The sequence below is a fragment of the Rhodococcus jostii NBRC 16295 genome, from assembly GCF_001894825.1.
Lineage (GTDB): Bacteria > Actinomycetota > Actinomycetes > Mycobacteriales > Mycobacteriaceae > Rhodococcus_F > Rhodococcus_F jostii.
This window is the reverse complement of record NZ_BCWY01000043.1, coordinates 1-57,671: the sequence shown is the minus strand read 5'-3', so window position 1 is coordinate 57,671 and position 57,671 is coordinate 1. Positions and strand designations below refer to the sequence as shown.

Sequence of the window (57,671 nt, the reverse complement as noted above, 5' to 3'; positions counted from 1 at the left end):
CATCACGATTCCGGCTTTACGCCAGTATCTTCCGGACGTTTTCATCGATCTCCCTGTTCTTTGTTGATGGGGTTCATGCGCGAGCCGAACGAGGCGAGGGCCTCGTTCACGACGGAGCCGACTTCGCCGATCCAGCGGGGCTGAGTCATGTCCTTGTGCTCGCAGTCGAGGTCGTGGTTGACGATGGTGCCGGTCAGGAAGGGCTGCCACAAGTCGTACGTCGCCGCGGTGGCAGGATTCCTGGCCGCGGTGAAGAAGAGCATGTCGGAGTCCACCACGATCTGTGAGGGTTCGGATTCGAGGCGCACGGCGTTCGCGAAGTTGTCGATCATCGCGGCCGGTGTGTGCTCGTTGATCCCGGCGAGGGCGCTGCCCTCGCCGCGCAGGATGTCGATCACCTGCTGCCGGTCGAGTCCATCCGCGAGGAGCGGTTCCGGGTCGTAGCCGACCATGTAGAGCAGCGCGGCGAGCGCGTCCTGCTCCGTCGGCATCGAGGCCCACGCGTCCGACGGGAAGGAGTCGAGCATGACGAGCATGCCCAGTTCCTCCCCCTGATTCTGCAGGGCACCGGCGATGGCGTGCGCGACGACGCCGCCCAGCGACCATCCGAGGAGGTGGTACGGGCCGTGCGGCTGTACCGTCCGCATGTGCTCGATGTACTCGGCGGCCATGTCCTCGAGCGTCTCGGGCGGCCGCTTTGACGTCGACAGGTTCGACGCCTGCACCCCGTACAGCGGGTAGTCGTCGTCGATGTGCCGCAGCAGACCCGAATAGCCCCAGCTGATTCCGCCGGCGGGGTGGAAGCAGAACACCGGCGGCTTCGACCCCTCGGTGCGGAACGGCAGCAGGATGGCCAGTGCGTCGGCGTCGTGATCGTCGTCGAGGCGCCCCGCCAGCTGGGCGACGGTCGGCGCCGCGAACAGTGATGCCACCGTCGCGGTGACGGACAGGCGGGAGGATATCGCGCTCATCAGCCCGGCCGCCATCAGCGAGTGGCCACCGAGGTCGAAGAAGCTGTCGTCGATGCCGACCCGCTCGATCCCGAGCGCCTCCGCGAACAGCTGGCACAGCACCTCTTCGCGCGCCGTGCGCGGTCCGCGCTCGGACACCTGCAGTGACAGGTGCGGAACGGGAAGCGACGACTGGTCGAGCTTGCCGTTGGGGAGGGTCGGGAACTCGTCGACGGCGATGAACGCGGCCGGAATCATGTAGTCCGGCAACCGGCTTGCGGCACGGCGGTGCAACTGGTCGGGGTCGATCCGCCCGCCGGGCACCGACGTGGCGTATGCGACCAGCCGCTGATCGCCGGGGCGGTCCTCGCGGACCACGACGACGATGTGCTCGACATCCGGGTCGCCGGACAGCACGGCCTCGATCTCGTTGAGCTCGATGCGGAATCCGCGCACCTTGACCTGCGAGTCGGCCCGGCCGGTGAAGTAGATCTGGCCGTCCCGGCCCCACCACACGACATCCGAGGTCCGGTACATGCGGCCGCCCGGCTCCGCGAACGGGTCGGCGATGAACCGTTCCGCGGTCTTGGGGCTCTGGTTCCGGTATCCCCGGGTGACGCTGTCGCCCGCGAGATACAGCTCACCCGACACGCCCGGTGGCACCGGCCGCAGCGCGTGGTCCAGGACGTAGGCGTGCTTGCCCGGGTCGACGACGCCGATGGGGACGGGACCTTCGTGTCCCGGTTCGACGAGGGCCAGTGTGGCGTTGACCGTGCACTCGGTGGGTCCGTACGCGTTGAACAGCCGGCGTCCGGGTGCGTACCGCTCGATCAGCTGGGGGGTGAGCTTCTCGGCGCCGAGCATCAGGTCGACGCCGTCCGGGATGGGATGCTCCGGTGGGAACGCGGCGGCGAAAGACGGTGGCACACCGACGAAATTCACGTCGTGTTCGTTGATGACGCGGGCGAGCGGCTCACCGGGAACACGATCGGCGTCCGTCGCGACCACCAGCGTTCCGCCCGACAGCACACCCCACATGATCTGCCAGAACGCGAGGTCGAAGCTGATGGACGAGAAGTGGAGCGCACGGGTGCTGTGGTCCATGCCGATCACGTCCGACTGCAGCGACAACAGGTCCGCGATGCCCAGGTGGGGGACGACGACGCCCTTGGGCACGCCCGTCGAACCGGACGTGTAGATGAGGTACGCCGCGTCGTCGAGGTGCAGCGGCCTGCTCCGGTCGGCGTCCGTGGGCGTGGTGACCGGCTGGGCGTCGAGCAGCGCCTGCAGGTCCGGATCGTCCAGGTCGAGGAGCGGTACGTCGGTACCCAGCGGAGTGCGGTCGGGCACACCGACGGAGGACGTGAGGATCGCGACCGGGGTGCCGTCGGCGAGCATGTGCGCGATCCGGTCGGCCGGGTACGTGGGGTCGACCGGAAGGTACGCGGCACCGCTCTTGAGCACCGCGAGAACACTGACGATCAGCTCGGCGGAGCGGTCGAGGGCGAGCGCGACCACGTCGCCGGGGCCGGCGCCACGCGAGATCAGCAGGTGGGCGATCCGGTTCGCCCGCTCGTCGAGCTGCCGATAGGTGAGGGAGACCGCCGGCCGCACGCTCGCGCCGACAGCGAGGGCCTCGGCGTCGGGTGTCGACGCCACCTGCGCGGAGAAGTACTCGTCGAAGGTGCGCGCCGGGATGGAGTGCTCCGCGTGGGACCAGTCACCGAGCACCCGTTCCCGCTCCTGCGGGGTCAGGATGTCGAGCCGGGCGATCGGGTGCTCGTGGTTCTCGACGAGCCGCTGGATCACGACGGCGAGGCGGTCGGCGAGGGATTCGACGGTGGCGGCGTCGAAGAGTTCGGTGGAGTACTCGAACGTGACATCGACTCCGCCGCTGTCCGGACGCTCCTGGAAGCGCAGCGCCAGATCGAATTTCGCCGACGTCGCGTCGAGCATCCGCACGGCGGCGGTGGTGCCGTCGAACCGCTCCTGCGCGCCGTCCTGCTTCCAGTGCGAGAGCATCACCTGGAACAGGGGGTGGCGGGCCGAGGACCGCGGGGGATTGACGAGCTCCACGATGCGGTTGAACGGCACGTCGGAGTGGTCGACGGCGTCGAGATCGACGGCCCTGACCCGGTCGAGCAGTTGATCGAACGTCGGGTTGCCCGACACGTCGGTGCGCAGGACCACCGTGTTGATGAAGCAGCCCACCATCGCGTCGAGATCGGGGTGACTGCGACCGGCGACGGGCACGCCGAGCGCGATGTCCTCTCCGGCGCCCAGCCTTTCGAGCAGCACGGCCACCGCGGCGTGGACGATCATGAAGAAGCTCGCTCGACGCTCGGCGGCGAGCGAGTCGACCGCCGCGTGCAGCGCCGGCGACAGCGTGCGGTGGATGCTCGCACCACGGTTGGTGGGCAGGGCCGGTCGCGGACGGTCGGTGCGCCATCCCAGTTCGAGCGGCAGACCGGCGAGTTGCTCACGCCAGTAGCCGAGTTGGCCGGTCAGCAACGGGGTCGCGTCGTCCGGGCCCGCGCCGATGCGCTCGCGTTGCCACACGGCGACGTCCGGGTACTGCAACGGCAGCGGTGTGAACTCCGGTGCCCGGCCGGCGCGACGGGCGTTGTAGGCGAACGCGAGATCGTCCAGCAGCTTCGACTGGGACCATTCGTCGCCGATGATGTGGTGCATCAACAACACCAGCGTGTGCTGCGGTTCGTACAGCACCGCACGCAGCGGCGGCTGCTCGGTGAGCCCGAGACCCACCGTGGTCATCGCCGCGATGTGTCCCTCGATGTTGCCGACGTTGTCGACACGTTCGAGCCGGACCTTCGCATCGGCGGCGGGGAGCACGACCTGGTGCGGCATCGAGTCGACGAGGGGAAACACCGTCCGCAACGACTGGTGCCGGGTCACGACGTCCGCGAGCGCCGCCGACAGGGCTTCGGGTTCGATGCCTTCCCCGAAGTCGACGGCCAACGCCAGCAGGTACGTCCCGCCACCGGCCGCGCTGTCGAGGAACCACAGGCGTTCCTGCGCCGGTGACAACGGCACCGGCGTTTCTTCGGGGAGGTCCCGCGGGGACGGCCTGCTCGCCGCCACCCGCTCTCCGGCGTCCTCCAACCGGGCGGCCACCGCGGCCACGGTCGGATTCTCGAAGATCGTCGCGACCCGCAGCGCGACACCGAGTTCCGCGGTGATCGCCGACACGAGGGCGGCGGCGAGGAGGGAGTTGCCGCCGAGCGCGAAGAAGTCGTCGTGGACGCCGACCTGCTCGGCGCCGAGGACGGAGGTGAACACCGGAAGGATCCGGGCCTCGGTTGCGGTCCGCGGTGTGTCGCCGGCCTGCCCGAGCCACCGGGGGGCGGGCAGCGCGTCCTTGTCCACCTTGCCGTTGTGGGTCAACGGCAACCGGTCGAGCGTCACCAGTGCGGACGGCGTCATGTATCCCGGAAGGGAGCGGACGAGGTGCGCCCGCACCTGCTCCTCGACGGCGTCGTGCTCGGCACCGGGCCGGGGCACGAGGTACCCGACGATCCGCTGGTTGCCGCCGGCCTGCTCGTGCACCGTGGCCACCGCCGCCTGCACGTCGGGAACCGTTGTCATGGCCGCGGTGATCTCGCCGAGTTCGACACGGTAACCGCGCAATTGGATCTGGTCGTCGATCCGGCCGTGGTAGTGGAGTGCCCCGGTCGCGTCATACCGTGCGAGGTCGCCGGTCCGGTACATGCGCGTCCCGCCCGGTGCGAACGGGTCGGCGACGAACCGGCCCGACGTCAGGTCGGGGCGCCCGAGGTAGCCCGGGGACAGTCCGGGTCCGGACACGTAGATCTCGCCGGTGACGCCGGGCGGCACCGGACGCAGGCCCGGCCCGAGGACGTAGGTGCGCAGGTCGCCGAGCGGAACCCCGATGTCCACGGCGTCGGCCGCGGTGACCTTCGTCGCGGTGACGTGCACGGTGGTCTCGGTGATGCCGTACATGTTGACGAGTTCGGTTTCCGCATCCGGTCCGGAGGCGGCGAACCAGGCGCGCAGGACGGCGGGATCGAGGGCCTCACCGCCGAACACGACGTACCGCAGTCGCAGCCGGTCGAACGAGTCCGCGCGAACGAGCGCGTCGACGAGGTGCCCGAATGCGGACGGCGTCTGGTTCAGCACGGTGACACCCTCGTCGACCAGCAGGGCGGCGAGGTCGGCCGGTGACGTCAGGGTGGTCTCGTCGACCGTGACGAGACGGCCGCCGTGCAGCAGTGCACCCCAGATCTCCCACACGGAGAAGTCGAACGCATAGGAGTGCAGCAGCGGCCAGCAGTCGTCCTCGGTGAACGTGAACCAGTCGCGGGACACCTCGAACAGCCGCATCACGTTGCGGTGCGGAATCGGAACACCCTTGGGTACACCGGTGGAGCCGGACGTGTAGATGATGTACGCGATGTCGTCCGCACGCACCGGGTTCTCGAGTTCGTGCACGTCCGCGTTGCGGACAATTTCGCCCAATTCGGCCTGCGCCGCGTCCTCCTCGATCCGGGGGAGGTCGCCGAGCAGATCGGCGGATCCTATTCCCAGCGACGGCTGCGCGTCGTGCAGGATGAACCGGGCACGCTCGGCGGGGGACGAGGGATCGATCGGCAGGTAGGTCGCGCCGCTGCGGAGGATCGCGAGGACGGCCACGATCAGGTCGGTGCCGCGGGGGAGGCTGACGGCGACGACCGTGCCGCGCCGGGCGCCGGCCGACCTCAGCTGCCGGGCCAGGGCGGCGCTTCGACGCGAAAGTTCGTCATATGTCAGATCGTTCACCGCGACCCGGTCGGGACGGCGGTGCGCCTGGGCGAGGAAGGCGGAGACGATGCTGTCGCTGCCGGGAAGCGCCGCACCGGTGATCCGGTCGAGGCCGGCCGCCGACCGCCACAGCTGCAGTTCGTCCGGGACACAGACGTCCACCACCGAGACGGGTTCTGTTGCCACGGAGATGCTTCGGAGGTAATGCGCGAAGCGGTGTGCGTGGACCCGGATCTCGGAGTCGCTGTACACCTCGGGGTTCCCGGCCCAGTCGAGCGTGAGTTCGTCCCCGGCGCCCGATACGGAGATCACCACGTCCTCCACCGGACCGGTGGCGAGTTGGTGCACCGCCCCGAACGTGGGACCGAACGCGATTCGGGCGGCGAACGGTTTGACGTTCACCACCGGTCCGCCGGTGACGTTGCTCCCGGCGTCCCGGACCCGCTGGAACGGGCGGGTGTCGGACAGTGCGGCGGCCACGCGGTCGATCACGTCGGCGAACGTCGGCTGCGAGCCGAGCGGAATGCGGAGCGGCACAATGTTGGTGGCTGTCACCGGCGACGTCAGCTCGATGCCCTGCCGAGCCAGAACCGGCACGCGGAGCCGGACTTCGTCAGCTCCCGTGTGGGCGCCGAGGTAGGTGGCCGCGGCCGCATAGACCGCCTCGGCCCACGTCGTCGCCTGCGCGGTGGCCGCCTCACGCAGGGTCTTCGCCACCGCGGGTTCGATCGCCAGTGTGCAGCGATGCGGGTCGGGGACGGGTCTGCGCGCGGTGTCGCTGAATCCGGCCGGACGGGATGCGTCGTGCGGCGCGACGATGTCGGGGGTCGCGGCATCGAATTCCTGTGCCGCCTGAACGTGCGCCCGCAACGACGGGAACTTGGCGGGCCGGGGGTCGGTGCCCGCGACGCGTGCCGCGTACAGCGCCGCCACGCGCCGGGTGAGCAGCGAGTACCCGTACGCGTCGAGCAACATGTGCGGGGCGCGGAGGTACCAGAGCGCACCGGCTTCGACCGTGATCAGCGCCGTGCGCACGAGGGGAGCAGGCGAGTCGAAGTCGAGCGGTGTGCGCACGTCGGTACGCATCCACTCCAGGGCAGCAGCCCTGTCCAGATCGAGACGTTCGAGTTCGGGCGCGCGGAGAGGATCGTGCACCTGGATGACGTCGGACGAATCGGCACCGGGTTCGGCCTCGAAGCGGACCGCGAGCACCTCGGCCTCCCCGATCACCGTGCGCACCGCCGCGGCGAGAGCCTCGACGTCGACCGGGGCGGCGACCTCGACGTACTCGGCCGTCGTGAAGGCCGCCCGGGTCGGGTCGAGATGGTGCCCTGCCCACAGTTCGCGCTGGGCGGCGGTCAAACAGACGTCGACCGTGTCCTCCCCGGACAGCGGGGTGGACGGCGACGATATCGAAAGGGACATCTAACAGGCGCTCCTGGTGCTTTCGGCTTTCGGGCTTGGGGCTTTCGGGCTCTCAGCTACTCGGCGTGTCAGGTTAGCCTAACCACATGGACGGTGGTGATCCGACCGCCGACGCCCACCGGGTCTTCGGGTCGGCTCAGCCGACTTCGAGCGGGGAGAGCGCGGAGACCAGCGCATCCGTGGTGGTCACCGTGCCGCAGCGCTTCGCCGCGTAGGTGAGGGCCATGAGGTGCTCGTCGCGGCTGAAATCCGCAGTCGCGTCGGAGACCAGGAAAGGCTGCACGTCCGACATGAACGCCTCGGCGGCACTCAGCATGCAGCCCATGTGCGCATACACGCCCGTCACGATCAGCTGGTCCCGACCGTGGTGGCCGAGCAACTGCCGGAGGTCGGTGCGCTGGAAGGCCGAATACCGCCATTTGGTCACCTGGATGTCGCCCTCGCGGGGTGCGAGCGGTTCGACCACCTGGGTGTCGCGACCCGAAGTCAGTCCGGGGCCCCAGAAGTCGGCGAGGATGCCGCGACGCGACGGGTGCTGGTCGCCCGGCTGCATCGTGTAGATCACCGGAATCCCGGCTTCCGAGCAGAGTTCGCGGATCCGGACCATGTTCGCCATGGCAGTCGACATCGGCTCCGACTGCACGTCGTATGCGTCGATGAAGTAGTTCTGCATGTCGTGGACCAGCAGTGCGGAACGCCGTGGGTCGAGGCGCCAGGACACCTTCGATTCGGGGACCTCGTGGATCTCCGGGATCGTGTAAGTCGAAATGGGCGGGATGGCCATAGGGTTCCTCACTGTCGGTGTTGGCGACGTCTGGACGTGTGCCGCGCGAATCTGGGTGAACGACGGCATGCTGCGCCCCCAGCTCTCGCGCATTTGGTTAGGCTAGCCTTTGCTATCTGCCTGTGCAATCGCTAGGTGTGCGGGTCTGCGGCGCACAGTAAGGTGACTGACCGGTGGGGGCCGGGTGCCGGCCTCCCGTGCCGGAGCCGCTGACCAGGGGAGACCGTTGACCACGCTGCTGTTACTGCTGCTGATCGTTGTCGTGATCGTGGGCATCGTGCTGATCCTGCGGAATCGGGCCGGCAAGAAGTCGGCTCCTGCCGGCCGGGTCGATCCGCTCGCCGACTACCCGGAGGTCTACGACCCGTACAAGATCGGGGTCGGCGACATCATCACGTACGCGGGAATAGACCACGTCGTGCGCGGAACGATCACCCTCGACGAAGAGGGCTACATCTGGCACGAACACCTCCTCGACGGGTCGACCGGACAGCGGTGGCTGACCGTCGAGAACGACGAGGGCAACCTCGACATGACGCTGTGGATGCGCCGCGAGGGCACGGGCCTCGAACCGAGTGGTGACGTGATCCTCGACGACCGGGTGCACCGGCAGATCGAGCGGGGCACCGCCTCGTTCACCGCGGAAGGCACCACCGGCACCGCACCCCAGGGCATCGTCGACTACGCCGACTACGCAACGGCCGACAAGACCGGGCTGCTGTCCTTCGAGCGGTGGGCGCGCACGCAGTCGTGGGAGGTCTCCACGGGCCGCGCCGTCACCCGGGGTGAACTCACCGTGATCCACTCCGGTCCGCCGCAGTGACGCTGCACGTCCTCGACGTCGAGTCGCGTGATGTGTCGGCCGAGGCCCTCGGTCTCGTCGTGAACGCCGAAACACCGCTTCCGCTGGCCGAACTCACCATCACCCACGGCGACGACACGGTGACGTTGGGGGTTCTCGGCGCGTCGCATGCGGTGACGGCGTCTCTCGCGGGCCGTCGGATCACCGAGCAGGTGTCGTGCGACGCGGTCCGGGCGGGCGGCAGGCCGCTGCCGGCATCCGACAGTGCGCGCGGGTACCGGTTCGACTCGACCACCGACGTCGTCGACCGCACCCACCTCGAGCAGACCGCCGACTGGTTGCGGCGCCAGGCCACCGAGGTGGACGGCTGGATCTGCGGGGCGTTCCCCGGCGACAACACCGCGCTGACCGCGCTCACGGCGACCCGCGACCCCTCGGGCGGATGGGCCTGGCGGACCTGGCATCTGTATCCGGGAGACAAGGGCGGGGTGATCGTGAAGACGCGAAGCAGGTGGCTGCCGTGAGTAGGCTCAGGTCGCGCGCGCAACTCGTGCCGATGCTGCTTCTGGTGCTGGCCGCGACCGCGTGTGGCGGCGGCGTCCGCGACTACATCGCTGACACCTACGCCCTGCAGAACACGGCGGGCGACGCGAAGACCTACACGTCCACCGACCCGGTGGGCACGACTGTCTCCACCATCGTCGCCGAGGAGGAACCGGCAGCGCGGAAAGCCGACGGCGGCAGCGAATACCTGCGCTACGACGACGACATCGTCACGGTCAGCGCCGGGCCGGGTGGGGGCAGCCTCGTCCGCGTCGAAGATATCGACGGCCGCTACCGCAGCGGTGGGTTCGCCTATCTGGGGCCCGGTTTCAACCCCGGCTCACCTGCGGGCGGCGCCAGCGGCAGCGGCGGATCCGGGAGCGCGAAATGACAGAGAACCTTCGAGTCGGGAGAAGTGCGTGAACACCACCTACACGGCGGCAGCAACGGAAATCGGCAGCGTCGACGTCGGACTGCTCGCCGTCGGCATGCTCGGCACCCTGGCGTACTTCGTCGTCGGCGTCGCCGTCCTCGGAGTCGGCTTCGCCGTTCTCGACCTCGCCACTCCCGGCAATCTCCGCCACCAGGTGTACGTCGACAAAAACCCCAACGCGGCAATCCTGCTGGCGTCGAACCATCTCGCCCTCGCCGTCGTCGTGGTCACCGCGATCCTCACCAGTTCCGACGGATTCGCGCAGGGACTCGCCGACTCCGCGGTCTACGGGCTCTTCGGGGTGCTGCTGCAGGTCGTCGCGCTGCGCCTGATGAACGTGCTGCTGCCGGGACAGCTCGTCGGCCTGGTCGGAAACCCGCAGATGTGCGGTGCCGCATGGGCGGTCGGTGCGAGCCTCTTCGCCATCGGCCTCGTGAACGCCGCCGCACTCACCTGATCGAAGTGACGACCACAGCGGCAGAGCCGAATTCCTCCACCACCCCGGCACTCAGCGGCAGGTCGAGGGCGTTCCTGCTCGCCGCCGTGGCCGCGTGCGCGGCGTGCGGGCTGATCTACGAACTGGCTCTGCTGACACTGTCGGTCAGCCTGACCGGTGGCGGGATCACCCAGACATCCCTGATCGTCGCGGGTTTCGTGGCCGCGCTCGGGGTGGGGGCGCTCGCCGCCAAACCGCTGCTCTCCACCGCGGCCGCGTCGTTCGTGGTCGTCGAGATCGTCCTCGGCCTCGTCGGCGGATTCAGTGCGGTGACGCTGTACGTGACCTTCACGTTCTTCGGTTCCAGCGCACTCGTTCTCGTGTTCGCCACCGCGCTCATCGGTGTGCTGGTGGGCGCCGAGGTGCCGCTGCTGATGACGTTGCTGCAGTCGGGCCGCAGCGACAACGACGCCGAGAGCGCAGGAAAGGTCCTGGCAAACCTCAACGCCGCCGACTACGCGGGCGCCCTCGTCGGTGGCCTGCTGTGGCCGTTCGTCCTGCTGCCCGTCGCCGGGATGATCCGCGGAGCCGCCGTCACCGGCATCATCAACCTCGTTGCCGCCGCGGTCGTGGCGCTGATTCTGCTGCGGTGGCAGTTGAGTCTGCGCACCCGACTGCTGGCGGTGGTGGCACTGCTCGTTGCCGCAGCGTGCATCGCCGTGCTGCTGGTGCGCGCCGACGGCATCGAAACCACGTCGCGGCAACGTCTCTACACCGACCCCGTCGTCGCCGCCGAAAGGTCGCAGTACCAGGAGATCGTGGTCACCGAGCGCGGGGGAGACGTCCGGTTGTTCCTCGACGGCGACCTCCAGTTCTCCAGCGTCGACGAGCACCGGTACACCGAATCGCTGGTGTACCCCGCGATGGCCGACGACCCGAAACGGGTGCTGATCCTCGGCGGAGGCGACGGACTCGCCGCACGCGAGGTCCTGCGACTGCCGTCGGTCGAGGAGATCGTGCAGGTGGAACTCGATCCCGCGGTCATCGAACTCGCGAACACGCGGCTGTCCGGGCTGAACAAGAGTGCGCTGCAGGACCCGCGCGTACACGTCGTCGTCGACGACGCGTTCCGCTGGCTGCGCGACGCACCCGACCCGGGATTCGACGCCGTCATCGTGGACCTCCCCGACCCGGACACCCCCGCGCTCGGGCGTCTGTACTCCACCGAGTTCTACGGCCTCGCCGCCGCCACCCTGAACCCGGGCGGACTGATGGTCGTGCAGTCGGGAAGTCCCTACTCGACATCGGACGCGTTCTGGCGCACCACGTCGACGGTCGCGTCGGCCGGTCTCGCCGTCACCCCCTACCACGTGCTGGTGCCCAGCTTCGGGGACTGGGGTTACGTCCTCGCCCGGCGCGGTCCCGAACCGCCGGCGCTGCGCCTGCCCCGCGACGCCCCCGAGCTCCGCTTCCTCGACGAGCCCACGCTCGCCGCGTCCGCGATCTTCCCGCGCGACCGTCCCCGCCGCGAACTCGAGCCCTCGACCCTCGACCGCCCCCGCATCGTCGACGACATGCGGAAGGGCTATGAGCGCTGACGCGCCCGTGAGTACTTGTTAACCGCGGGCGGTTAACAAGTACTCACAGGCTGAAGGCAAGTTTGCCGAGCGTGCGGGCGGCGTCGACGACCGCTGAGCCCAGCGCCTCCTCGTCGGGCATCTCGAAGATCGACACGCCCACGCTCGCGAGTGCATCGCCGCGACGGCCGGGAATGGCCGCGGAGACGCCGAGTACGGACGGGATCACCTCGCCGTCGGTGACGGCGTAGCCGCGAGCGCGGGCCACGGTCACCTCTTCGCGTTCGCCCTCGACCGCGGGGAGCGCGGCGAGGATCGCCAGTCCTGCCGAGCCCCGGTCGACGGGGTCGACCTGGCCGGGGCGGAACGCGACGTGCACTTTCGCGCTGCGCGGTTCCACCACCATGAGGGCCCGGACTTCCGTCGCGTTCTCACGGACGACGAGGTGCACGGTGGCCTGGACGGCATCGGCGAGCTCTTCGAGTACGGGTCGCGCCAGTGTGCGCAGATCCTGCTCGACGGGTTCGGCCAGGGTTACCAGTCCCGCGCCGAGGGTGACGCGCTTGAATCCGTCCTTCCGGCAGAGCCGATGCGCTTCGAGGGTGCGGATCAGCCGATGCGCGACGGTGCGATGGACGCCGATCCCGTCGGCGATCTCCGTGACGGACAAGCCGTGCGGATGGGCCGTCAGCAACTCGAGAATTTCGAGCCCGTGGTGGAGAGTTTTGGACATCCCCGAATCGATCTGAACTGCGCTTTTGCGTGAAAGTTCCCGCGGCCGTTCGTGGGTCGTGCTCACTGTCTTGCCCACCCTCCTTGACGTCTGTGAGGTGCGACACCTACTCTATCACCATATCGCACAGTGCGTGCGATTATCGCACAAATGATTCGAGTAGGGCAAGCGTCCGCGAGCACCACCAAGCGGATCCAGGGAGCACTTCATGAGCAGTAAGACCGGGGCTGTCGATGCCGTCACCGTCGCTCGGCTACATCAGCTGTACGGACGGCAGAGTCACCTCATCGACGGCGGCGACGCCTCCGGGTGGGCGCAGACGTTCACGGACGACGGCGAATTCCATTCCCCCAGTTACCCGGAGCCGGTATCGGGTACCGACGCGCTGATCGCGTTCGCCGAGCGGTTCCACACAGAGGCACGGGCCGCGAACGAGGTTCACCGCCACGTGATCACCAACGTCGTGATCGACGGGGCGGGCGACGCCGCCACCGTGCGGGCCTATCTGCAGATCGTCGCCACCTCGATCGGTGGTGAGTCGCGACTCGTGCGGATGACCACGTTCACCGACCGCGTGGTGCTGCGCGGTGACCGGTGGCGGATCGCCCGCCGTGACGTCCGGCGCGACGACACCGCGTAATGCCCGCTGTGCCAAGAAGGCATCGTGCCGAGAAAACATTTCAGATGACAGAGGAAGAGAACGCCATGACCGCAAGTGCAGACCAGGCCAACCCCGGCCGTACCGTGACCGCGCAGATGACCGCGAGGTACCCCGAGATGGCGGGCAAGGTCGCGGTGGTCACCGGCGCGGCCCAGGGCATGGGTGCGGCGTTCGCGTCCGGCCTCGCCACCCGCGGCGTCCACGTGGTCGCCGCAGACATCAACGAAGACCAGATGAAACTCACCGCCGAGGAGATCACGACCGCTCTCGCGTCGAAGTCCCTCGCCGATCAGCCGGGTACCGTCGTCGGCGCGCGGATCGACGTCACCAAGGCGGAGGCGCACGAGGCTCTCGCCCAGGTGGCGCTGAAAGAGTTCGGCCGCATCGACTACTGGATCAACAACGCGGGAATCTTCCCCTTCGCTCTGGCGGAGGAGATCTCACCGGAGCAGATCGGTGCCACACTGTCCGTCAACGTCGAGGGCGTCCTGTTCGGCGCTCAGGCTGCGGCACGCCACATGCAGCACGGCGGAGCGATCGTGAACATGTCGTCCGTGTCGGCGCTGCGGGTTCGCAAGGGCCGCGGCGCGTACTGCACGTCGAAGGCGGCGGTCGCGCATCTCACCGAGTCGCTCGCAGTCGAGTTCGGGGACAAGGGAATCCGTGTGAACTCCATCGCGCCCGGCTACATCGACACGGCGATGACCCAGTGGGTGCAGGACGACCCGGCCGCACTGAAGCACGCCCTCGACGTGGTCCCGCTGCACCGTCTCGGCTCGCCCGAGGAGGTGTTCGGTCCGCTGTTGTTCCTGTTGTCGGACAGCGCGCGTTACGTCACGGGGCACAGCATCGCCGTCGACGGTGGTTCGCGTCATGTCTGAGTCGGTGAACTACCCCGGCGTCGTCCTGATCACCGGAGCCGCCGGCGGTATGGGCGCCAATCATGCCCGGGCCCTCGCGGCCCGTGGAACGCACGTATGTATTGCCGACGTGGCGGACTGTTCCGCCGTCGTCGAGGAGATCACGGCGGCAGGGGGATCGGCGTCCGGTCACGAACTCGACGTCACCGATGCCGCTGCCTGGGCTCGGGTCGTCGACGAGATCCGGAGTGCCCGGGTCGAATTGGGTGGACTGGTGAACAACGCCGGTATCTCGCGCCGGCTGGAGTTCATGGACACCCCCGACGACGTCTGGGAACTGACCATGAGGATCAACCTCTTCGGGCCGTTCTACGGCATGAAGGCCGTCGCCCCGCTCCTGCGCGACAGCGGCGGCGGGTCCATCGTCAACATCTCCTCCATCTCGGGGCAGATCGGCTACTTCTCGCCCGCGTACTCGTCGAGCAAGTGGGGACTGACCGGGCTGTCGAAATCGGCCGCCGGGAATTTCGCCCGGTGGGGCATCCGCGTCAACTCCGTGCATCCGGGCCTCGTGGGCACCGCGTTGCTCGGCGGTGCAGACGAATTCGTCCGCGCCGCGGTCGACAGCATTCCCTTCGGTCGCATGGGCACCCCGGACGAGATCACGGATGCCGTCCTGTTCCTGCTGTCCGACCGCTCGACCTATATGAGCGGAAGTGAGGTCACCGTCGACGGCGGCCTCGTGTCCAACGGCCTGTACCACCGCATCATTGCCGAGACGGGAGCGAACCCTTCATGAGCAAAGACTTCGACGTCATCGTCGTCGGCGGTGGCGGAGCAGGACTTGCCGCGGCCGTCACCGCGGCCGAACAGGACGCCACGGTGCTGCTGTTCGAATCGGAGACCGAACTCGGCGGCTCGACGCAACTGTCGGCCGGACTGTTCACCGCAGCCGGCACCAGCGTGCAACGCGGTCTGGGCATCGAGGATTCCGCCGAGAAGTTCTTCCAGCACTACATGGACCTCAACCAGTGGATGCTGGCTCCGGGCCTGATCCGCACGTTCTGCGAGAACGCCGGACCGACCCTCGAATGGCTGATCGAACTCGGCGTCGAGATTCCGGCAGCCGTCTCCGCCAACGCCCACCAACCCGGCCTGTGCCAGGCCGGAGTCGAGGACGTCTGGCGGGGCCACGTCCCGAAAGACCAGGGTTACGGTCTGGTGCAGGTGCTCGACAAGGCGCGACGCACGCACGGTGTCGAGGCGATCCTGAACACAAGGGTGCAGAAGTTGATCGAGGAGGACGGCCGAGTCGTCGGAGTGGTCGCCGACGACATCGAGGTCCGGGCGGGCGCCGTCGTCGTCGCGTCCGGCGGGTTCGCGCAGGACCCGGAACTCGTCGACCGGTACTACCCGGTCGCGAACAACGCCGGCGACGCGCTGTTCGTGGTCGCCGCCCCCGGCAGTCGGGGAGACCACCTGCGTTTCGGTCAGGACGTCGACGCTGCCGTCACTGGCGACGGCTGGGGGCTCATGCTCCCGACCGTGTACTTCCAGCGGTTCCACCACTGGCAGTCCGGGTTCCCGCCCAAGTCGCGGGTGTACGTCAATCAGGACGGCCGGCGGTTCATGGACGAGGACGCCTCGTACGCGGTGTCGACGGGGATCATCGAGGCGCAGGGCGGAACCGCCTGGGTGATATTCGACGAAAAGGCCCGCGTGAATCTGGCGCCCGGTTACGCCGATTGGACACCGGATCGGATCGCCGACGAGGTGGCGGCCGGGCGCACGTTCCGCGCCGACGGCCTCGGCGACCTCGCGGAGCAGATCCGGGTGCCCGCCGACGCCCTGACAGCCACCGTCGTCCGGTGGAACGGCCAGCTGCCCGCCGGGGTCGACGAGGACTTCCTGCGGCACCGGACGCTCCGGAACAAGGGTTCGGAACAGAACCCCGACCCGATCGACGAGGGCCCGTTCTACGCCGCACAAATCCTTCCCGCCGAGCTCGTCTGTACCCACGCGGGTCTGGAAATCGACGGAAACGCCGCTGTCGTCGACGTGCGGGGACGCCCGATTCAGGGCCTCTTCGCAGCAGGCGAAGCCGGAGCAGGCATCCTGGGGCTCAGGTATGTCGGTGGCGGCAACGCGGTGGCCAACGCTCTGACCATGGGCCGTATCGCGGGCCGAAACGCGGCGAAGGCCGCACAAGGACCCCACCCCTCATAGGAGAAAGTCATGGGAGTTTCCCGCTCCGCTGTCCAGGACAGCGAAATCGGTGCGAGAACGTTGAAGAAGGTGTCGTACCGCGTCCTTCCCTTCGTGATGTTGCTGTACATCTTCAACTACATGGACCGCACCAACATCAGCTATGCGCAGTTGGGGATGCAGCACGAACTCGGCATCACGGTCGGAACGTTCGGCGCCGTGGCCTCGATCTTCTTCCTGGCCTACGTCGTGTTCGAGATCCCGTCGAACATGGCGCTGAAGAAGTTCGGTGCGCGCATCTGGCTCGCGCGGATCGCGATCACGTGGGGCATCGTCACCGTGATCATGGGCTTCGTCAACAGCGTCACCCAGCTCTACGTGGCCCGCATCGCCCTCGGTATCGCCGAGGCCGGTCTCTTTCCCGGACTGCTGCTGTACCTGACCTTCTGGTTCCGCTCCGGCGAGCGAGCGCGGGCCATCGCCATGATGGCCATGGCGCAGCCGATCGCCATGATCGTCGGTTCCTTCACCGGCGGTCTGATCCTCGACCACATCTCCTGGTTCGACATGAGCGGCTGGCGCTGGGTGTTCATCCTGCAGGGTGCGCCGACGATCGTGCTGGGCCTGATCGTTCTCGTCTACCTGCCCAACCGGCCGCGTGAGGCCAAGTTTCTCACCACCCAGGAATCCGAGTGGCTCGAAGGTGAGATCACCGCCGAGTACCAGGAGCCGGATACCCACGCGGGTGTGAGGGAACAACTCGGTGCGATCAAGAACCGGAAGATCCTGCACCTCGCCGTCGCGAACCTGTTCGCCGCGTGCGGGCTCTACGGATTCACGTTCTTCCTGCCGCAGATCGTCAAGCAGATGGATCCGAGCTACTCGGCCACAAACATCGGCTTCCTCGGCGCCGTGCCGTTCGTGGTCGGTGCTGTCGGAATGCTGCTGGTCAGCCGATACTCGGACCGGACGGGCGAGCGGAAGCTCTTCGTCATCGGACTGATGGTCCTGGCGGCGGTCGGGCTGTTCGGCACCATCCTCTTCCGGCACTCGCCGGTACTGGCGTTGACGTCGCTGTCGATGGTGGCGGTCGGGGTGCTCGGGTACATGGCGCCGTACTGGGCGATGGCGGCGCAGGTGCTCACCCGTGCCGAGACCGCCGTGGGTCTCGCGGCCATCAACACCATCGCCGCGATGGGCGGATTCTTCGGCCCCTATGTCATCGGAAAGAACGCCACCGCCGACAACGTCACCGTCGGCCTGTACTTCCCGATCGCGTGCCTGCTGATCTGCGCCGTCATGCTCGCGTTCCTGAAGATCCCGAAGAAGGACACAGAACCGGTCGGCGCGGCGCACGTGGCCACCTCAACTAGTTCATAGATATACTAAAAGCGACGGTGGCGGGCACTGGGCCCGCCACCCGCTCGCGATAGGGTTCCCCCATGACCGATGACGCAGCGCCGGCGCCCGTCGAGGTGCCCGACAGTCTCGACTTCTGGTCGTTCATCGAGTTGGCGAACAGGCGCCTGAGCACCGAATACGGTTCGACGCACGAACTCGCCACCCAGGTTCTGCTGACGTTGAACCGCGCGTCGAACGTGGTGACGTACGACCTGGAGTCGTCGATCCACCGGCCGCGCGGATTGTCGTGGTCGGCTTTCCGGCTGATGTTCGTGACGTGGCTGGCCGGGCCCATCGAGTCGAAGACGGCGGCCAAGCTCACCGGCATGAGTCGGGCCGCGGTCTCGAATCTCACGAAGACGCTGGTCAGTGGTGGTGTGATGGAGCGGACCCCGGACGAGCGGGACGGCCGTTCCGTCCAGTTGTCGCTCACCGAGAAGGGTCGCAGTGAGATCGGTGAGATCTACCGTGAGCAGAACGAGCGCGAGCATGCCTGGGCGAGTGTCCTCACCGAGCCGGAGCAGCGGATTCTCGTCATGCTGCTCGACAAGCTGATCACCAACCGCAGCCAGTTCGACGTCCGCGGCCGTAACTGACCCTGCACTGCTCCCGGATCCTGCACTGCTCGTGGATCCTGCACTGCTCCCGAATGTCTGTGCTTGCCATCACGCCCGTAAATTAGTTAATGTATTTACTACTACGGACACGCACTTCTAGGGAGGCCGGTCATGGCGTTCTATCGGCACGTGGGCACCATCCCGCCCAAACGGCACACCCAGCACCGTGACGACAACGGTCAGCTCTACTTCGAGGAGCTGATGGGCGAAGAGGGCTTCTCCTCCGACTCCTCGCTCCTCTACCACCGCCACATCCCGTCGGCGATCGTCGACGCCACGGTGTGGGAGTTGCCCGACCAGAGCACGACTCCCAACCATCCGCTCAAGCCGCGCCACCTGAAGCTGCACGACCTCTTCCCCGAGACGGTCTGGGCCGACACCGACGTGGTCACCGGACGCCGGTTGATCCTCGGCAATGCGGACGTCCGCATCTCCTACGTGGTCGCGGCCAAGGAATCGCCGCTGTACCGCAACGCGATCGGCGACGAGATGGTGTACGTCGAATCCGGTTCTGCCACCGTCGAAACCGTGTTCGGTGCGCTCGAGGCGAAGCAGGGCGACTATGTCCTGATCCCGATGTCGACCACCCACCGGTGGATCCCGCAGGGCCCGGAACCGTTGCGCGCCTACGCGATGGAGGCCAACAGTCACATCGTCCCGCCGAAGCGGTACCTGTCCCGGTTCGGTCAGCTGCTCGAGAACGCGCCCTACTGCGAGCGCGACCTGCACGGACCGTCCGACACGCTGCACGTCGAGGGCACGGACGTCGAGGTGCTGGTCAAACACCGCACGTCGCACGGGATCGTCGGCACACGCATGGTGTATCCCCAGCATCCGTTCGACGTCGTCGGCTGGGACGGGTGCCTCTACCCGTACACGTTCAACATCTCCGACTACGAACCCATCACCGGGCGCGTGCACCAGCCGCCGCCGGCGCATCAGGCGTTCGAGGGCAACAACTTCGTCATCTGCAACTTCGTTCCCCGCAAGGTCGACTACCACCCGCTGTCGATTCCGGTGCCGTACTACCACTCGAACGTCGACTCCGACGAGATCATGTTCTACGTCGGCGGAGACTACGAGGCGCGCAAGGGGTCCGGCATCGGCCAGGGGTCCATCTCGATCCACCCGGGTGGTCATGCGCACGGCCCGCAGCCGGGCGCGTACGAACGCAGCATCGGCGCCGAGTTCTTCGACGAACTCGCCGTCATGGTCGACACGTTCCGCCCGCTCGAACTGGGCGAGGGCGCACTGGCCTGCGAGGACTCGGGCTACGCCTGGACCTGGGCAGGACGGGGGCCGAAGCAGTGATCTCCCCGCTGTTCGCCGGTCTCTGCGACGACGCCGCCCTCTTCCCGCCCGGCAACGCGCCGCTGCCCGACGCCGTGCCCGCGCATGCCCGGCACCGGTCCGCGCGGTATGCAGACCTGGTCGGTCCCTTCGTCTTTCCGGTCGCCCGGCTGGACGAACTGACACCCGGTCCGCTCGAACTGAGCCTGACGCTGCCCGCCGGCCCCGCGACCCTCGCGCCCGCACTCGACCGCCTCGCGCAGATCGACGGTGCCACGGCGGTAGCCCTCGAGATCGCAGTGCCGGCCGAATGCTCGGCAGCGGAATTCTTCGCCGCGATGGACGCCGCCCAGACCCTGACTGCCGGTTTCGACGTGTTCGTGGAGGTCCCGCGCGGCGAACGACGGGGCGACGTCCTCGCTGCGCTCGCCGGTGGCCCGTTCGCGGCCAAGTTCCGGACGGGAGGCGTTGTCGCCGAGGCATATCCCGACGAGAGGGAACTCGCGTCCGCTCTGCACACCGCGGTCACGACGGGTGTCCCGTTCAAGGCCACGGCCGGATTGCACCACGCCGTGCGCAACACCGATCCACACACCGGATTCGAGCAGCACGGCTTCCTCAACGTGCTTCTCGCCACCCGGCACGCACTCGACGGCGCAGACGCCGACCGGGTAGCCGTCACCCTCGCCGAGCGTGACGGCGCACGCATCGCCCGTGAACTCGGCGATCTCCCGGCAGACGTCGTCGACGCCGTCCGCGCCGCCTTCCGATCCTTCGGCACGTGCAGCATCCTCGAGCCCCTCGAGGATCTCGTCGCACTGCACCTCGTGCCCGATACCGTCCTCGCCTCCGCAGATCAAGGAGCCCACGCATGACCGTCCTCGACATCCCCGCCGATTCCCTCTTCGGGTTGGAGAATCTGCCGTACGGCGTGTTCTCGACCGCCGACTCGTCCCCGCGGGTCGGAGTGCGGGTGGGAGATTCCGTCGTGGATCTCGCCGCCATGCTGGGCGACGACGTCTTCGCGCAACCGACCCTCAACGCCTTCATGGCGCAGGGCCGGGCGCGCTGGACCGAGGTCCGCCGGCAGATCACCGAACTCGTCCAGGGCGACCTCGCCGACACCGCGGTGTTTGCGGTGTCCGACGTGACCATGCACCTGCCGGTGGCCGTCGCCGACTACGTCGACTTCTACGCCTCCGAGAACCACGCCACGAACCTCGGGCGACTGTTCCGTCCCGACTCCGAACCGCTGATGCCCAATTGGAAGCATCTGCCGGTCGGCTACCACGGGCGGTCGAGCACCGTCATCGTGTCGGGCACCGACGTCGTCCGCCCGTGCGGACAGCGCAAGGCACCCGATCAGGACGCACCCGACTTCGGACCGTCCCGCCGCCTCGACATCGAGGCCGAGATGGGCTTCCTCGTCGGCGTCCCGACGAAGCTGGGGGAGACCATCACCCCGGACCAGTTCGCGGAGTACGTGTTCGGCGCGGTCGTCGTCAACGACTGGTCGGCTCGCGACATCCAGGCCTGGGAGTACGTGCCGCTCGGTCCGTTCCTCGGAAAGAGCTTCGCGACGTCCATCTCCCCGTGGGTGGTGCCGCTCGACGCGCTCGAGGCCGCCCGCATCGACACCCCGGTGCAGGATCCGCAGCCGCTGCCGTACCTGCGCGGCGAGGAGAAGTGGGGTCTCGACATCGACCTGGCCGTCGAATGGAACGGTCACGTGGTGTCCCGGCCGCCGTACGCGCAGATGTACTGGTCGCCGGCGCAGATGCTCGCCCACACCACCGTCAACGGCGCCGCTGCCAGCACCGGCGACCTGTTCGCGTCGGGCACGATCTCCGGTCCGGAGAAGGACCAGCGCGGCGCGTTCATCGAACTGACCTGGGGTGGGCAGGAACCTGTCGTCGTCGGGGACGAGAAGCGCACGTTCCTCGAGGACGGCGACGAGATCTCGATCTCCGCCACCGCCCCGGGCGCCAACGGCACCCGCATCGGCTTCGGTGAGGTGCGGGCCCGCATTGCTCCGCCTGTGAGTACTTCTTAACCGCGGGCGGTTAAGAAGTACTCACGGGTGGTAGGCAGTAGTCATGACCGAGAACTTCGTGGAGACCACTGCCGAGCCGGACACCGGCGTCGCGTTCCTCACCCTGAACCGCCCCGACCAGCGAAATCCGCTGTCGTCCGAGGCCATGCGGGACGTCACCGCAGCGCTTCGGAAGCTGGGCGACGACGACACCACCCGCGTCGTCGTCATCAGGGCTGCAGGGCCGGTGTTCTCCGCAGGACACGATCTGAAGGAGATGATCGGCCGCACACTCGAGGACGAGCAGGCCATCTTCGACACCTGCGTCGAGATGATGCAGACCGTGCAGGACATTCCGCAGCCGGTGATCGCGTCCGTCCAGGGTGCGGCGGTCGCGGCGGGCTGTCAGCTCGCCGCCTCGTGCGATCTGGTCGTGGCGGCGTCGAACGCCGTATTCGGGACACCCGGGGTGAAGATCGGCCTGTTCTGCTCCACCCCGATGGTGGCTCTCAGCCGCGCGATCGGACGTAAGCGTGCCCTGCAGATGCTGCTCACCGGCGAGACGATCGGCGCCGAGACCGCCGCGGACTGGGGCCTGGTGAACCTGGTTGTCGCGCCCGGCGACCTCGACGCGGAGACCCGGGCCCTCGCCGGGAAGATCACGAAGGCCAGCCCGCTCACCGTGAAGATCGGCAAGCAGGCGTTCTACCGCCAGATCGAACTCCCCCAGGACGAGGCGTACAAGGCGATGGCGGAGACGATGGCCACCAACGCCGTGACCTGCGACGCCCAGGAAGGCATGCAGGCGTTCGTCGAGAAGCGCACACCCCAATGGCAGGGGAAATAGTGGCTCGCTGCCCGCATTGCGCCGCACAACGAACCGGCGAAGGATCAAGTGTGCAGTGGCTGCGGCCGCGGGCCGTCGGTGCCCGCTGACGGTGGACCGCGACGGGTCGGCCACCGAGATCGTTCTCACTGCGGGGCGACCGTCCCGCGGGAGGTGACATCGATGTTCATCCAGATTATTCAAGGAAAGGTATCGGACGAGGCGGGCCTGCGCCGCTGCATGGATCGCTGGACCGAGGAACTGCGCCCCGGGGCGACGGGTTTCCTGGGATGCACCCAGGGCCTGTGCGACGACGGCACGTTCATCGCGCTGGCTCGTTTCGAATCCGCCGACGCGGCCCGGCGGAACAGTGAACGGCCCGAGCAGGGCGCGTGGTGGGTGGAGACGGAGCGCTGCTTCGACGGAGCGGTCTCCTTCATGGACTGCCCCGAGGTCACCGAGTGGATGGGTGGCGGTTCGGACGACGCGACGTTCGTGCAGGTGATGGAGGGGCACACGACCGACGTGAGTCGGATGCGGGAGTTGCTGGAACAGGCCGAACCTCAGGTTCATCAGCTGCGCCCGGAGATCCTCGGTGGAACGTTGTGCACCTACGGCGACGGCGGGTACGTCGAGGCGGTGTACTTCACGTCCGAGGCGGAGGCCCGGTCCCACGAGAAATTGGAGATACCGGACGACCTGAGGTCATTGTTCGAGGAAGAGGGGCGGCTGATGGGCGACGTGTCGTACTACGACATGCATTCGCCGATGCTGGTGTCGGCGGGGCGGTAGCTCCGAACCTCTGGCGGGGTAGTTGGACGTCCTATAACCTTCGTGCATGAGTCTGGATGCGCGTACCGACACCGTCGACGGAGTGCTGCGACGCTCGGCTGCCAAGTTCCCCGACCGCAGGGCGCTGACCTTCGAGGACCGCACCTGGACGTACCGCGAACTCGACGACGCGGTCAGCCGGGCCGCCGCCCACCTGCAGTCGCTCGGACTGTCGGCCGGTGAACGCGTCGCCGCGTACGGCACGAACTCGGACGCGTACACGATCGGGTTCCTGGCCTGCGCGCGTGCGGGTCTCGTGCACGTCCCCGTCAACTATGCGCTCAAGGGCGAAGAGCTGACCTATCTGGTGTCGCAGTCCGGAAGCGCTGCGGTGCTGGTCGACCCTGCGCTCCGCGGCACGCTCGACGCGGTCCGGGACGCGCTCGACCTGCGTCACGTGGTGCCCCTGCGCGACGCCGAGGACTCCCTGCTCGCCCACGCCGGCTCCGGCGACGTGCCCGACGTGGCCGCGCCGGTCGCGTCGACCGACCTGGCCCAGCTGCTGTACACGTCGGGGACGACGTCGAAGCCGAAGGGCGCCATGATGACTCACGGCGGCCTGGTGCACGAGTACGTGTCTTCCGTGATCGCGCTCGCTTTGAACGAGCGCGACAATCCGCTGATCTGCATGCCGCTGTACCACTCGGCGGGCATGCACGTCTTCATGCTGCCCTACCTGTCGGTGGGTGCCTCGGTGAATCTGATGCAGACCCCGGACATCCCGGAGATCCTGCGGCGCATCCAGACCGATCGCATCGGCTCGCTGTTCCTGGCGCCGACGGTGTGGGTGCCGCTCGCCGGGCACCCCGATCTCGAGACCCGCGACCTGTCCTCTCTGAAGAAGGCGCAGTACGGCGCGTCGATCATGCCGGTGACGGTGCTGAACAGGCTCCGCGAACGCTACCCGGACCTCGGCTTCTACAACTGCTTCGGACAGTCCGAGATCGGGCCGCTCGCCACGGTGCTGCAGCCCGAGGAACACGAGGAGCGGCCGTCGTCGTGCGGGAAGGCCGTGTTCTTCGTCGAGACGCGGGTGGTGGATCCGGACGGCAACGACGTTCCGGACGGCACCCCCGGCGAGGTGCTGTACCGGTCACCGCAACTGTGCCAGGGGTACTGGGACAACCCCGACGCCACCGCGGCCGCGTTCCGCGACGGCTGGTTCCACTCGGGCGATCTGGTGACGCGGGATCCGGAGGGGTACATCACCGTCGTCGACCGCATCAAGGACGTCATCAACACCGGCGGCATCCTGGTGGCGTCGCGGGAGGTCGAGGACGCCGTCTACACGCACCCGGACGTGGCCGAGGTGGCCGTCATCGGGACGCCGGACGACAAATGGATCGAGGCGACCACCGCGGTGGTAGTGCTGCGGGAGAACGCGTCCGGCGTGACCCCGGACGGGTTGATCGCCCACGTCAAGGAGCGCATCGCCCCGTTCAAGGTGCCCAAGCAGGTGGTGTTCGTGGACGAGTTGCCCCGCAACCAGAGCGGCAAGCTGCTCAAGCGGGAACTGCGGGCGACGCTCTGACTATCGCCTGGTCGACGCCCGCTCGACCAGTTCGACGGGGAGCTTCACCGATTCCACCTCGTTGCCCGCGATGAGCGACAGGAGATGACGCACACCCGTGGCGCCGATCAGGCGTGCGGGTGATCGGACCGTGGTCAGCGGCACCGGCAGCTGGGCGACCACGGGAATGTCGTTGTATCCGACGAGCGCGAGGTCTTCGGGTATCCGCAGCCCGAGGTCCCGGGCGACGCCGAGGACGCCGATCGCGATGGTGTCGCTGACGGTGAAGATCGCTTCGGGGCGCGAATCCGGTTCCAGGAGAACCGTGGCCGCGGCGACACCGCCGGACACGTCGAAGTCGGAGCGGACGACGCGATCCGCTCCGAGTTCGATCCCGTTCTCGGCCAGCGCATCACGGAAACCGGCGAGGCGGTCCCGTGAGGTGCTCGCGTGTTCGGGTCCGGCGATGACGGCGATCTCGGTGAAACCGCGGTCGAGGAGGTGCCGCCCGGCGAGGTAGCCGCCCCGGTGGTCGTCGCCCGACACGAACGGCAGACCGACGTCGGCGTGCCGGTTGAGTTGCAGCATCGGCAGCGCCCCCACCGACAGTGAGTCGACGAACTCGCGGCCGGGGCTGTGCAGGCTGCTGAGCAGCAGGCCGTCGACCTGCCTGCTGACGAGGAAGTCGATGGCGCGGCGCTGCGCGTCGAGATCGTCGGGTGGGCTCGACAGCAGCACTGAGTAGCCGGCCTGCGTCGCGGTCTCCTCGATGCCCTGGAACATGGTGGCGACCACCCCGTCGGTGAGGCGCGGCATGACGACGCCGAGGGTGGTTGTCTTCCGGGTCCGCAGACTCGCGGCCCACAGGTTGGGCTGGTAGCCGAGTTCCACCGCCACCTCGCGGACCCGCAGCGCCGCCTCGGACCAGCCGTCGGCGGGTTCGGGTTGCCGGAGCACCCGGGACGCCGTCGACACGTGGACACCGGCTCGTTCGGCGATCTCGCGGAGGGTAGGCGGACGCCCGGAGGTGCGTGTCGGGCGGTCCGGCAGGTTCACGGGCAATCCTCGCGCTCGGGGATGGGGACCCGGCGGCCTCGTGGTTGACGGCCGCCGGAATGCGCCTTAGTCTACGTGACGAAATCGTTCGTGCAATCGTTCTCGCGAACGTTTGCACACCAGCCCCACCGGCCCCGTGGAGGAACAATGTCCGACCCGCAGTCCCTGTCCCAGCTGTTCGCCCTCGACTCGCTGCTCGACACCGAGGAGATCGCGATCCGCGACACCGTCCGCCGATTCGCGGACGACCGGATCCGGCCCCACATCGGCGACTGGTTCGAGGCGGCGGCGCTGCCCGTCCGTGAACTGGCCGAAGGGCTCGGTGAACTCGGCGTGCTCGGCATGCACCTCGAGGGCTACGGCTGCGCCGGCATGAGCGCCACCGCCTACGGCCTGGCCTGCCTGGAACTCGAGGCCGTCGACTCCGGTATCCGCAGTTTGGTATCCGTGCAGGGCTCGCTGGCCATGTACGCGATCCACCACTACGGCAGCGAGGACCAGAAGCAGGAGTGGCTGCCCCGCATGGCCGCGGGCAAGGCGATCGGCTGCTTCGGCCTCACCGAACCCGACTTCGGCTCCAACCCCGCAGGGATGCGCACCAACGCCAAGCGGGACGGCGACGACTGGATCCTCAACGGCACGAAGATGTGGATCACCAACGGGTCCGTCGCCGACGTCGCCGTCGTGTGGGCGCGCACCGACGACGGGATCCGCGGATTCGTCGTGCCCACCGACACCCCCGGCTTCTCGGCGCCCGAGATCAAGCACAAGATGTCGCTCCGGGCGTCCGTCACCTCCGAACTGGTGCTCGAGGACGTCCGGCTGCCCGACTCCGCGATGCTGCCGGAGGCCAAGGGACTGTCCGGTCCGCTCGGCTGCCTCAACGAGGCCCGGTTCGGCATCATCTTCGGCGCGATGGGCGCCGCCCGCGACTGCCTGGAGTCCGCCATCTCCTACGCGCAGGACCGTCAGGTCTTCGACAAGTCGCTCGCCGCCTACCAGATCACGCAGGTCAAGATCGCCGACATGGCCCTCGAGGTCGGCAAGGGCCACCTGCTCGCGTACCACCTCGGACGCCTCAAGGACCGCGGCGAGGCCCGCCCCGAGCAGGTCAGCACGGGCAAGCTGAACAACGTCCGGGAGGCCATCGCCATCGCCCGCGAATGCCGGACCATCCTCGGCGCCAACGGAATCACGTTGGAATACCCCGTGATCCGCCATGCTAACAACCTCGAGTCGGTGCTCACCTACGAGGGCACGTCCGAGGTACACCAGCTGGTGATCGGCAAGGCGCTGACGGGCGAGGCAGCGTTCCGGTGAGCGGGTCGCTCGAGTCGGCTGGGACCGCGTCGCTGGACGGCCTGCTGATCGCCGACTTCGGCCGGGTGCTGGCCGGCCCGTACGCCACGATGCTGCTCGCCGACCTCGGGGCGGAGGTCGTGAAGATCGAACGTGCCGGCGTCGGCGACGACACGCGGCAGTGGGGTCCGCCGTGGGTGGGCGACGAATCCACCTACTTCCAGTCCGTCAACCGCAACAAGCGGTCGTTCGCCTGGGATCTGCGCGACCCTGCCGACCTGGAACAGGCGCGGGAACTGGCCGCCCGGGCCGACGTGGTGGTGGAGAACTTCCTCCCAGGCACGATGGACCGGCTCGGACTCGGCTACGACGCGATCCGGGAGATCAACCCCGACGTCGTCTACTGCTCCGTGACGGGTTTCGGCGGCCACAACAACCTCCCCGGGTACGACCTGCTCATCCAGGCCGTCGGCGGGTTGATGAGCATCACCGGCCCGGAACCCGGGGTTCCGACGAAGGTCGGGGTGGCCGTCGTCGACGTCATCACCGGACTGCACGCCGCGGTCGGGATTCTGGCCGCGCTGCGACACCGGGACCGGAGCGGGGAGGGTCAGCGGGTCGAGGTGAATCTGCTGTCGTCGCTGCTGTCCGCCCTCGTGAACCAGACGTCCGGGTATGTGGGCGCGGGTGTCGTTCCGCAGGCGATGGGCAACCGGCACCCCAGCATCGCCCCGTACGAGGTGTTCCGGACCGGTGACCGTCCGCTCGTGCTGGCGGTCGGGAACAATCGTCAGTTCGCTTCGCTCGTGCAGGTTCTCGGTGTTCCCGAACTTGCCGACGACGAGCGGTACGCGACCAACACGCAACGGGTGGCGCACCGCGAGCAACTGGTCCGGGACATCACCGAGGCGCTGGCGTCGGATTTCGCGGACGTGTGGTTCGAGAAGCTGACCGCGCAGGGTGTCCCGTGCGGTCCGCTCAACGACATCGCAGACGCCGTGGCGCTGGCGGAGCGGCTCGGACTGAATCCGGTGGTCGAGATCGACGATCGCCGCAGGGACGAGCCCGTGCGTCAGGTGGCGAATCCGATCCGGCTCAGCGCCACCCCGGCGAGCTATCGCACCGCGCCGCCGCGGCTGGGCGAGGACACCCCTGCCGTGAGTACTTGTTAACCGCCCGCGGTTAACAAGTACTCACAGGGGGACTTCCCTAAGGGAATGTTAGGAAGCCGCCGGACCCCTTCCGAATCGATGTGACCTGACCCACTGTGGTGTGAACGCAGAGATCCAGGGCATCGAGAGGAGTCCCGCGTGAGCACCACATCGACGGGTGAACGCCGAGTCATCGGCAATGTTTTGAAGGGTTCGGTCGGCAACCTGATCGAATGGTACGACTGGTACGTCTACGCGGCGTTCAGCGTGTACTTCGCGAAGGAGTTCTTCCCCGAGGGCGACACGACCGCGCAGCTGTTGTCGACGGCGGCCGTGTTCGCGGTCGGCTTCCTCATGCGGCCGATCGGCGGCTGGATCATGGGGCGGTACGCCGACCGGCACGGACGTCGCTCGGCGCTCACCCTGTCGGTGACCGTGATGGCGGCGGGTTCGCTCGTCATCGCCGTCACACCGTCCTACGCGAGCATCGGGCTCGTGGCTCCGGTGCTCCTGGTGATCGCCCGGATGCTGCAGGGACTGTCGGTCGGCGGCGAGTACGCCACCAGCGCCACCTACCTGGCCGAGGTCGCCTCGCCGGGACGGCGTGGGTTCTACTCGAGCTTCCAGTACGTCACCCTCGTCGCCGGACAGCTGATCGCGCTGGGTGTGCAGATCATCCTGCAGCTGACGCTGCCGGCGGAGGCCATGCAGTCGTGGGGCTGGCGGATCCCGTTCCTGATCGGCGCCGCCGGTGCCGTCGCGGTGATGTGGCTGCGCCGCACGATGGACGAGTCCGAGGCGTTCACCGACGAGGTGGAGGCGAAGCGTGACGCAGACACCTCGGACGACGGGCCGAAGGAAGGTTCGCTCCGGATGCTGCTGCAGTACCCGCGCGAGTGCCTGCTGGTGTGCGCTCTGACGCTCGGTGGTTGCGTGGCGTTCTACACGTACACCACGTACATGCAGAAGTACATGATCAACACCTCCGGCATTTCCAAGGACACGGTGGCGTGGATCAACTTCGCGGCACTGCTGGTGTTCATCGTGCTGCAGCCGATCGGCGGTGCGCTGTCCGACCGCATCGGGCGCCGGAAGCTGCTCATCTTCTTCGGTGTGGGTGGAACCGTCCTGACCGTGCCGTTGATGACGGTGCTCGGGAAGACGACGAACCCGCTGGTCGCGTTCGCGCTGATGATGCTGGGCCTGATCGTCGTCACCGGGTACACGTCGGTGAACGCCATCGTGAAGACCGAGCTGTTCCCGACGAAAGTCCGTGCGCTGGGGGTCGGATTGCCGTACGCCCTGACACTGGCGATCTTCGGCGGAACCGTCGAGACCGTCGCCCTCGCCCTGAAGCGGGCCGGCCACGAATCGCTATTCTTCTACTACGTGACCGGGTGCATCGCCATCTCGCTCGTCGTCTACTTCTTCATGCGTGAGACTTCGGAGGGTTCGCCGCTGGACCGGGCGGCCAGCCGGGAGGACACCCCGGACGACGACGTCGAGCTGGTCGACTCGCGGAGCTGATCGAAGGGACTGAAGTGCAGATCGCGGTGGTCGAGGACGACGACGGAGTCGGCGACGCACTCGTGGAGGCGCTGGGTTCCCACGGCCACGAGGCGGTGCGCATGCGCCGCGGCTCCGATCTTCTTCTCGGCCATCGCGGTATGGACGTGGTGATCCTCGATCTCGGTCTCCCCGACGCAGACGGCCTGCAGGTGCTCCGGCAGCTGCGGGCCGTCAGCGACGTTCCGGTGGTGATCCTCACCGCCCGCGACGACGAACGTTCGGTGGTGCGGGGACTGCGCGGCGGGGCCGACGACTACCTCGTCAAACCGGCGCGGCTCGCGGAACTGCTGGCTCGGCTCGACGTGGTGACCCAGCGTCGCCGGGCAACCGGACCTTCGGTTGCGCAGAAGGTCACCGAGGGCGATGTGGTGGTGGATCTGGATGCCCGCGAGGTCGAGGTCGGGGGAGCACCGGTCGCTTTGACGGCCAAGGAGTTCGAGCTTCTCGAGGTGCTCGTCGCCCGCCCCGGCGCCGCCGTGAGCCGCCAGCAGTTGATGGACGCGGTGTGGGGCGATGCGTACGTGGCGATCTCGCGCACCCTCGACGTCCACATGACCGGGCTGCGGGCGAAACTGGGCCGCCCCGGCCTCATCTCGACCATCCGCGGGTACGGCTACCGCTGGGGCACGTGACGTGCGCCGCCGGGTGCTCGCCGTCCTGCTGGTGTTCGCGGCCATTGCGGTGGTGGCGTTCGCCGTCCCGCTGGCGCTGGCGACCGGTGCGGGGCGAACGCAGGCCCTGCGGTTGAGCAGGGAGGCCGACGCGACGCATTTCGCCAGCCTCGCCGGACAGACGCAGGCCCCCGGGAGCACCACGCTGCTGCGGGAGGAGGTGGCCCGCTACCACGAGTTGTACGGCGAGGGGGTGCTCATCGTCGACGCCAGGGGCAACCTCCGCGCCGGGGCCGGACTGTCGCCGGACGACGCCGGCGTGGCCTCCGCGATCACGGCCGGACTCCGCAATCAGAAACAGGGGATCAGCGGTTCGCTGACACCGTGGTCGGCGGATCGCGTCCTGTCGGCCGTGCCCGTCGGCACCGGGGCGCAGGTGGACGGCGCCGTCGTCATGAACGTGTCGACCCGTGCCGCGCGCGAGTCGATCCGGACGTCGTGGCTGGTGATCGCGGCGGGGGCGCTCGGCGCGCTGGCGGCGGTCACCGCGGTCGCGATTGCGCTGTCCCGGTGGACCGTTCGCCCACTCGGTGCGCTCACCGACCGGGTCGGCGCGCTCACCGACGCCGTCCCGTCGCCCCGTCCGCGGGCGCGGCGTACCGCGGGGCGTCCGTCCGGCCGGTACAGCGGCCCGCCCGAGGTCCAGGAACTGGCGAAGGCGTTCGATGTGATGTCGAACGCCGTGCAGGCGTCCGGACAGGCGCAGCGCCAGCTGATCGCCGACACCGCCCATCAGCTCCGAAACCCGCTTGCCGCTCTGCACTTCCGTCTGGATTCCCTCGGACCGCACGTCGCCGACGCCGGGGCCGAGACATACCGCCGGACGGGCATGGAGGTCGATCGGCTCGGCGGGATCCTCGACGGTCTGCTGGCGCTGGCGGTCGCCGAATCGCCCGACACCACCGACTCCGACTCCGAGACCGCCGACGACGAGACCGCGCACGTCGGCTGCGACGTCGGGTCCGTCGTCGCGGACCGGGCGGACGCCTGGACGGAGGCTCTCGGGGAGTCGGCGATGGGGATCGTGCTCGAACAGCCGGCCGAGCCGCTGTTCGCCGACTTCCGGTCCAGCCACCTGGCGCAGGTCCTGGACGTGCTGCTCAGCAACGCCCACGCCTACGCCGGTCGAGGTTCGACGGTCCGGATCGACACGGGACGGTCCGCCTCGGGGATCGAGATCCGGGTGAGCGACGACGGGGCAGGGGTGAGCGAGGACGAGGTCGGCAAACTGTCTTCGCGCTTCTTCCGCGGGTCGGGGGCCGGGCAGCAGGGCACCGGGCTCGGGCTGTCGATCGCGACCGCGCTCGTCGAGGGCGGCGGCGGGTCGCTGGCGATCGCCGCGGAGCGGCCACACGGGCTCCGGGTGACGCTGACACTTCCGGCGGTGGCGCCGTGATCACCCGACGTGCACTTCTGCGCGGCGTCGTCGCCGCCGGAGCGACCGCGGTGACGGGTTCGGTGCTCGCCGCGTGCTCGGACCGCGCCCCCGACCCGCTGCGCCTCGCCGCCGGCGAGGAGGGCGGGTTTTTCTGGGAGTTCGCCCAGCTGACGGCCGCCGCCGCGGACCGTGCCGGAGTGCCGGTGAGCATCGTCCCGGTCCGGACGGCGGGGTCGAGGGACAACCTGGTGGCGTTGGCATCCGGAGATGCGGAACTGGCCCTGAGTCTCGCCGACGCGGCTGTGTCGGCCATGGAGGCCGGCGCCGGTTTCACCGCCATCGGCAAGGTGTACGAGAACTACATGCAGCTCGCGGTGCGCGCCGATTCCGGCATCACGGACACCTCGCAGCTGCGGGGAACGCGAATCAGTCTGGGTGCCACAGGCTCCGGTGCGGAGCTGACGGGCGAACGGATCCTCGAGGTGCTGGGTCTGGCGGCTCCCGGGGATGTGACGCGCCTGCACCTGTCGATGACCGATGCGGGGCAGGCACTGCGTGACGGCACCGTCGACGCGGTCCTGTGGGCGGGCGGAGTGCCCACGCCGTCGTTCGCGAATCTCGGGATCCCGCTGCGACTACTCGACCTGTCCGCCGAACTGGAGCTGCTGCGGGCGCGGTACGGCCCGCGCTACGAGCCGGTGCTGATTCCGCCCGGAACGTACGGCCAGGAGACGGCCGTCGCGACGATCGGTCTCGCCAACCTGCTGCTCGCCGACGCGTCCGTCTCCGACACCGCCGCCGGCGCCATCGTCGAGGTGCTGATCGATCATGCGGCGGAACTGGTGCCGGATCAGGCGACGGGCAGCCAGTTCCTGGACCGGCAGTCGTTGATCGTCACCGCCGGGGTGCCGCTGCACCCCGGCGCGGCCGCGGCGTACCGCAGGCATCACGGCTGATCCGGTGCGTCACTGCACCTGGGCGACGACGAAGATGCGCCGGAACGGGAAGAACGTGGTCCCGTCCGGTCGCCGGGGGTACGCCTCGTCGAGGAGCGGGACGAGTTCGGTGCGGAACCGGTCCCACTCCTGCGCCGGGAGCGCGTCTTTGACGGGGCGGAGTGCGGTTCCGGTGATCCATTCCAGCACCGGGTTCTCCCCGGTCAGTTGCTGGACGTACGTGGTCTCCCACGCGTCGACGGCGCACCCCGCGTCGGCGAGCAGGCCCGCGTACTCGACGGGACCGTCGACGACCTTGCTCTCGCGGAACGGTATGTCCGCCAGCGACCGGGACCAGCGTTCGGTGCCGGCGAGGTCCCGGACGATCGCATGCGACGGCGCGTCGAAGTTGCCGGGTACCTGCACCGCGATCCACGCCCCCGAGGGAAGTCGGGTCGGCCAGCGGCACAACAACTCCCGGTGCTCGGGCACCCATTGCAGGGCGGCGTTGGAGACGACGACGTCCGTGTCGGGCTCCGGCGTCCAGTCGCGCACGTCCAGCCGGCTTGCGTCGAGGCCGCGTTCACGCGCGGCCTCGACCATCTCGGGTGAGCTGTCGGAGGCCTCGAGGACGGCGTCCGGCCACCGCTCGGCGAGGCTGACGGTCAGGTTCCCCGGGCCGCAGCCGAGGTCGACCACGCGGCGGGGTGACCGCGCGTCGACGCGTGACAGCAACTCGTAGAACGGGCGCCCGCGATGGTCCGCGAAGGCGAGGTACTTGTCTGGATCCCACATGTTCTCCTCCTCGCCTTCAAACAGTACGCCCATACTGTTGGGGTGTGGGTCAGAGGCCGAGATCCTTCGCGATGATCGTCTTCATGACCTCGCTCGTACCGCCGTAGATGCGCGAGACGCGGGTGTCCGCGTACAGGCGCGCGATGGGGTACTCGAGGATGTAGCCGTAACCGCCGTGCAGTTGCAGGCACTTGTCGATGACCCGGCCCGCCGCCTCGGTGCAGAACAGCTTGGCCTTCGCGGCATCCGCGACCGTCAGTTCGCCGGCATCGTGCAGTTCGAGCGCGCGGTCGGCCATCAGCTGGATCGCCTCGACCTCGGTGGCGCATTCGGCGAGCACGAACTTGGTGTTCTGGAACGCGGCGACGGGCTTGCCGAACACCTTGCGCTCCTTGACGTACGCGATCGCGTGCTGCAGTGCCGCGGCCGAGGTCGCCGACCCGCCGAGCGCGATGGAGAGACGTTCCTGAGCGAGGTTGTGGGTGAGGTAGCTGAATCCGGCCCCCTCGTCGCCGAGACGGTCCGTGACGGGGACCGATACGTCGGTGAAGGACAGTTCGGCGGTGTCCGAGGCCTTCAGGCCGATCTTCTCGATCTTGCGGCCCACCGCGAAACCCTCGGACGCCGTGTCGACGACGAGGATCGTGAGACCGGCCCGGCGGTCCTCGGGGGTGCTGGGCGCGGTGCGGCACACCACCAGGACCCGGTCGGCGAGCGCTCCGCCGGTGATGAACGTCTTGGCGCCGTTCAGGACGTAGTGGGTCCCGTCCGCAGACAGCTTGGCCGACGTTGCGATGTTCGCGAGGTCCGAACCGGTACCCGGCTCGGTCATCGCGATGGCGAACATGATGTCGCCGGACGCGAACCCCGGGAGCCACCGCTGCTTCTGCTCGTCGTTCGCGTACTCGAGCAGGTACGGCAGGATCAGGTTGGTGTGGACGGAGTAGCTGCCGAACGAGACTCCGGCGGCCGCCGTCTCCTCGCCGACCACCGCGGCGAATTTGAAACTCTTCTCGCCGCCGCCGCCGAACTCCTCCGGCACCTGGATGCCCAGCACCCCGAGCTCGCCGAGGCGGCGGTAGAAGTCGCGCGGGGGATGCCCCTCGCCCTCCCAGTCGTGGTGGACGGGGGCGACTTCCTTGGCGATGAAGTCGTGAATGGTATTCCGGAATGCGTCGTGATCTTCGTTGAACACCGTACGCTGCACGAGATTTCTCCTTCGAATTACAGTGCGTAACTGCGTAGTACGCCCTTGCTGATGATCATCTTCTGAATCTCGCTGGTGCCCTCGCCGATGAGCAGGAACGGTGCCTCGCGCATCAGGCGCTCGATCTCGTATTCCTTCGAGTAGCCGTAGCCGCCGTGGATGCGGAAGCTGGCCTGGGTCACCTCGGAGCAGTACTCGCTGGTGAGGTACTTGGACATGCCCGCGGCGACGTCGTTGCGTTCACCGGAGTCCTTGAGTCGGGCCGCGTTGACCATCATCAGGTGTGCGGCTTCGACTTTCGTCGCCATCTCGGCGAGGCTGAACGCGACGGCCTGGTGTTCGGCGATCGGCTTGCCGAACGTGCTGCGTTGCTGCGCGTATCGGGCGGCCAGCTCGAACGCCCGGATCGCCACACCGCACGCGCGGGCGGAGACGTTGACGCGGCCGACCTCGACACCGTCCATCATCTGGGAGAACCCGCGACCCGGGGTGCCGCCGAGGACGTCGCCGGCGCCGGCGCGGTAGTTGTCGAACAGGAGCTCGGTGGTGTCGATGCCCTTGTAGCCCATCTTGTCGATCTTGCCCGGGATGGTGAGGCCGGGGAGGACCTCGCCGAAGCCGGCGGGCTTCTCGATCAGGAAGGTGGTGAGGTTGGCGTGCGGCTTGGCGGCGCCCTCCTCGGTGCGCACCAGTGCCGCGACGAGGGTCGAACTGCCGCCGTTGGTGAGCCACATCTTCTGCCCGTTGATCAGGTAGTCGCCGTCGGCTTCTCGCTTGGCCTTGGTGCGGATCGCGGCGACGTCGGACCCCAGCTCGGGCTCGGACATCGAGAACGCTCCGCGCACCTCTCCGGTGGCCATCCGCGGCAGGTAGTGGTTCTTCTGTGCGTCGGTGCCGTGCTGACGGATCATGTACGCAACGATGAAGTGGGTGTTGATCACTCCCGACACGCTCATCCAGCCGCGCGCGAGCTCTTCCACGCACAGGGCATACGTCAGCAGCGACTCGCCGAGGCCGCCGTACTCCTCGGGGATCATCAGCCCGAACAGGCCCATGTCGCGCATCTTGTCCACGATGGCCTGGGGGTACGTGTCGGAGTGTTCGAGTTCCTGTGCGGCCGGGATGATTTCGCGATCGACGAAGGTGCGCACCGCGGCGACGATCTCCGTCTGGAACTCGGTCAGGCCGAGGGTTTGGGCGAGGCGGCTCATGGGATGAGAATGCCCGATTCACAGGGGCCCGGCTAGAGGCGTTCGGCTATCGGTCGGATAGCGCACTCCAATGCACGGAAGCGGCGTGCAACCGCGACCCATAGGCAGACGTAGCCGGTGTCTTCGCCGAGTGCGTATTGATCGCGCGCACCCCGGTCCGTTGAATGAACCCAGACACTGTGACCCACGCCACCTCGTCCCCGAAGGGATCACCACGTGACCCGATCCTCTGCCCTCCTCGACCGGACCGTCGCCATCGGTTCCGAGTCGCGCAGCCGCGCCTGGGGCCTGACCGGCCTCCTCGTGCTGCTCTACGTCGTCAACTACGCCGACAAGGCGGTTCTCGGCATCATCGCCCAACCCCTCGCCCACGAGCTGGGGCTGAATGCCTCCCAGATCGGGCTGGTGGGAAGCCTGTTCTTCCTGACGTTCACCGTCGGCGGGTTCTTCGCCGGCGCGCTCAACCGCTGGATGCCGCTGCGGTGGTCGCTGCTGGTCCTGGCGCTCGCCTGGGCGGTCGCGATACTGCCGCTCGTGGTCGTCGCGAGTTTCGCGGTCCTGCTGGTCAGTAGGTTGCTGTTGGGGCTGGCCGAAGGGCCGAGTTCCGCGCTGCTTCACACGGCCGCCTACTCGTGGCACGCGCCCGCCAAGCGTGGATTGCCGAGCGCGCTGCTCGCCGGTGCCGCGTCGATCGCGAAGATCGCCGTCGCTCCGGTTCTCGCCTACGTCACCGTCACCTACGGATGGCGGTACGCGCTCGTCGCCCTGTCCGCCATCGGAGTGCTGTGGTGCGTCGTCTGGCTGACGGTCTGGAGCGAGGGCCCGTACATTCGCAGCGGCAAGGGCGGCGACACCGCCGCGGCCGCCGGTGAGGTCTCCGAACCCGCGGTGCCGTGGGGCCGCATCTTCCGGACCCGCACGTTCATCAGCGGTGCACTCCTCGTGATGAGCGTCTACGCGCTGGTCGCGGTGGTTCTGACCTGGCTGCCCTCGTACTTCGAGGTCGGCCTCGGGTACAGCAGGCTGCAGGCCGGTTCCATGTTCGCGTTCCCGAGCATCGCCGGACTGATCCTGATGCTCCTCTCGTCGGTGGTCGGCGACCGCCTGCTCGCACGCGGCTCCACGTCCCGCGTCGTGCGCGTCATCGTGCCCGCCGTCGGGGTGCTGATCTGCGGGGCGATCCTGCTGGCACTCCCGTCCATCACCACACCCGCCGTGGCCGTCCTCGTCGTCTCCGTCGGTTACGGCTTCGCCGCCTCGGTCTTCCCGCTGCTCAACGCCGCGATCTCGGAGATCTGCCCGCCGAGGCAGACCGCGGGCACCCTCGGCGTGTTCCTCGCCTTGATGGCGATCGGCGGCCTCGTCGCCCCCTACGCGACCGGTCTGATCGTCGACGCGGCCGCCTCGCCCGCCGAGGGCTACGCCACCGCGTTCCAGGCACTCGGACTCGTCGCCGCCGTGTGCGCCGTCGGGGCACTACTGTTCGCGAACCCCGAGCGCGACAAGAAACTGGTCCGGGGCGACGCTGCGGACATAGGCACCAACTAACGCTGCGTTCGGCCGAAAGTCGTTGTGCTGACGGCATCGCCCGTGATTGATTCGAATCACACCCCCTCACCGAAGGAACCCACCATGCGCGATGCAGTGATCGTCGACGCCGTCCGCACGCCCATCGGGCGGCGTGGCGGTTCCCTCTCCGGAATCCACCCCGCCAACCTGTCGGCGCATGTCCTCGAGGCCCTCGTCGCGCGCACCGGACTCTCACCGGACGAGATCGGCGACGTCGTCTGGGGCTGTGTCAGCCAGGTGGGGGAGCAGACGGGCAACGTCGCCCGCACCGCGGTCCTCGCGGCCGGCTGGCCCGAGACCGTGCCGGGCACCACCCTCACCCGGGCGTGCGGATCGAGCCAGCAGGCCGTGAGCTTCGCGGCCGCCACCGTCATCGCAGGCCACGAGGACATCGTCGTCGCCGGTGGCGTGGAGTCCATGAGCCGGGTGCCGATGGGCAGTGCGAGCAAGAACGGCGAGCACTTCCCGGCGGCCGTCCTCGACCGTTACGGCGTCGACGGGTTCAGCCAGGGCACGGGCGCCGAGATGATGGCCGAGAAGTGGGGCCTTTCCCGTCAGGTGCTCGACGAGTACTCGCTGCGCTCCCACGAACGCGCGGCGCACGCCGTGGACCGCGGCGCATTCGACGGGCAACTCGCCCCGCTGTCCGACGTCCTCGCCGGGGACGAGGGGATCCGGCGCGGCGGCTCGCTCGAGTCGCTCGGCAAGCTGAAGACCGTCTTCAAGGAGGACGGCGCGATCCACGCCGGAAACTCCTCGCAGATCTCCGACGGCGCGGGCGCACTACTCGTCATGACGAGTGCGAAGGCCGCGCAACTGGGCCTGACAGCGATGGCCCGCATCCACACCTGCGCCGTCGCCGGCGACGACCCGGTGATGATGCTGACCGGACCCATCGCCGCGACGGAGAAGGCACTCTCGCGGTCGGGGCTGAAGATCGGTGACATCGGCGCGTTCGAGGTGAACGAGGCCTTCGCGCCCGTCCCCCTCGCGTGGCAGGCGGAGACCGGCGCCGCGACCGATCGGCTGAACCCGCTCGGCGGCGCCATCGCGGTCGGTCACCCGCTCGGCGGTTCCGGCGCGATCCTCATGACCCGGCTCGTCCACCACATGCGGGACAACGGCATCCGGTACGGACTGCAGACCATGTGCGAGGCGGGCGGCCTCGCCAACGCCACCATTCTCGAACTTCTCTGATCCGACAACATCTTTCGAAGGGAACACCCGCACGATGGAACTCAAGGGAATCTCGACGGCGGTCACCGGCGGCGCGTCCGGGCTCGGCCTCGCGACGGCACGCCGCCTCGTGGACGCGGGCGCTCAGGTCACGCTCATCGACCTGCCGAACTCCGACGGCGAGGCGGCCGCGAAGGAACTGGGCGGCTCGGCGCAGTTCGCTCCCGCCGACGTGACGGATCCCGAGCAGTTCGCGGCCGCACTCGACGTGGCCGACGAGCGCGGCGGCCTGCGCGGCCTCGTGCACTGCGCCGGAGCCGGACGTCGGATGCGGATCCTCGACTCCGACGGCAAGGCAGGCTCGGTCGAGGACTTCGAATTCGTGATCCGGCTCAATCTCGTCGGCTCGTTCAACGCCCTGCGCCTCGGGGCGGAACGGATGGCGCGCCTGGACGAGGTCGACGGCGAGCGCGGCGCGGTCGTGCTGACGGCATCCGTCGCCGCGTTCGAGGGCCAGATCGGCCAGATCAACTACACGGCGTCCAAGGCCGGCATCGTCGGCATGACCGTCACCGCCGCCCGCGACCTCGCCAGCCGCAACATCCGGGTGTGCACCATCGCCCCCGGGATCATGGACACTCCGCTGCTGGCCCGGCTGCGCGAAGACGTGCGTGCGTCCCTGGAGAAGTCGGTGCCCAACCCGTCGCGTCTGGGCAAGCCGAGCGAGTTCGGGCAGCTCGCCTGCCAGATCCTCGAGAACGGTTACCTCAACGGCGAGACCATCCGCCTGGACGGTGCCATCCGCATGGCACCTCGCTGACGAACAGAGGACCGAACGTGAAACTGCACTACCCGGAACTGACGATGGCGGCGTTTCCGTCGAGCATGGCGAACCTGTACGGCGACCGGCCCGCCGTGGTCGACGGCGACACGGTGTGCACCTACCGCGAACTGGACCAGCGGTCGGGTGCCTTCGCGGCGGCGTTGCGGGACGCGGGGGTGACCGAGCGCGACGTGGTACTCCTGCACCTCGGCAATTGCGTCGAGTTCGTCGTGGCCTACTACGGCGCGTTGCGTGCCGGGGCGACCGTCACCCTGGTCAACCCGCTGCAACCCGCCCCCGGTCTGCGCGCGCAGATCCTGGACACGGGAGCGGTCGCGGCGGTCACCCAGCCCGGGCAACTGGGCACCCTCACCGAGGCGGCCGGGGGCACCACCGTCCGCACGACCGTGGTGGCCGGACTTGCCGCCGGCACGGGACGCGGTCAGTTCGGGTTCGCGGAGTTCGTGTCCGGGTACGCCTGCGGGCCCTTCGTCCCGAGGGTGTCGGGGGACGACGTCGCCCACCTCGCCTACACGGGCGGGACCACCGGGGTGTCGAAGGGAGTGCGGGTGCTGCACCGCAACGTCGTCGCCAACGTGACCCAGATGATCGCCTGGCGGGCGGGACACGAAGTAGGTGCCGGTGCCGACGGCGGAATCGAGTTGCGCCCCATCGAGGGTCTCGAGGACCGCGGTGTCGTGCCCGGCGTCGGAGCCACCGTCGTCGTCTCGCCGCTGTTCCACGCCCACGCGCTGATCAACCTGTCGTTCCTGCTGCTCTGCGGGGCGACGCAGGTGTTCGCCGGGCGGTTCGAGCCCGGCCGCATGCTGGAACTGATCGAGACGCACCGCGCCACGTACATCACCGGGAGCCCGGCGATGTGGCACGCCGTCGCCACCCATCCCGACGCCGCGACCCGCGACACCGATTCGGTGCGCGTGGTCTCCTCCGGCGCGGCACCGATCGACCACGTGACACTCGAGGCACTGGGCCGGGCCTTCCCCTCGGCGAGTGTCGTCGAGGGATACGGCCTGACCGAGGGCACCTGCCTGGTGGCCTCGGCGCCGCTGACCGGCGCTGTCGCGTACAAGGTCGGCAGCGTAGGACTGCCGGTGTTCGACACCGAGGTGCAGATCCGGGCCCAGGACGATTCCGGGGTGGTGCTCGCCGTCGGTGAACGCGGCAAGTTGTGGGTTCGCGGACCGCAGGTGACGGACGGCTACCTGAACCATCCGGAGATCACGGCGCAGCAGTACGTCGACGGCTGGCTCGACACCGGCGACATCGCCTACGCCGACGAGGACGGGTACCTGTTCATCTGCGACCGCACCAAGGACATGCTGATCTACAAGGGGTACAACGTCTATCCGCGTGAGCTCGAGGAGATCCTCGTCTCGCATCCGGACGTGTCCTCGGCCGCCGTCGTCGGCCGGGAGGCCGGCAGCGTCGGCCAGGAGCCGGTGGCGTTCGTCGTGCCGACGCCGGGAGCGACGGTCGACGCGGACGCGGTGTCCGCGTTCGTGGCCGAACGAGTGTTGCCGTACAAGAAGGTCCGTGATGTCGTGGTCGTCGACCGGTTGCCGACGTCGGCGGTCGGGAAGATCCTCAAGACGGAACTGCGTGTCCGTCTCGCCGCCGCGACGACCTAGCGTCCTCGGGGGTCCGTCACTCTCCCGCTGGGTGGAAGCACCTCTGTCAGGTGTGCCCTTCTCCCCCTACCGTCCTGGTCGGGGGAGAAGGGAGCGCCGATGTCGCGCATGGCGGGCAAGGTAGTACTCATCACCGGTGCGGCCCGGGGCATGGGGCGTGCGCACGCGCAGCGCCTCGCCGAGGAAGGCGCCGACATCGTCGCCGTCGACCTTCCCGGGGCGGAGTCCGAGCGGGGGCTGGCCGAGACGGCCGACCTGGTCGGCGCCCTCGGCCGTCGGGTCTCGACCCGGACCGCGGATGTGCGGGACTTCGCGGCGCTGCGGGACGCGAGCGCGGCCGCGGCCGCCGAATTCGGCCGCATCGACGTCGTGGTCGCCAATGCCGGACTCTGCGACTCTCCCGGCCCGGCCTGGACGATCGGCGACCAGACGTGGCAGCGGTCGCTGGACGTCAACCTCACCGGAGTCTGGAACACCGTGCGAGCGGCCGTGCCTCGGATGCCCAGCGGTGCCGGGGGATCGGTGATCATCGTCGGCTCCACCGCCGGGGTCCGCGCGAACCCCGGCCGCGCGCACTACTCCGCCGCCAAGCACGGGGCGGTGGGATTGGCGCGCACCCTGGCCCACGAACTCGGGCCACGCTCGATCCGGGTGAACACGGTGCACCCGGGGGCCGTGGGCACCTCGGCGACGTTCGATCCCGCCACCCTCGCGCGCCTGTGCCCCGACCTCGAGAATCCGACCGACTCGGATGCGAGACGGGTACTGGCCGAACGGAATCTGCTGCCCATCCCGTGGGTGGACGCCGTCGACGTCAGCAACGCCGTGCTGTTCCTGGCCTCCGAGGAATCCCGATACGTCACCGGAACCGAGCTGGTCGTCGACGCCGGCCAGACGCAGAAGGCGTGAGGAGATGGACACATCGGACTCGCTCGTCTTCGTTGTCGACGAGATGGTGGTCGCACCCGGCGGGGCTCGCGCATTTCTCGCCGCATACATGGAGCGCTATGCGCCCGGCGCGATTGCGCGCGGCCTGACGCTCGACCGCGTGCTCGTCGCCCCACCGGTATGGCTGGAAGAGCAGTCGAACTCCCTGACCGTCAGCTGGACCGTGCGGGGCGCTCGCGCGTGGTGGCAGCAGAGCCTTCTCGCCCGCCACGACGCGGAGGTGCTCCGCTGGTGGGCTGATGCCGACGAGCTCCTCACGAGCCGGCGGCGCACAGTGTCCTGCTCACCCGCCGACATGGAGGGGGCGGGCGATGTTCAAGGTCACTGAGCTCGTTCACCTGGTCGCCGATGCGGATCCCGCCACCAGCACGTCGTTGGCCGCCAGGCTGCACGAGGTCGCCGCCTCCCGGGCCCGCTCTGTGCTCGCGACACCGACGCTGCCCGGCGGGATCAACGGGGGCGACCTCATGGTGCACCTCCACTTCGACGACGAATCCCACTGGCGCGCTGCCGAATCCGAGATCGCGGCGGTCTTGTGCGTCCCGGAGGTCGGGCACGTCGACAGCGTCGCGTACACGGGTGTCGCGACGCCCGCACGCGGTGACGGCCCGCCGACCGTGTACCGGACGCTGCTGGTGGCGGTGGACGATGCGGTCGACCCGGCGGTCGTGGAGCGGTTCGAGGCCGAGACACGGGCCATGCCGCAGTACATCCGCACGATCGGGGCGTCGCAGCTGAGCCGGGTGCACGAATCGGGCGGTTCGGCCCGGTGGACCCACGTCTGGGAGCAGGAGTACGCGAACGTGGGCGGACTGCTCGGGCCGTACATGACGCACCCCTATCACTGGGCGCACATCGATCGGTGGTTCGATCCCGAACGCGGGCCGCGGATCGTCACCCGGCTGTGCCACAGCTTCTGTGCGATCGACGGCACGACCATCTCTCCGCTGCCCGCCCCGCGTCCCATACGAATCGGCCCACACTCGCCATAGGAGATCCCGATGGGCCGAGCCCGCTGACGGTGTGTTGCCGCCGCTATATTCAGCAGGTCGTCATGTGAAAGGGACTCCCATGGAACTGCTCGCCAACCGCACAGCCGTCGTCACCGGAGGCGCCCAGGGCATCGGGTTCGAGATCGCCCGGACCTTCGTCGAGGCAGGCGCGAGGGTCGTCATCGGCGACGTCGATCTCGATGCGGCCACCGCCGCCGCCGAGAAGCTGGGAGGCGCCGAAGTCGCGCACGCCGTCCGCTGCAACGTCGTGCACTCGGAGCAGGTCGACACCCTGCTGGCGGCAGCCGTCGACCGGTTCGGCTCGCTCGACGTGATGGTGAACAACGCGGGCATCACCCGGGACGCGACCATGCGCACCATGACCGAGAACGAGTTCGACCTGGTCATCGACGTGCACTTGAAGGGCACCTGGAACGGCACGCGCAAGGCCGCCGCCATCATGCGCGAGGCCAAGCGCGGCGCGATCGTCAACATCTCGTCGCTGTCCGGCAAGGTCGGCATGGTCGGGCAGACCAACTACTCCGCGGCCAAGGCGGGCATCGTCGGACTCAGCAAGGCCGCCGCGAAGGAACTCGCGCACCACGGTGTGCGGGTCAACGCGATTGCGCCGGGACTGATCCGGTCGGCCATGACCGAGGCGATGCCGCAGAAGGCGTGGGACCAGAAGATGAGCGAGATCCCCATGGGCCGCGCGGGTGAGCCCGGCGAGGTCGCGAACGTCGCGCTGTTCCTGGCGTCGGATCTCTCGTCCTACATGACGGGCACGCTTCTCGAGGTCACCGGCGGACGGTTCATGTAAGCGGGCGCCCGTCGCCCGAGGTGCGCGCCCGCACCAGTTCGACGAACGCCTGCCCTGCGGGGGAGAGCATGTCGGGATCGAATGCGATCCCGAACGTGCGGGCCACCTTCGGCTCCACCGGGCGGACCACCGCGCGGTCCCGGGCGGCCTCCGCGATCGACCGTTCCAGCAGGGTTCCGCCGATCCCGGCCAGTACCAACGGAAGTCGCGCCTCGCGGTGCTCCGACAGCGCCGCGAGGCGAGGGCGTGCCCCGGCGTGACGAATCGACTCCTCGATCTCGTTCGCGACGGAATGGCCGCGGGGGACGAAGACCATGGGGATGTCGGGTAACGCCGACAACGGGACCGTACCTTCCGGCACGTCGGTGCCCGGCGGATACACGAGCCAGTATTCCTGCTCGCCGAGTTCGACGACGTCCAGGCCGGCATCGTCGAGCGGGAAGTGCGCCACCACGAATTCGCAGTGGCCGTCCTCGATCAGCGATCCGGCCTGGGACTCGTCCTTCAACTCGCCCAACCGCACCGACACGTTCGGGTGGGACCGGCGGAATTCGGTGACGAGGTCCACGACGGGACCGAGCGCCAGCGCCGGGAAGGTCATGATGTCCAGCCGGCCCGCGAGTGCCCCGTCGGAGGTGGCGAGGAGGTCCTCGACCGCGGTGACGTCCCGCAGGATCTGCCTGCTGGGCCCAACCATGCTGCGTCCGGCCGCGCTGAGCACCATGCCCCTGCCGATGCGGTGGAACAACTGCACCCCGAGTTCCCGTTCGAGTCCACGCAGCGCCTGCGAGATGGTGGGCTGGGCGACGCCGAGCGACGCGGCAGCCCCGTTGATGCCCTCGTTTTCGACGACGGCGAGGAAGTACTCGACCTGACGCAACTCCATGTGCTCAGTTCCTCGCTCGCGTGCCGGTGGTCCGGGTGTTCTGCGCGATCTCGACGAACGCCGCCGCAGCCGGCGACCCCGGGCCGGACCGCTGGACGAGACCGACCGGGCGGGTCAGCTTCGGCGACAGCGACCGGATCGAGACCCCGCGCAACTGTTCCTCGGCGACCAGGCGGGGCAGGACGGTGGCCCCGGCGCCCCGCATCACCAGCTCCCACGAGGCGCTCGGATGCGCACAGTCGATGACGACGTTCGCGGTGCCGCCGACGAGCTCCGCGATCAACGCAGCGTTGCTCTTGTCCCCGAGATCCTGAATCAGCGGAATGTCACGGAGGGCCGAGCGGGGCACCGGATCGGGGAGGGACTCGGCGAGCTCGTCGGGCAGGGCGAGCACCAACTCCTGGTCGCCGATCGGGACGGACCGCAGGGCACTGTGGTCGACGGACATATCGATCACCCCGAGTTCGGCCTCGCCGCGGCGCAGCGCACCGAGGACGCCGGTGGGGCCGTCGCCGTCGATGACACGCACCATGACGTGCGGGTACTCCTCACGGAACCGGCGCACCAGGTCGACGATCGGATCGATCGAGAACGCCGAGTAGGTGACGACGTCGACACGGCCGGAGACGAGTTCCCGCACCGCCGCGACCTTGGCCTTGGCGCGCTCGACGTCGGCGAGGATGCGCCGGGCCGCCACATCGAGCGTCCGCCCGTCCTCGGTCAGCTCGAGACGCCGACCGGTGCGATCGAACAGGGTGACCCCGAGCCGACGTTCCAGAGTGCGGATGGCCTGCGACAGCGACGGTTGCGAGATGTAGAGGGACTGCGCGGCCCTGGTGATCCCGCCGTGATCGACTACCGCGACGAAGTAGGTGACGAGATGCAGGTCCACGCGGTCATCGTACGGAAGCGGACATGCGGTCCGGCCCGAACGCGCGGCTAGCGGCCACGCCACACCGGCGGGCGTTTCTCCGCGAAGGCACGTGCACCCTCCTGGGCGTCGTCGGACGCGAACACCGGGTCGAGGAAGCGGCGTTGCGCGGTGAAGGCGTCGGGGTCGGTGTAGCCGACCGACATCGCGACGACCTGTTTGGTGGCCCGCACCGCGAGGGGGCCGTTCGCGGCGACCCGCGCCGCCAGTTCGCGGGCGGTGGCCAGGGCTTGTCCGGGCTCGGTGACCCGGTTGACGAGTCCGTGCGCGTGCGCGACCTCGGCGGTGAGGGGATCGCCGGTGATCGCCATCTCCATCGCGATCGGGTAGGGCAGCACCTTCGGCAGTCGCAGCAGCCCGCCAGCGGCGGCGGCGAGCCCCCGCTTGACCTCGGGGATTCCGAACTTGGCGTCGCGGGCGGCCACGATCAGGTCGGCCGACAGCGCCAGCTCGCAACCGCCGGCCAGCGCCCAGCCCTCGACCGCTGCGATGAGCGGCTTCGTCGGGGGCGCCTCGGTGAGTCCGCCGAACCCGCGCCCGGGCAGCGACGGCCGCTCCCCGCGCGTGAACGCCTTGAGATCCATACCCGCGCAGAACGTTCCTCCGGCACCGGTGAGGATCGCGATCGTCAGGTCGGACCGCGCCTCGAACTCGTCGATCGCCGCGGCGAGTGCCTTCGCGACCTCGAGGTCGACGGCGTTCTTCGCCTCCGGCCGGTTCAGGGTGATGACGGCGACGCCGTCGGTGAATTCGGTGAGAACCACACTCATGGATGTCTTCCTTTACGGGGTGGGAGCAGGGACCGGCGCGTGTGCGGTGGTCCAGCGTTCGGGGATGCCGCCGAGCGAGCGGATGCTCCCGCGGTCGGCCAGGACGAGCAGGTGGGCGTGGGTTTCGCGGACCGCGAGCCGGAGCAGCCGGTCGGACATGGTGTCGAACGGCCGCGACCACGAGATCCGCGTCGAGATCTCCCAGGCCGTCGATTCGGGGTGGGCGTCCAGCGCCGCGAGGATCTCCCCGAAGCGGTCCTCGTGATGGTCCATCAGCTGCCGGGCGCGGTCCCCGATCCCCCGGAACCGGTACTCGTGGGCGGGCAGCACCTCACCGTCCGGCATCGACGTGGTGGCGTGCAGTGACAGCAGATAGCGGTGCAGCGGGTTCTCCAGCTCGCCCGGGACGGTGGAGATGTTGGGGCTGATGCGGGGCAGCATGTGGTCGCCGCTGAACATCAGTCCGTTCGTGTCGTCCACGAAGGTCAGGTGACCGGGAGTGTGTCCCGGCGTCCACACGGCCCGCAGGTCCCAGCCGGGCAGGTCCAGCGCCGTGCCGTCGCCGAGTACGACATCCAGGGATTCGCCCGGCCCCAACCGGACGAGGTCGACGCGGGCGGCGGCGAGGATGCCGGTGGGGGCCCCGAGCTGAGCGAGCTGGGTGTTCCACGTCTGTTCGTCGTCGGCGACGTCCGCCGGTGAATGGTGGCCGAGCAGGGCGGCGTCCGCGTGGTGCATGGCCAGCGCCGCCCCACTGACCTCCCGCAGTCGGGGCGCGAGACCGAAATGGTCGGGGTGCAGATGGGTGATCGCAGCGAACCGGACGTCGGTGACGTGGTGTCCGGTCTGCGCGATGCCGTCGACGAGGGCCCGCCAGGACTCCTCGGAATCCCAGCCGACGTCGATCAGCGCGAGGCCGTCGGGCAGTGCGAGCGCGTAGATCAGGACGTAGCGCAACGGGTTTCGTGGCATCGGCACCGGGATCGACCACAGGCCGGGGCGGACCTGCTCGACCGGCGGCAGGACGCCGTCGGCCCAGGCCTCGCGCTGGACGGTGCCGATGTCCTCGGTGACGATCACGAGGACACCTCCGCGTCGCGCAGTGTGTCGCGCAGGGTGCGTTTGAGGATCTTCCCGCTCGCTCCCCGGGGCAGTTCGGCGACGAAGACGATCTCCCGCGGCTTCTTGTACGACGCGAGCCGCTCCGCGGTGAAGGCGATCAGTTCCTGCTCGTCCGGTACCACCGCCGGATCCACCAGCCGGACGACCGCGGTGACGGACTCACCCCAGGTCCGGTGCGGCACACCGACCACCGCCACCTCGGCCACCGCCGGATGCTCGGCGAGCACCGATTCGACCTCCACCGGGTAGACGTTCTCGCCGCCGGTGATGATCATGTCCTTCACCCGGTCGGTGACGAACAGGTATCCCTCCTCGTCGATGTGCCCGGCGTCGCCGGTCCGGAGGAACCCGTCGTCGGTGAGGAGTTGCGCCGTCGCTTCCGGCCGGCGCCAGTACCCGGCGACGTTGTTGCGTGAGCGGCACACGATCTCGCCGGACTCACCCACCGGGAGCCGGGCGCCCGTCACGACGTCCCGGATCTCGATCTCCACACCCGGCATGGGTCGGCCCGCCGAGCGCAGCAGGTGCGCGCGCGGCCCTGTCGGATCGTGATCCTCGACGGCGAGCGCGGTGACCGAACCCGTCGTCTCCGTCATCCCGTAGCGCTGCACGAATCCGCAGCCGAGACGATCGATCGCCCGCCGCAGCAGGGTAGTGGTGATCGGCGACGAACCGTACGCGACGAGCTCGAGGCTCGACACGTCGACCCGGTCGAGGTCCGGCAGGTCGAGGAGCATCTGAATGGTCGAGGGCACCAGGAAGGCGTGGGTGATCCGGTGCCGCGCGACGAGCCCGGCGACCTCTGCGGCGTCGAAGGTGCCGAGCAGCACCACGTGCACGCCGGCGGACAGGCAGGTGCTGAGCCAGCCGGCACCGGCGATGTGGAACAACGGCATGGCGTCGAGTGCCACCGAGTCGGGCTTCCAGCGGTAGATCTGCTGGCCGTCCGGCTGGTTGTGCAGGTTGCGGTGCGTGGACACCACACCCTTCGGCGACCCGGTGGTGCCCGACGTGTAGAGCTGCAGCACCGCGGCGTCGGGGTCGTCCCCGAGCCCCGGGTCGGTGGCGGTACCCGACCTGAGCAGGCGGTCCCACGTCCACGTGCCCGGCGGCAGGGCGTCGCCGTCGGCCGCGTCGACGAGCACGACCACCACATCGGGGAGCGCCTCGCGGACGGCGTCCGCTGCCGCACGGAATTCGGATTCGACGATCAGCACCTCGATCTCGGCATCGACCGCGATCGCGGCCGCCTCGGGGGCGTGGAGGCGCCAGTTGAGCGGGACGAACACTCGCCCCGACTTGGCGGCGGCCACGAACGTCTCGGCACCCTCGGTGCGCATCCGCAGCAGTGCCCCGACCCGTCCGCCGTCGGTTGTCAACGCCGACAACGCCGTTGCGATCCGATTGGTCCGCCAGTCGAGCTCCGCGTACGTCAGGGTGGTGTCACCCCACGTCACGGCGGGTGCTCCGGGCCGCTCGGCGGCATGGTCACGCACGCGCTGGGGAAGATGCAGACCGCTCACATCACGCTCCTCGATGACTGGTCGACGCCGCCGGGGAACCGGGTGACGCGTCCTGCCAGTCGACCACCCGCGTGACTGTGGAAACAAAGTCACAGCGCCGAACGGACAGTGAGGAATCGCCTATGGATGCACGGCCGGGCGGGTTCGCGGCGTTTGTAGACTGACGTGATGGCCGCCACCCCCGCCCTGAACCCCGAGGACGTTCAGCGTGCAGCGGCGGCACTGCACACCCCCGACATCGACGGTTGGGCCAACCGGTTCGAACTGCTGTCGGACGGCAACCGCCTGCGACTGCTGCTGTGCCTGCACCACGCCCCCGACATCTGCGTCGGCGACCTGGCGGCGGCACTGGACATGACCGGGACCGCCGTCTCCCACGCCCTGCGGCTGCTCCGCAATCAGGGATGGGTGTCGGCGACGCGGGACGGCCGCTCGATGCGGTACCGGCTCACCGACGACACCGTGCACGAATTGCTGCACACGATCGGGGCCACGCACTATCACAATCACGATCACACGGGAGCCGAACAGGAAAGGTGAAACCCGACATGGAGAACGACCCCGGACTGCTGCCGCTCGACGGCATCACCGTCGTGGCACTCGAGCAGGCCGTGGCCGCTCCGCTCGCCACCCGCCATCTCGCGGACATGGGTGCGCGGGTCATCAAGATCGAGCGGGTCGGGGAGGGTGACTTCGCCCGCAACTACGACGACGCCGTCTTCGGGCAAGCGTCGCATTTCGTGTGGCTGAACAGGGCGAAGGAGTCGCTCGGCGTCGACCTGAAGTCGGAGGTCGGGCGCGACACCGTCGCGAAGCTGATCGCGAACGCAGACGTCTTCGTCCAGAACCTCGCACCCGATGCCGCCGACCGGCTGGGGTTCGGGGCGGACGAGTTGCGGGCCGACCACGCAGAGCTGATCGTCGTGAACATGTCGGGCTACGGGTCGGCGGGCCCTCGGCGCGAACGCAAGGCGTACGACATGTTGGTGCAGGCCGAAACGGGAATGATCTCGGTGACCGGCACCCCCGACACCGCCACCAAGACGGGTGTCCCGGTGTCCGACATCGCGGCGGGCATGTACGCGCTGACGTCGATTCTGAGCGCCCTGTTCCGGCGGAGCCGGACCGGGGTCGGGGCGCGGATCGACGTGTCCATGTTCGACGCCACCGCCGAGTGGCTGGGCCACCCGATGTACATGAAGATGTACGCCGACAAGCAGATTCCGCGGGTCGGGCTCGGGCACGCCGCGATCGTCCCCTACGACGCGTATCCCACCCTCGATGGGCAGATCCTCATCGGTGTGCAGAACGACCGCGGCTGGCGGCAGCTGGTGACCGACGTGTTCAAACGCCCCGACCTCGCCGACCACCCCCGATTCGCGACGAACATGCTGCGCGTGCAGCACCGGGCCGAGGTGGACGCACTCGTGGCCGAGGAAACGCAACGCTTCACGAGCGCCGCCCTCGACGACGCCCTCTCGGACGCCGGAATCCCGGCCGCGGAGCTCAACGACATGGGCGGACTGATCGAGCACCCGCAGCTCGAGCAGCGCGACCGCTGGCGTGACATCGGCACCGAGGCCGGCCCGATCAGGGCCATGCTGCCCCCGATGACGTACTCCGACGTGGAGATGCGGATGGGCGACGTGCCGGCACTCGGCGCGCACACCGATTCGATCCTCGCGGAGCTGGGCTGGTCGGCGGAGGACATCGCGCAGATGCGCAGCCAGGGAGTCGTGGGCTGACAGCGCGCCGCAGCCCCGGCCCGAGTGAGGCCGGGGCTGCAGCTCGCTCTTCGCTCAGGGTGTGGCGAAGAACTGCTCTACGGCCGGCTGCGCATTGGGATTACCCACGCCGATGCCGATGACGGCGCCGGCGATGGTGCCGACCACGGCACCGACGATGCAGCCGGCGATGAAGTTGGGGAAGATCGACACGCACCCGATGGCCATGCCCACGTTGGAACCGATCGCCATGCCCTGCAGGCCCGCGTTGTTCCAGCCGGTATTGATCTCGTTGGTCATCTTGTCGAAGGCGTCCTGCTTGGAATCGTTCTCCGGGAAGAACTGCTCGGCCACCTGGCTGCTGCCGCCGTCGGCGGCCGGGGTCAGCAGCGGCTGCGACCAGTCGATTCCCTGAGGTGCAGGATCGGCATACGCCGTTCCCGCCCCGACGGCCATCGCGGAGACGACGAGTATGGACAATGCCAGAGTTCTCAAGAGTTTCATGGAATTTCCCACCATGTCGTAGGACGAACACGGCCCCCACCTGAGTGCACCGAACATCGTTGTGCGTGGACCATATTCGCTGGAAAACCGGAACGGCTACATGTAAATGTGGGTGCGCGGTGATGCTCCCCGTGTACGAACTAACCCATAGCCCTCCCGAAATCGTCTTCGGAGTCAGACGGAATCCCTGCTACAGGGTTCCGAGGAATTCGTATACCGCCGGTGTCGCAGCGGGGTTCGCGTTGCTGATACCGGTGACGGCGCCGATCGCTGCGCCTACCGCGGCACCGGGGAGGCACCCGCCGAGGATGAGGAAGATGCATCCGGCGACGAACCCGATGCCCGCACCGATCGCGGTCGCGGTGCTGCCGCCGTTGTCCCAGCCGATCTGGAGTTGCTCGACCATGTTGGCGTACGCGGAATCCCTGTCGACCGGGGTGAGCGCCAGTGTTCCCGCGACGGGGGTCGTCGTGGGTGTCAGGCTCAGGAACCGGCCGGCGTCGGTGATGAGTGGATCGATCGCGAACTGCACACCGGCGATCGAGTAGCGCAGTGGGATCGTGCCCACCGGAGTTCCGGCATCGTTGACGATGTCCACGGCAGCGGCCGTCCTCGACAGCGTGAAGAGCCCTGTTTCGATGGCGGTACCGACCGACCGGCCGTCGGGGCTCAGGCTGGTGTGCGAGACGACGGCCTGATCGGGTGGAGTGGGAGCGGCATACGCGGTACCCACTCCGACACACAGGGTGGCGATCAATAGCGCTGCAAGCGCTGTCACTCTATGCAGTTTCATGGTGTTTCCCATGCGTAGTAGCGGATGACAAACGACAAATCTGGTTCGACCTGGCGCTCCACAGTTGCCCCGACCGGCGAAAGCGTCCGTAACCTGCCTACTGCAGACATCTTCCCCCCTCGGACGCCCCAGTTTTCGGCCTTTCCGGAAAATACGTGCGTATCGGGGGTTCACACCGTGAGTCGATAGAACCGCCAGAATCCGAAATCCTCGATGGGCAGGACGTCCATGGAGCCGAAACCGGCGGCCTCGGCGTAGCCGCGCAATGTGCTCGGGCGCATGACCGTTCCGGTGCCGGCGCTCGGCGTGTGGTTCATGCCGTCCGGAAGGCACACGGTGAGACTGAATCCGTACATCAGCCGCTCGAGGTCGCTACCGGGCGCGGAGAACTCGTCGTCCACCGCCTCGTCCATCACGATCACCGCGCCGCCCGGTGCCAGTGCCCTGCGGACGGCGGACAGCACCTCGACCGGTGCGGGCATGTCGTGGATGCACTCGAACGCGAACGCCGCTGTGCAGCTGCCCGCCGGAATTCCCGCCGCGTCCGATTCGGTGATCGTGATCCGATCCGCGACATCCGGCCGGTCATCCACATTCGACCTCGCGAGTTCCACGGTCGCGGTGTCGATGTCGTAGCCGTGGAGCCGGGCGTCCGGGTAGGCGCGCGCGAGCGCGATCGTCGACCAGGCGCCACCACATCCGACGTCGGCGATGGTGGCCCCGGGCGTCCGGAGCAGCGCGTCCACCTCGGGAACCGACGCCAGTGCGCCGGGCAGAACCTGCTCGTACCACGGCCGATTCATATCGGCCTGCGACTCACGGGCATCCGCACCGTACTGCGCCCAGCCCACGCCGCCGCCCGTCCGATACGCCTCGAGGAGTGCGGGCATCTGCGTGGTCGCGGCGACGAAGATGCGCGCCAGCGGTGCAAGATAGTTGAGACTCTCCTCGTCCGTGAGCACTTCGGCGGCGCCCGCCGGAAGGGTGAATGTCCGCGGCTCCGACGCGTCCACCGTGAGAAGTCCCGACACGGCCTGCTGTTCGAGCCACTCCCGCGCGTACCGCGGATGGGTCGACGTGCGTTCCGCCAGTTCGTCCGCGGTCGCCGGACCCTCCGACGCCAGACTGCGGTACCAGCCGAGACGGTCTCCCAGATGGACGGCGAGCAGGTCGATCGCGCCGAGCGACGCGTCGAAGATGCGCTGGGACACGGCGGCGGCGTCGGGGGCGGGAGTGGACATCGCTGACCTCCGGTCGGAGTGCGGGGCGAAGCTCTGTCTCCCCATCGTCGGCTACCTGATCGGCGGTGTCACGGGTCGTTCGCCCGGCGAAGGAGGGTCCGTCGCGGGAAGCCGGAAACCCCAGGGCAACTCGAGGCGATGGGCGGCGAGCAGAGTGGGATCGCCGAGCAGTTCCAGGATCGGACCGTCGGCCACCAGACGCCCCTCGTCGAGGATCACGGCGCGCGTGCACAACTGGGCCGCGTACGGAAGGTCGTGGGTGACCAGCAGGTGTGTGGTGTCGATACCCAGCAGCACCTCGGCCAGTTCGCGTCGTGCGACAGGGTCGAGGTTGCTCGACGGCTCGTCCAGTACCAGCACGTCCGGGGCGCACGCCAGGACGGTCGCCAATGCGACACGGCGACGCTGACCCACCGAGAGGTGCGCCGGATTGCGGTCGGCGTGCGCCGTCATGTCGACGGCCGCCAGTGCGTCGTGGACCCGCTCGTCGAGTGCCGTCCCGGTGACCCCGAAATTGACGGGACCGAACGCGACGTCCTGCGCGACGGTGGGCATGAACAGCTGGTCGTCGGGGTCCTGGAAGACGATGCCGACCCGCCGCCGGACCTCCCGGAGGGTGTCCCGGCCGGCGTCACGTGACAGCGCGAGACCGCCCACCGTGACGCAGCCGTCCGTGGCCGTCAGAATGCCGTTGAGGTGCAACATCAGCGTGGTCTTGCCGGCACCGTTCGGGCCGAGGACGGCCACCCGCTCGCCGCGTTCGACGGTGAGGTAGATCCCCTCGAGTGCGGCCCGGCCGTCGGGATACGCGAACGAGACGCCCTCGAGACTCACGGCCGCGGTCATCGGAGCACCCACGCGCTGACGCAGATCGCCACCGCACCCGCGGCGGGAGTGAGGCCCCGCCGCCACGTCGCAGCGGTCGCCGGGGGCGCCCCGATCGTGGGAACCGCACCCGTGAAGCCCCGCGACAGCATCGCCAGATGCACGCGCTCGCCGCGTTCGTAGGAACGCACGAACAATCCGCCGACGCCCCGGGCGGTCGCACCGATCTGCCGGAACGTGCGGGGGTCGTCACCGCGGGACAGCCGGGCGGTGCGCATCCGCTCGATCTCGGCGGTGAGCAGATCCAGGTATCGCAGCATCAGGACGACGATCGTGGTGAGCATCGCGGGCACGCGCAGCCGCGCCAGACCCAGCGGCAGATCCCGGGCCGGCGTCGTCGCGGCGAGTGTCAGCGAGACGAGCACACCGAGAGTGCCCTTCACGAGAATGCCCCACGCCGCGTACAGGCCGGGGATCGACAGCGACAATCCGAGGACGGTGACGCGCGCGCCGCCCTCGGCGAACGGCAGCAGCACCGAGAGTGTCACGAACGGCAACTCGATCAGCATCCGCGGTCCGATCCAGCGGAGGGAGATGCCGGCGATCCGCCACAGCACGATCAGAATCGCCAGGTACGCGGCGAACGCCCAGAACACCTCGCGGGGCGTCGCGACCACCGCGAAGACGAACGCGACGGCGCACACGATCTTGACCTCGGCGGGCAGCCGGTGGACCGGGGAAGCGCCGTCGAGGTACAGGGGATGGGCGTGACCTGCTCCCACGGTCAGGGGCTCGTTCGGTTCCGCCGCGCGCGGGCGAGGAGCCAGAACAGGCCACCCGCGAAAACGAACGTCGCGCTCGCGCCGATCACTCCGGCCACCCCGGTGAGATGCGGCCGTCCTGCCACCGTGTAGTCGGCGAGGGGCGACTCCGACAGGTGGTGGGCGGACGCGTTCCGGGCGATGCAGTCGCCCACGAGCGTCTCCCCGGTATCGGTCTCCACGGTGTCGCACCCGCGTGTGGTCGCCGCGTCCAGACCGTCCGGGCTCGAGCTGGCGAGGTACGAGACGGCACCGGCGACGAGCAGTGCCACCAGCGCGAACCCGATCAGGAAGCGGCGGAGGGAGATCATGCCTGCACCTCCGCTCGCCGCGGTGCCGTCCGCAGCAGGTACACGAGGTCGGGTCGCGTCTTCGCGACGGCGGTCACGGTGAGGGCGGTGATGAGGCCCTCCCCGATGCCGATCAGCACGTGTGCCCCCAGCATGTAGGCCGCCACCGCACCCAGTGACGTCGAGTCGGCGGACGCGGCCTGACCGCCGATCGCGTACTCCAGCACGAAGCCCATCGACGCGGCGGCGGTGCCACACAGGGCCGCGGCGAACGCGAGCCCGCCGAGGACTCGGACGTCCATTCGCTCCCGGCGTGTGACGAGCGGACGCAGCGCCACCGCGACCCCGTAGCCGACCACCACCCCGATGATCGCCATGTTGGTGATGTTCGCCCCCAGCGCTGTCAGCCCGCCGTCGGCGAACAGCAGGGCCTGCACGATCAGCACGATCGAGACGCACAGCATGCCGGTGAAGGGGCCCACGAGGATCGCGGCGAGCGCGCCACCGAGGAGATGTCCGCTCACACCGGGGAGGATCGGGAAGTTGACCATCTGGACCGCGAAGACGAACGCTGCCACGAGGCCGGCCATCGGCGCGGTGCGTTCGTCGAGTTCCGACCGCGCGCGCCAGGCGGCAACCGACAGTCCCAGCACGGCGACGACGACGAACAGGAGTGAGGTCGGCGCATTGATCAAGCCGTCGCTCATGTGCATCGCTACGGGTTCCACGGCGTCTCCTCCGGCCGGCAGCTGGTCCTTCGGAGTCTAGTTTCTCGTATGAACACTTGAACAGGTGTTCATGGGTGGCGCCGCGGAACGATATCGAGGTGCAACGGACGGGTCAGTGCCAGCTGTGGTCGACGAGAGCCGTGCGGGGACCGAACTTGGGTTTGACGGCCTGCCCGCTCACCTCCAGCAGTCGCACCGCGCGATGGCGATGGGGCCGGAGTGGAGCCAGGTACTCCACCATTTCGGCGTCCTCGAGGGGCTTGCCGAGCAACGACCATCCCACCATCGCGGCCAGGTGATAGTCGCCGACGGACAGGGCGTCGGGGTCGCCGAGCGCGCGTTGCGACACCTCCGCGGCAGTCCAGATCCCGACGCCCGGAACGGACATCAGGCGACGGTTCGCCTCCTCGCGGGGGAGGTCGACGATCTTCTCGAGCCGGTCGGCGACCTGCGCGCAGCGGACGATCGTGCGGGACCGGGCGGGGTCGACGTTGGCGCGATGGAATTCCCACGACGGAACTCGCCGCCACACGTCCGCGGTCGGGGGCAGCCGCATCCCGTCCGGGGCGGGGCCGGGCGCGGGCTCGCCGAACTTCCACACGAGCCGCCGCCACGAGGCGAACGCCGCGATGCCGTGCACCCGCTGCTCGAGGATCGCGGGCACGAGCGCCTCCATCACCCGGTCGGTGCGGCCCAGGCGCAGGTGCGGGAATCGGCGATGCGCCTCGACGAGGATCGGATGATCGGGGGCGAAGTCCTCGCACTCGTCGTGGTTGCCGACGAGGCGGCCGAGCCCGGCGGCCAACTCCCGGGCGCCGTCACCCCAGGCCTGACATCGCACCGTGTGCCGATCGGTCTGGGTGAGGCGGTACGTGACCGGACCCGACTTCTGCACCGACGTCCGCCAGATCGAGCCGTCGGCCGCCCGCCGGTGGCAGGGATCGCCCTTGCCGCGCTGCAGAGGCTGCACCGTCATCGCGACGTCCAGGGGACGCCGCGCGGTCACGGTGGTCTCGACCACCTCGAGCGAAGCCGTCATCGAATGCAGCGTATTCGACCGTGAGGGCGACCGCTCCCGGCGGCTGTCGGAGCGCGCACGTAAAGTCCCAGCCATGATCATCGTGAGTACCGACGGATCCTGTCTCCGCAACCCCGGTGGGGCGATCGGCTGGGCATGGGTCAATCACGAGGGTCCCAGCCAATCGGGTGGCGAGCCCTCCGGGACCAATCAGATCGCCGAGCTGCGCGCGCTGCTCGAAGCGATCACCGCGCATCCCGGGGCCGATCCGCTCCTCATCGAGTCCGATTCCCAGTACGCCATCAAGTGCGCGTCGGAGTGGCTGCCCGGATGGAAGCGCAAGGGCTGGAAGACGGCGGCCGGCGCCCCCGTCAAGAACCTCGCGCTGGTGCAGTCCATCGACCGCGCCATCAACGAACGTCCCGGGCCCGTGCGGTTCCGCTGGGTCCGGGGGCACGTCGGCAACCATTACAACGAGATGGCCGACGTCCTCGCCGGCGAGGCGGCCCGGGCCGTCGCATCCGGTACCGCCGCACCGGCGCCGGTCGCGC

General features: G+C 68.7%; 55 protein-coding genes (1 of these 55 running past the window's edge). 34 read left to right on the top strand and 21 right to left on the bottom strand.

Annotated elements, in window-relative coordinates; all coding sequences use genetic code 11:
• From RJ1_RS25830 to RJ1_RS25820, 3 genes are all read right to left on the bottom strand, one after another.
• Positions 1 to 45: the beginning of an iron-siderophore ABC transporter substrate-binding protein gene (locus tag RJ1_RS25830; protein WP_073365219.1), read on the bottom strand. The gene continues 1,020 nt to the left of window position 1, outside the view; 45 of the gene's 1,065 nt are visible here — the first part of the coding sequence; the start codon lies at positions 43 to 45; the stop codon falls past the left edge of the window.
• Entirely contained in the window at positions 42 to 7,154 is a 7,113-nt protein-coding gene (locus RJ1_RS25825) for a non-ribosomal peptide synthetase (RefSeq protein ID WP_073365217.1), read from the bottom strand. Before RJ1_RS25825 ends, RJ1_RS25830 begins: the two co-directional genes overlap by 4 nt.
• 136 nt (positions 7,155 to 7,290) lie before the next feature.
• Positions 7,291 to 7,938 (bottom strand): isochorismatase family protein, encoded by a 648-nt coding sequence (locus tag RJ1_RS25820; RefSeq protein ID WP_073365215.1) that lies wholly within the window; start codon positions 7,936 to 7,938, stop codon positions 7,291 to 7,293.
• A gap of 226 nt (positions 7,939 to 8,164) precedes the next feature.
• On the opposite strand from RJ1_RS25820, the gene RJ1_RS25815 reads away from it, so the two are divergent.
• From RJ1_RS25815 to RJ1_RS25795, 5 genes are read left to right on the top strand one after another with little or no spacing between them, the layout of a single operon-like run.
• Complete coding sequence (locus tag RJ1_RS25815; protein ID WP_073365213.1) at positions 8,165 to 8,761, top strand: DUF4178 domain-containing protein; 597 nt, start codon at positions 8,165 to 8,167, stop codon at positions 8,759 to 8,761.
• Entirely contained in the window at positions 8,758 to 9,264 is a 507-nt protein-coding gene (locus RJ1_RS25810) for a DUF2617 family protein (protein WP_073365211.1), read from the top strand. Before RJ1_RS25815 ends, RJ1_RS25810 begins: the two co-directional genes overlap by 4 nt.
• A complete protein-coding gene (locus tag RJ1_RS25805; RefSeq protein WP_073365209.1) occupies positions 9,252 to 9,674 on the top strand; it encodes a DUF4247 domain-containing protein in 423 nt (140 codons plus the stop codon). Before RJ1_RS25810 ends, RJ1_RS25805 begins: the two co-directional genes overlap by 13 nt.
• 28 nt (positions 9,675 to 9,702) lie before the next feature.
• On the top strand, positions 9,703 to 10,173 hold the full coding sequence (locus RJ1_RS25800; protein WP_073365207.1) for a DUF350 domain-containing protein: 471 nt from the start codon (positions 9,703 to 9,705) through the stop codon (positions 10,171 to 10,173).
• 5 nt (positions 10,174 to 10,178) lie between these two features.
• Positions 10,179 to 11,750, top strand: coding sequence for a polyamine aminopropyltransferase (locus RJ1_RS25795; RefSeq protein WP_073365205.1), 1,572 nt, complete (start codon positions 10,179 to 10,181; stop codon positions 11,748 to 11,750).
• Positions 11,751 to 11,793: 43 nt separating this feature from the next.
• Here RJ1_RS25795 and RJ1_RS25790 read toward each other — a convergent pair whose 3' ends face one another.
• A complete protein-coding gene (locus RJ1_RS25790; protein WP_174695018.1) occupies positions 11,794 to 12,462 on the bottom strand; it encodes an IclR family transcriptional regulator in 669 nt (222 codons plus the stop codon).
• Positions 12,463 to 12,670: 208 nt separating this feature from the next.
• On the opposite strand from RJ1_RS25790, the gene RJ1_RS25785 reads away from it, so the two are divergent.
• From RJ1_RS25785 to RJ1_RS25730, 12 genes are all read left to right on the top strand, one after another.
• Positions 12,671 to 13,102: a nuclear transport factor 2 family protein gene (locus tag RJ1_RS25785; RefSeq protein WP_073365201.1), complete on the top strand. Its 432-nt coding sequence runs from the start codon at positions 12,671 to 12,673 to the stop codon at positions 13,100 to 13,102.
• Between the two features lie 65 nt (positions 13,103 to 13,167).
• Positions 13,168 to 14,004 carry an SDR family NAD(P)-dependent oxidoreductase gene (locus RJ1_RS25780; RefSeq protein ID WP_073365198.1) on the top strand — a complete coding sequence of 279 codons (837 nt, stop codon included), beginning with the start codon at positions 13,168 to 13,170 and terminating at the stop codon, positions 14,002 to 14,004.
• Positions 13,997 to 14,782, top strand: coding sequence for an SDR family NAD(P)-dependent oxidoreductase (locus tag RJ1_RS25775; RefSeq protein WP_073365196.1), 786 nt, complete (start codon positions 13,997 to 13,999; stop codon positions 14,780 to 14,782). Before RJ1_RS25780 ends, RJ1_RS25775 begins: the two co-directional genes overlap by 8 nt.
• Complete coding sequence (locus RJ1_RS25770; protein WP_073365194.1) at positions 14,779 to 16,209, top strand: FAD-dependent oxidoreductase; 1,431 nt, start codon at positions 14,779 to 14,781, stop codon at positions 16,207 to 16,209. Before RJ1_RS25775 ends, RJ1_RS25770 begins: the two co-directional genes overlap by 4 nt.
• 9 nt (positions 16,210 to 16,218) lie before the next feature.
• Positions 16,219 to 17,568: an MFS transporter gene (locus RJ1_RS25765; RefSeq protein WP_073365192.1), complete on the top strand. Its 1,350-nt coding sequence runs from the start codon at positions 16,219 to 16,221 to the stop codon at positions 17,566 to 17,568.
• A gap of 62 nt (positions 17,569 to 17,630) precedes the next feature.
• On the top strand, positions 17,631 to 18,185 hold the full coding sequence (locus RJ1_RS25760) for a MarR family winged helix-turn-helix transcriptional regulator (protein ID WP_073365190.1): 555 nt from the start codon (positions 17,631 to 17,633) through the stop codon (positions 18,183 to 18,185).
• A gap of 132 nt (positions 18,186 to 18,317) precedes the next feature.
• The gene (locus tag RJ1_RS25755) at positions 18,318 to 19,517 is read left to right on the top strand and encodes a homogentisate 1,2-dioxygenase (RefSeq protein ID WP_073365188.1); all 1,200 of its coding nucleotides are present in this window, start codon (positions 18,318 to 18,320) and stop codon (positions 19,515 to 19,517) included.
• On the top strand, positions 19,514 to 20,371 hold the full coding sequence (locus tag RJ1_RS25750) for a hypothetical protein (protein WP_073365186.1): 858 nt from the start codon (positions 19,514 to 19,516) through the stop codon (positions 20,369 to 20,371). The genes RJ1_RS25755 and RJ1_RS25750 overlap by 4 nt, the downstream gene beginning before the upstream one ends.
• Entirely contained in the window at positions 20,368 to 21,549 is a 1,182-nt protein-coding gene (gene fahA / locus RJ1_RS25745) for a fumarylacetoacetase (RefSeq protein WP_073365184.1), read from the top strand. The genes RJ1_RS25750 and fahA overlap by 4 nt, the downstream gene beginning before the upstream one ends.
• 43 nt (positions 21,550 to 21,592) lie before the next feature.
• Positions 21,593 to 22,375, top strand: a complete 783-nt coding sequence (locus RJ1_RS25740; RefSeq protein WP_073365182.1) for an enoyl-CoA hydratase — start codon at positions 21,593 to 21,595, stop codon at positions 22,373 to 22,375.
• 162 nt (positions 22,376 to 22,537) lie between these two features.
• On the top strand, positions 22,538 to 23,146 hold the full coding sequence (locus tag RJ1_RS25735) for a hypothetical protein (RefSeq protein ID WP_073365232.1): 609 nt from the start codon (positions 22,538 to 22,540) through the stop codon (positions 23,144 to 23,146).
• Between the two features lie 46 nt (positions 23,147 to 23,192).
• The gene (locus tag RJ1_RS25730; protein ID WP_073365180.1) at positions 23,193 to 24,716 is read left to right on the top strand and encodes an acyl-CoA synthetase; all 1,524 of its coding nucleotides are present in this window, start codon (positions 23,193 to 23,195) and stop codon (positions 24,714 to 24,716) included.
• Here RJ1_RS25730 and RJ1_RS25725 read toward each other — a convergent pair whose 3' ends face one another.
• On the bottom strand, positions 24,717 to 25,751 hold the full coding sequence (locus tag RJ1_RS25725; RefSeq protein ID WP_073365178.1) for a LacI family DNA-binding transcriptional regulator: 1,035 nt from the start codon (positions 25,749 to 25,751) through the stop codon (positions 24,717 to 24,719). It abuts the gene before it with no gap.
• Between the two features lie 147 nt (positions 25,752 to 25,898).
• Here RJ1_RS25725 and RJ1_RS25720 point away from each other — a divergent pair, with 147 nt between their 5' ends.
• The 6 genes from RJ1_RS25720 (at position 25,899) to RJ1_RS25695 (ending at position 32,775) form a co-directional block, all read left to right on the top strand.
• Complete coding sequence (locus tag RJ1_RS25720) at positions 25,899 to 27,071, top strand: acyl-CoA dehydrogenase family protein (RefSeq protein ID WP_073365177.1); 1,173 nt, start codon at positions 25,899 to 25,901, stop codon at positions 27,069 to 27,071.
• Entirely contained in the window at positions 27,068 to 28,222 is a 1,155-nt protein-coding gene (locus RJ1_RS25715; RefSeq protein WP_073365175.1) for a CaiB/BaiF CoA transferase family protein, read from the top strand. The genes RJ1_RS25720 and RJ1_RS25715 overlap by 4 nt, the downstream gene beginning before the upstream one ends.
• Positions 28,223 to 28,360: 138 nt before the next feature.
• Positions 28,361 to 29,728, top strand: coding sequence for an MFS transporter (locus RJ1_RS25710; RefSeq protein WP_073365173.1), 1,368 nt, complete (start codon positions 28,361 to 28,363; stop codon positions 29,726 to 29,728).
• Positions 29,729 to 29,742: 14 nt separating this feature from the next.
• Entirely contained in the window at positions 29,743 to 30,402 is a 660-nt protein-coding gene (locus tag RJ1_RS25705; RefSeq protein ID WP_073365170.1) for a response regulator transcription factor, read from the top strand.
• 1 nt (position 30,403) lies between these two features.
• Complete coding sequence (locus RJ1_RS25700) at positions 30,404 to 31,837, top strand: sensor histidine kinase (RefSeq protein WP_073365168.1); 1,434 nt, start codon at positions 30,404 to 30,406, stop codon at positions 31,835 to 31,837.
• Positions 31,834 to 32,775 carry a TAXI family TRAP transporter solute-binding subunit gene (locus tag RJ1_RS25695; RefSeq protein WP_073365166.1) on the top strand — a complete coding sequence of 314 codons (942 nt, stop codon included), beginning with the start codon at positions 31,834 to 31,836 and terminating at the stop codon, positions 32,773 to 32,775. The genes RJ1_RS25700 and RJ1_RS25695 overlap by 4 nt, the downstream gene beginning before the upstream one ends.
• Positions 32,776 to 32,784: 9 nt before the next feature.
• On the opposite strand, the gene RJ1_RS25690 is transcribed toward RJ1_RS25695, so the two are convergent.
• From RJ1_RS25690 to RJ1_RS25680, 3 genes are read right to left on the bottom strand one after another with little or no spacing between them, the layout of a single operon-like run.
• Positions 32,785 to 33,549, bottom strand: a complete 765-nt coding sequence (locus tag RJ1_RS25690; protein WP_073365229.1) for a trans-aconitate 2-methyltransferase — start codon at positions 33,547 to 33,549, stop codon at positions 32,785 to 32,787.
• Between the two features lie 49 nt (positions 33,550 to 33,598).
• Complete coding sequence (locus RJ1_RS25685; protein WP_073365164.1) at positions 33,599 to 34,756, bottom strand: acyl-CoA dehydrogenase family protein; 1,158 nt, start codon at positions 34,754 to 34,756, stop codon at positions 33,599 to 33,601.
• A gap of 17 nt (positions 34,757 to 34,773) precedes the next feature.
• Positions 34,774 to 35,967: an acyl-CoA dehydrogenase family protein gene (locus tag RJ1_RS25680; RefSeq protein WP_073365161.1), complete on the bottom strand. Its 1,194-nt coding sequence runs from the start codon at positions 35,965 to 35,967 to the stop codon at positions 34,774 to 34,776.
• A 216-nt stretch (positions 35,968 to 36,183) separates the two neighbouring features.
• Between RJ1_RS25680 and RJ1_RS25675 the strand changes: the two genes are divergently transcribed.
• From RJ1_RS25675 to fabG, 8 genes are all read left to right on the top strand, one after another.
• Positions 36,184 to 37,515 carry an MFS transporter gene (locus RJ1_RS25675; protein ID WP_073365159.1) on the top strand — a complete coding sequence of 444 codons (1,332 nt, stop codon included), beginning with the start codon at positions 36,184 to 36,186 and terminating at the stop codon, positions 37,513 to 37,515.
• Positions 37,516 to 37,599: 84 nt separating this feature from the next.
• Positions 37,600 to 38,733, top strand: a complete 1,134-nt coding sequence (locus RJ1_RS25670; RefSeq protein ID WP_073365157.1) for a thiolase family protein — start codon at positions 37,600 to 37,602, stop codon at positions 38,731 to 38,733.
• Between the two features lie 34 nt (positions 38,734 to 38,767).
• The gene (locus tag RJ1_RS25665; protein ID WP_073365155.1) at positions 38,768 to 39,532 is read left to right on the top strand and encodes an SDR family NAD(P)-dependent oxidoreductase; all 765 of its coding nucleotides are present in this window, start codon (positions 38,768 to 38,770) and stop codon (positions 39,530 to 39,532) included.
• A gap of 44 nt (positions 39,533 to 39,576) precedes the next feature.
• Positions 39,577 to 41,184 (top strand): AMP-binding protein, encoded by a 1,608-nt coding sequence (locus tag RJ1_RS25660; protein ID WP_073365227.1) that lies wholly within the window; start codon positions 39,577 to 39,579, stop codon positions 41,182 to 41,184.
• Positions 41,185 to 41,283: 99 nt separating this feature from the next.
• Positions 41,284 to 42,093, top strand: a complete 810-nt coding sequence (locus RJ1_RS25655; protein ID WP_073365153.1) for a mycofactocin-coupled SDR family oxidoreductase — start codon at positions 41,284 to 41,286, stop codon at positions 42,091 to 42,093.
• Positions 42,094 to 42,097: 4 nt separating this feature from the next.
• Entirely contained in the window at positions 42,098 to 42,460 is a 363-nt protein-coding gene (locus RJ1_RS25650) for a hypothetical protein (RefSeq protein ID WP_073365149.1), read from the top strand.
• The gene (locus RJ1_RS25645) at positions 42,444 to 43,124 is read left to right on the top strand and encodes a Dabb family protein (RefSeq protein WP_073365147.1); all 681 of its coding nucleotides are present in this window, start codon (positions 42,444 to 42,446) and stop codon (positions 43,122 to 43,124) included. Before RJ1_RS25650 ends, RJ1_RS25645 begins: the two co-directional genes overlap by 17 nt.
• Before the next feature lie 79 nt (positions 43,125 to 43,203).
• On the top strand, positions 43,204 to 43,944 hold the full coding sequence (gene fabG / locus RJ1_RS25640) for a 3-oxoacyl-ACP reductase FabG (RefSeq protein ID WP_073365145.1): 741 nt from the start codon (positions 43,204 to 43,206) through the stop codon (positions 43,942 to 43,944).
• On the opposite strand, the gene RJ1_RS25635 is transcribed toward fabG, so the two are convergent.
• From RJ1_RS25635 to RJ1_RS25615, 5 genes are read right to left on the bottom strand one after another with little or no spacing between them, the layout of a single operon-like run.
• The gene (locus RJ1_RS25635; protein ID WP_073365143.1) at positions 43,937 to 44,830 is read right to left on the bottom strand and encodes a LysR family transcriptional regulator; all 894 of its coding nucleotides are present in this window, start codon (positions 44,828 to 44,830) and stop codon (positions 43,937 to 43,939) included. The two genes, fabG and RJ1_RS25635, sit on opposite strands and share 8 nt — an antisense overlap.
• A 4-nt stretch (positions 44,831 to 44,834) precedes the next feature.
• Entirely contained in the window at positions 44,835 to 45,722 is an 888-nt protein-coding gene (locus RJ1_RS25630) for a LysR family transcriptional regulator (protein WP_073365141.1), read from the bottom strand.
• Positions 45,723 to 45,769: 47 nt separating this feature from the next.
• On the bottom strand, positions 45,770 to 46,531 hold the full coding sequence (locus tag RJ1_RS25625; protein WP_073365139.1) for a crotonase/enoyl-CoA hydratase family protein: 762 nt from the start codon (positions 46,529 to 46,531) through the stop codon (positions 45,770 to 45,772).
• A gap of 12 nt (positions 46,532 to 46,543) precedes the next feature.
• Entirely contained in the window at positions 46,544 to 47,611 is a 1,068-nt protein-coding gene (locus tag RJ1_RS25620) for an MBL fold metallo-hydrolase (RefSeq protein ID WP_073365137.1), read from the bottom strand.
• Positions 47,608 to 49,176, bottom strand: coding sequence for a long-chain-fatty-acid--CoA ligase (locus RJ1_RS25615; RefSeq protein ID WP_073365135.1), 1,569 nt, complete (start codon positions 49,174 to 49,176; stop codon positions 47,608 to 47,610). Before RJ1_RS25615 ends, RJ1_RS25620 begins: the two co-directional genes overlap by 4 nt.
• Positions 49,177 to 49,344: 168 nt before the next feature.
• On the opposite strand from RJ1_RS25615, the gene RJ1_RS25610 reads away from it, so the two are divergent.
• Both RJ1_RS25610 and RJ1_RS25605 read left to right on the top strand, forming a co-directional pair.
• On the top strand, positions 49,345 to 49,716 hold the full coding sequence (locus RJ1_RS25610) for an ArsR/SmtB family transcription factor (RefSeq protein WP_073365133.1): 372 nt from the start codon (positions 49,345 to 49,347) through the stop codon (positions 49,714 to 49,716).
• Complete coding sequence (locus RJ1_RS25605) at positions 49,713 to 50,921, top strand: CaiB/BaiF CoA transferase family protein (protein WP_083400636.1); 1,209 nt, start codon at positions 49,713 to 49,715, stop codon at positions 50,919 to 50,921. The genes RJ1_RS25610 and RJ1_RS25605 overlap by 4 nt, the downstream gene beginning before the upstream one ends.
• Before the next feature lie 54 nt (positions 50,922 to 50,975).
• On the opposite strand, the gene RJ1_RS25600 is transcribed toward RJ1_RS25605, so the two are convergent.
• The 8 genes from RJ1_RS25600 to RJ1_RS25565 form a co-directional block, all read right to left on the bottom strand.
• Entirely contained in the window at positions 50,976 to 51,404 is a 429-nt protein-coding gene (locus RJ1_RS25600) for a hypothetical protein (RefSeq protein ID WP_073365223.1), read from the bottom strand.
• A gap of 190 nt (positions 51,405 to 51,594) precedes the next feature.
• Positions 51,595 to 52,197, bottom strand: a complete 603-nt coding sequence (locus RJ1_RS25595; RefSeq protein ID WP_073365221.1) for a DUF8020 domain-containing protein — start codon at positions 52,195 to 52,197, stop codon at positions 51,595 to 51,597.
• 170 nt (positions 52,198 to 52,367) lie between these two features.
• Positions 52,368 to 53,438: a class I SAM-dependent methyltransferase gene (locus RJ1_RS25590; RefSeq protein WP_073365131.1), complete on the bottom strand. Its 1,071-nt coding sequence runs from the start codon at positions 53,436 to 53,438 to the stop codon at positions 52,368 to 52,370.
• A gap of 51 nt (positions 53,439 to 53,489) precedes the next feature.
• Positions 53,490 to 54,284 carry an energy-coupling factor ABC transporter ATP-binding protein gene (locus tag RJ1_RS25585; RefSeq protein WP_073365129.1) on the bottom strand — a complete coding sequence of 265 codons (795 nt, stop codon included), beginning with the start codon at positions 54,282 to 54,284 and terminating at the stop codon, positions 53,490 to 53,492.
• On the bottom strand, positions 54,281 to 55,045 hold the full coding sequence (cbiQ, locus tag RJ1_RS25580) for a cobalt ECF transporter T component CbiQ (RefSeq protein WP_073365126.1): 765 nt from the start codon (positions 55,043 to 55,045) through the stop codon (positions 54,281 to 54,283). The genes RJ1_RS25585 and cbiQ overlap by 4 nt, the downstream gene beginning before the upstream one ends.
• Positions 55,046 to 55,047: 2 nt before the next feature.
• Positions 55,048 to 55,395 carry a PDGLE domain-containing protein gene (locus RJ1_RS25575; RefSeq protein WP_073365124.1) on the bottom strand — a complete coding sequence of 116 codons (348 nt, stop codon included), beginning with the start codon at positions 55,393 to 55,395 and terminating at the stop codon, positions 55,048 to 55,050.
• Complete coding sequence (locus RJ1_RS25570; RefSeq protein WP_073365122.1) at positions 55,392 to 56,087, bottom strand: energy-coupling factor ABC transporter permease; 696 nt, start codon at positions 56,085 to 56,087, stop codon at positions 55,392 to 55,394. The genes RJ1_RS25575 and RJ1_RS25570 overlap by 4 nt, the downstream gene beginning before the upstream one ends.
• A 127-nt stretch (positions 56,088 to 56,214) precedes the next feature.
• A complete protein-coding gene (locus tag RJ1_RS25565; RefSeq protein WP_073365120.1) occupies positions 56,215 to 57,141 on the bottom strand; it encodes a DNA-3-methyladenine glycosylase family protein in 927 nt (308 codons plus the stop codon).
• Between the two features lie 73 nt (positions 57,142 to 57,214).
• On the opposite strand from RJ1_RS25565, the gene RJ1_RS25560 reads away from it, so the two are divergent.
• The coding region (locus tag RJ1_RS25560; RefSeq protein WP_073365118.1) for a ribonuclease H family protein at positions 57,215 to 57,671 on the top strand (457 nt) is incomplete at its 3' end.

Coding starts and splice junctions, on each gene's coding strand:
- RJ1_RS25645 (WP_073365147.1), top strand. CDS start 42,444: ATGTTCAAGGTCACTGAGCTCGTTCACCTGGTCGCCGATGCGGATCCC.
- RJ1_RS25730 (WP_073365180.1), top strand. CDS start 23,193: ATGAGTCTGGATGCGCGTACCGACACCGTCGACGGAGTGCTGCGACGC.
- RJ1_RS25790 (WP_174695018.1), bottom strand. CDS start 12,462: ATGTCCAAAACTCTCCACCACGGGCTCGAAATTCTCGAGTTGCTGACG.
- RJ1_RS25655 (WP_073365153.1), top strand. CDS start 41,284: ATGTCGCGCATGGCGGGCAAGGTAGTACTCATCACCGGTGCGGCCCGG.
- RJ1_RS25770 (WP_073365194.1), top strand. CDS start 14,779: ATGAGCAAAGACTTCGACGTCATCGTCGTCGGCGGTGGCGGAGCAGGA.
- RJ1_RS25565 (WP_073365120.1), bottom strand. CDS start 57,141: ATGACGGCTTCGCTCGAGGTGGTCGAGACCACCGTGACCGCGCGGCGT.
- RJ1_RS25650 (WP_073365149.1), top strand. CDS start 42,098: ATGGACACATCGGACTCGCTCGTCTTCGTTGTCGACGAGATGGTGGTC.
- fabG (WP_073365145.1), top strand. CDS start 43,204: ATGGAACTGCTCGCCAACCGCACAGCCGTCGTCACCGGAGGCGCCCAG.
- RJ1_RS25760 (WP_073365190.1), top strand. CDS start 17,631: ATGACCGATGACGCAGCGCCGGCGCCCGTCGAGGTGCCCGACAGTCTC.
- RJ1_RS25755 (WP_073365188.1), top strand. CDS start 18,318: ATGGCGTTCTATCGGCACGTGGGCACCATCCCGCCCAAACGGCACACC.
- RJ1_RS25575 (WP_073365124.1), bottom strand. CDS start 55,395: ATGATCTCCCTCCGCCGCTTCCTGATCGGGTTCGCGCTGGTGGCACTG.
- RJ1_RS25765 (WP_073365192.1), top strand. CDS start 16,219: ATGGGAGTTTCCCGCTCCGCTGTCCAGGACAGCGAAATCGGTGCGAGA.
- RJ1_RS25670 (WP_073365157.1), top strand. CDS start 37,600: ATGCGCGATGCAGTGATCGTCGACGCCGTCCGCACGCCCATCGGGCGG.
- RJ1_RS25625 (WP_073365139.1), bottom strand. CDS start 46,531: ATGAGTGTGGTTCTCACCGAATTCACCGACGGCGTCGCCGTCATCACC.
- RJ1_RS25820 (WP_073365215.1), bottom strand. CDS start 7,938: ATGGCCATCCCGCCCATTTCGACTTACACGATCCCGGAGATCCACGAG.
- RJ1_RS25775 (WP_073365196.1), top strand. CDS start 13,997: ATGTCTGAGTCGGTGAACTACCCCGGCGTCGTCCTGATCACCGGAGCC.
- RJ1_RS25735 (WP_073365232.1), top strand. CDS start 22,538: ATGTTCATCCAGATTATTCAAGGAAAGGTATCGGACGAGGCGGGCCTG.
- RJ1_RS25785 (WP_073365201.1), top strand. CDS start 12,671: ATGAGCAGTAAGACCGGGGCTGTCGATGCCGTCACCGTCGCTCGGCTA.
- RJ1_RS25570 (WP_073365122.1), bottom strand. CDS start 56,087: ATGCACATGAGCGACGGCTTGATCAATGCGCCGACCTCACTCCTGTTC.
- RJ1_RS25590 (WP_073365131.1), bottom strand. CDS start 53,438: ATGTCCACTCCCGCCCCCGACGCCGCCGCCGTGTCCCAGCGCATCTTC.
- RJ1_RS25780 (WP_073365198.1), top strand. CDS start 13,168: ATGACCGCAAGTGCAGACCAGGCCAACCCCGGCCGTACCGTGACCGCG.
- RJ1_RS25595 (WP_073365221.1), bottom strand. CDS start 52,197: ATGAAACTGCATAGAGTGACAGCGCTTGCAGCGCTATTGATCGCCACC.
- RJ1_RS25690 (WP_073365229.1), bottom strand. CDS start 33,549: ATGTGGGATCCAGACAAGTACCTCGCCTTCGCGGACCATCGCGGGCGC.
- RJ1_RS25740 (WP_073365182.1), top strand. CDS start 21,593: ATGACCGAGAACTTCGTGGAGACCACTGCCGAGCCGGACACCGGCGTC.
- RJ1_RS25610 (WP_073365133.1), top strand. CDS start 49,345: ATGGCCGCCACCCCCGCCCTGAACCCCGAGGACGTTCAGCGTGCAGCG.
- RJ1_RS25720 (WP_073365177.1), top strand. CDS start 25,899: ATGTCCGACCCGCAGTCCCTGTCCCAGCTGTTCGCCCTCGACTCGCTG.
- RJ1_RS25680 (WP_073365161.1), bottom strand. CDS start 35,967: ATGAGCCGCCTCGCCCAAACCCTCGGCCTGACCGAGTTCCAGACGGAG.
- RJ1_RS25660 (WP_073365227.1), top strand. CDS start 39,577: ATGGCGGCGTTTCCGTCGAGCATGGCGAACCTGTACGGCGACCGGCCC.
- RJ1_RS25585 (WP_073365129.1), bottom strand. CDS start 54,284: ATGACCGCGGCCGTGAGTCTCGAGGGCGTCTCGTTCGCGTATCCCGAC.
- fahA (WP_073365184.1), top strand. CDS start 20,368: ATGACCGTCCTCGACATCCCCGCCGATTCCCTCTTCGGGTTGGAGAAT.
- RJ1_RS25825 (WP_073365217.1), bottom strand. CDS start 7,154: ATGTCCCTTTCGATATCGTCGCCGTCCACCCCGCTGTCCGGGGAGGAC.
- RJ1_RS25635 (WP_073365143.1), bottom strand. CDS start 44,830: ATGGAGTTGCGTCAGGTCGAGTACTTCCTCGCCGTCGTCGAAAACGAG.
- RJ1_RS25665 (WP_073365155.1), top strand. CDS start 38,768: ATGGAACTCAAGGGAATCTCGACGGCGGTCACCGGCGGCGCGTCCGGG.
- RJ1_RS25600 (WP_073365223.1), bottom strand. CDS start 51,404: ATGAAACTCTTGAGAACTCTGGCATTGTCCATACTCGTCGTCTCCGCG.